53 protein-coding genes are annotated in these 56,129 nt (G+C 73.7%); 20 read left to right on the forward strand and 33 right to left on the reverse strand.

Annotated features, from left to right (window positions below; genetic code table 11):
* Nucleotides 1-90: 90 nt before the first annotated feature.
* The 4 genes from ABZ444_RS14185 to ABZ444_RS14200 form a co-directional block, all read right to left on the reverse strand.
* Nucleotides 91-846, reverse strand: coding sequence for a GntR family transcriptional regulator (locus ABZ444_RS14185; protein WP_357995619.1), 756 nt, complete (start codon nt 844-846; stop codon nt 91-93).
* A 9-nt stretch (nt 847-855) separates the two neighbouring features.
* Nucleotides 856-1,653, reverse strand: coding sequence for a tryptophan synthase subunit alpha (trpA, locus tag ABZ444_RS14190; RefSeq protein WP_357995622.1), 798 nt, complete (start codon nt 1,651-1,653; stop codon nt 856-858).
* The gene (gene trpB, locus ABZ444_RS14195; RefSeq protein ID WP_357995625.1) at nt 1,650-2,852 is read right to left on the reverse strand and encodes a tryptophan synthase subunit beta; all 1,203 of its coding nucleotides are present in this window, start codon (nt 2,850-2,852) and stop codon (nt 1,650-1,652) included. Before trpB ends, trpA begins: the two co-directional genes overlap by 4 nt.
* 235 nt (nt 2,853-3,087) lie before the next feature.
* A complete protein-coding gene (locus ABZ444_RS14200) occupies nt 3,088-4,053 on the reverse strand; it encodes a WYL domain-containing protein (RefSeq protein WP_357995628.1) in 966 nt (321 codons plus the stop codon).
* 52 nt (nt 4,054-4,105) lie between these two features.
* On the opposite strand from ABZ444_RS14200, the gene ABZ444_RS14205 reads away from it, so the two are divergent.
* Nucleotides 4,106-5,251, forward strand: coding sequence for an epoxide hydrolase family protein (locus ABZ444_RS14205; RefSeq protein WP_357995631.1), 1,146 nt, complete (start codon nt 4,106-4,108; stop codon nt 5,249-5,251).
* 31 nt (nt 5,252-5,282) lie between these two features.
* On the opposite strand, the gene ABZ444_RS14210 is transcribed toward ABZ444_RS14205, so the two are convergent.
* Both ABZ444_RS14210 and ABZ444_RS14215 read right to left on the reverse strand, forming a co-directional pair.
* A complete protein-coding gene (locus ABZ444_RS14210; protein WP_357995634.1) occupies nt 5,283-5,930 on the reverse strand; it encodes a response regulator transcription factor in 648 nt (215 codons plus the stop codon).
* A complete protein-coding gene (locus ABZ444_RS14215; RefSeq protein WP_357995637.1) occupies nt 5,927-6,496 on the reverse strand; it encodes a histidine kinase in 570 nt (189 codons plus the stop codon). The genes ABZ444_RS14210 and ABZ444_RS14215 overlap by 4 nt, the downstream gene beginning before the upstream one ends.
* Nucleotides 6,497-6,557: 61 nt before the next feature.
* On the opposite strand from ABZ444_RS14215, the gene ABZ444_RS14220 reads away from it, so the two are divergent.
* On the forward strand, nt 6,558-6,794 hold the full coding sequence (locus ABZ444_RS14220) for a hypothetical protein (RefSeq protein WP_357995640.1): 237 nt from the start codon (nt 6,558-6,560) through the stop codon (nt 6,792-6,794).
* Between the two features lie 37 nt (nt 6,795-6,831).
* Here ABZ444_RS14220 and ABZ444_RS14225 read toward each other — a convergent pair whose 3' ends face one another.
* Nucleotides 6,832-8,067 carry a hypothetical protein gene (locus ABZ444_RS14225; RefSeq protein ID WP_357995643.1) on the reverse strand — a complete coding sequence of 412 codons (1,236 nt, stop codon included), beginning with the start codon at nt 8,065-8,067 and terminating at the stop codon, nt 6,832-6,834.
* A gap of 936 nt (nt 8,068-9,003) precedes the next feature.
* On the opposite strand from ABZ444_RS14225, the gene rsgA reads away from it, so the two are divergent.
* The 4 genes from rsgA to ABZ444_RS14245 all read left to right on the forward strand — a co-directional run bounded on the left by rsgA (nt 9,004) and on the right by ABZ444_RS14245 (nt 12,867).
* Complete coding sequence (gene rsgA / locus ABZ444_RS14230) at nt 9,004-9,984, forward strand: ribosome small subunit-dependent GTPase A (protein WP_357995646.1); 981 nt, start codon at nt 9,004-9,006, stop codon at nt 9,982-9,984.
* Nucleotides 9,985-10,187: 203 nt separating this feature from the next.
* Nucleotides 10,188-10,700 (forward strand): N-acetyltransferase, encoded by a 513-nt coding sequence (locus ABZ444_RS14235; RefSeq protein ID WP_357996214.1) that lies wholly within the window; start codon nt 10,188-10,190, stop codon nt 10,698-10,700.
* Nucleotides 10,701-11,059: 359 nt separating this feature from the next.
* Nucleotides 11,060-11,803 carry an SDR family NAD(P)-dependent oxidoreductase gene (locus ABZ444_RS14240; protein ID WP_357995649.1) on the forward strand — a complete coding sequence of 248 codons (744 nt, stop codon included), beginning with the start codon at nt 11,060-11,062 and terminating at the stop codon, nt 11,801-11,803.
* 107 nt (nt 11,804-11,910) lie between these two features.
* Nucleotides 11,911-12,867 (forward strand): RNA polymerase sigma-70 factor, encoded by a 957-nt coding sequence (locus tag ABZ444_RS14245; protein WP_357995652.1) that lies wholly within the window; start codon nt 11,911-11,913, stop codon nt 12,865-12,867.
* A gap of 6 nt (nt 12,868-12,873) precedes the next feature.
* Here the strand turns inward: ABZ444_RS14245 and ABZ444_RS14250 are convergent, their stop codons facing one another.
* Nucleotides 12,874-13,848, reverse strand: a complete 975-nt coding sequence (locus tag ABZ444_RS14250; RefSeq protein WP_357995655.1) for a WYL domain-containing protein — start codon at nt 13,846-13,848, stop codon at nt 12,874-12,876.
* A gap of 121 nt (nt 13,849-13,969) precedes the next feature.
* Here ABZ444_RS14250 and ABZ444_RS14255 point away from each other — a divergent pair, with 121 nt between their 5' ends.
* The 3 genes from ABZ444_RS14255 to ABZ444_RS14265 all read left to right on the forward strand — a co-directional run bounded on the left by ABZ444_RS14255 (nt 13,970) and on the right by ABZ444_RS14265 (nt 17,284).
* Nucleotides 13,970-14,242: a hypothetical protein gene (locus tag ABZ444_RS14255; protein WP_357995658.1), complete on the forward strand. Its 273-nt coding sequence runs from the start codon at nt 13,970-13,972 to the stop codon at nt 14,240-14,242.
* A gap of 87 nt (nt 14,243-14,329) precedes the next feature.
* A complete protein-coding gene (locus ABZ444_RS14260; RefSeq protein ID WP_357995661.1) occupies nt 14,330-15,424 on the forward strand; it encodes a winged helix DNA-binding domain-containing protein in 1,095 nt (364 codons plus the stop codon).
* A 99-nt stretch (nt 15,425-15,523) separates the two neighbouring features.
* Complete coding sequence (locus tag ABZ444_RS14265) at nt 15,524-17,284, forward strand: SpoIIE family protein phosphatase (protein ID WP_357995664.1); 1,761 nt, start codon at nt 15,524-15,526, stop codon at nt 17,282-17,284.
* A 13-nt stretch (nt 17,285-17,297) separates the two neighbouring features.
* Here ABZ444_RS14265 and ABZ444_RS14270 read toward each other — a convergent pair whose 3' ends face one another.
* Together ABZ444_RS14270 and ABZ444_RS14275 are read right to left on the reverse strand one after the other, a co-directional pair.
* Entirely contained in the window at nt 17,298-20,837 is a 3,540-nt protein-coding gene (locus tag ABZ444_RS14270; protein WP_357995667.1) for a serine/threonine-protein kinase, read from the reverse strand.
* A gap of 6 nt (nt 20,838-20,843) precedes the next feature.
* The gene (locus ABZ444_RS14275) at nt 20,844-21,548 is read right to left on the reverse strand and encodes a MerR family transcriptional regulator (protein ID WP_357995670.1); all 705 of its coding nucleotides are present in this window, start codon (nt 21,546-21,548) and stop codon (nt 20,844-20,846) included.
* 77 nt (nt 21,549-21,625) lie between these two features.
* Between ABZ444_RS14275 and ABZ444_RS14280 the strand changes: the two genes are divergently transcribed.
* Nucleotides 21,626-22,810, forward strand: coding sequence for an erythromycin esterase family protein (locus ABZ444_RS14280; protein ID WP_357995673.1), 1,185 nt, complete (start codon nt 21,626-21,628; stop codon nt 22,808-22,810).
* A gap of 2 nt (nt 22,811-22,812) precedes the next feature.
* Here ABZ444_RS14280 and ABZ444_RS14285 read toward each other — a convergent pair whose 3' ends face one another.
* Both ABZ444_RS14285 and ABZ444_RS14290 read right to left on the reverse strand, forming a co-directional pair.
* A complete protein-coding gene (locus ABZ444_RS14285) occupies nt 22,813-23,892 on the reverse strand; it encodes an ABC transporter substrate-binding protein (protein WP_357995676.1) in 1,080 nt (359 codons plus the stop codon).
* Nucleotides 23,889-24,422 (reverse strand): SigE family RNA polymerase sigma factor, encoded by a 534-nt coding sequence (locus tag ABZ444_RS14290; RefSeq protein WP_357995679.1) that lies wholly within the window; start codon nt 24,420-24,422, stop codon nt 23,889-23,891. The genes ABZ444_RS14285 and ABZ444_RS14290 overlap by 4 nt, the downstream gene beginning before the upstream one ends.
* 351 nt (nt 24,423-24,773) lie before the next feature.
* On the opposite strand from ABZ444_RS14290, the gene ABZ444_RS14295 reads away from it, so the two are divergent.
* Nucleotides 24,774-26,153, forward strand: a complete 1,380-nt coding sequence (locus tag ABZ444_RS14295) for a hypothetical protein (RefSeq protein WP_357995682.1) — start codon at nt 24,774-24,776, stop codon at nt 26,151-26,153.
* On the opposite strand, the gene ABZ444_RS14300 is transcribed toward ABZ444_RS14295, so the two are convergent.
* The 12 genes from ABZ444_RS14300 to ABZ444_RS14355 form a co-directional block, all read right to left on the reverse strand.
* Complete coding sequence (locus ABZ444_RS14300; protein ID WP_357995685.1) at nt 26,150-27,292, reverse strand: DUF418 domain-containing protein; 1,143 nt, start codon at nt 27,290-27,292, stop codon at nt 26,150-26,152. The genes ABZ444_RS14295 and ABZ444_RS14300 overlap by 4 nt on opposite strands.
* A complete protein-coding gene (locus ABZ444_RS14305; RefSeq protein ID WP_357995688.1) occupies nt 27,289-28,122 on the reverse strand; it encodes an ABC transporter permease in 834 nt (277 codons plus the stop codon). Before ABZ444_RS14305 ends, ABZ444_RS14300 begins: the two co-directional genes overlap by 4 nt.
* Nucleotides 28,119-29,012: an ABC transporter ATP-binding protein gene (locus ABZ444_RS14310; protein ID WP_357995691.1), complete on the reverse strand. Its 894-nt coding sequence runs from the start codon at nt 29,010-29,012 to the stop codon at nt 28,119-28,121. The genes ABZ444_RS14305 and ABZ444_RS14310 overlap by 4 nt, the downstream gene beginning before the upstream one ends.
* Before the next feature lie 121 nt (nt 29,013-29,133).
* Nucleotides 29,134-29,616 (reverse strand): Clp protease N-terminal domain-containing protein, encoded by a 483-nt coding sequence (locus ABZ444_RS14315; RefSeq protein WP_357995693.1) that lies wholly within the window; start codon nt 29,614-29,616, stop codon nt 29,134-29,136.
* Entirely contained in the window at nt 29,613-29,846 is a 234-nt protein-coding gene (locus ABZ444_RS14320) for a hypothetical protein (protein WP_357995696.1), read from the reverse strand. Before ABZ444_RS14320 ends, ABZ444_RS14315 begins: the two co-directional genes overlap by 4 nt.
* A 94-nt stretch (nt 29,847-29,940) precedes the next feature.
* Nucleotides 29,941-30,939 carry a HEAT repeat domain-containing protein gene (locus tag ABZ444_RS14325; protein WP_357995699.1) on the reverse strand — a complete coding sequence of 333 codons (999 nt, stop codon included), beginning with the start codon at nt 30,937-30,939 and terminating at the stop codon, nt 29,941-29,943.
* 6 nt (nt 30,940-30,945) lie between these two features.
* Nucleotides 30,946-31,614, reverse strand: coding sequence for a HEAT repeat domain-containing protein (locus tag ABZ444_RS14330; protein ID WP_357996217.1), 669 nt, complete (start codon nt 31,612-31,614; stop codon nt 30,946-30,948).
* Nucleotides 31,615-31,685: 71 nt separating this feature from the next.
* Nucleotides 31,686-33,080, reverse strand: coding sequence for a cytochrome b N-terminal domain-containing protein (locus ABZ444_RS14335; protein WP_357995702.1), 1,395 nt, complete (start codon nt 33,078-33,080; stop codon nt 31,686-31,688).
* A gap of 233 nt (nt 33,081-33,313) precedes the next feature.
* Nucleotides 33,314-33,499 carry a hypothetical protein gene (locus tag ABZ444_RS14340; RefSeq protein ID WP_357995704.1) on the reverse strand — a complete coding sequence of 62 codons (186 nt, stop codon included), beginning with the start codon at nt 33,497-33,499 and terminating at the stop codon, nt 33,314-33,316.
* A gap of 153 nt (nt 33,500-33,652) precedes the next feature.
* Nucleotides 33,653-34,462 carry a carbohydrate ABC transporter permease gene (locus tag ABZ444_RS14345; protein ID WP_352356636.1) on the reverse strand — a complete coding sequence of 270 codons (810 nt, stop codon included), beginning with the start codon at nt 34,460-34,462 and terminating at the stop codon, nt 33,653-33,655.
* The gene (locus ABZ444_RS14350; protein ID WP_357995707.1) at nt 34,459-35,310 is read right to left on the reverse strand and encodes a sugar ABC transporter permease; all 852 of its coding nucleotides are present in this window, start codon (nt 35,308-35,310) and stop codon (nt 34,459-34,461) included. The genes ABZ444_RS14345 and ABZ444_RS14350 overlap by 4 nt, the downstream gene beginning before the upstream one ends.
* Nucleotides 35,307-36,623, reverse strand: a complete 1,317-nt coding sequence (locus tag ABZ444_RS14355; RefSeq protein ID WP_357995710.1) for a sugar ABC transporter substrate-binding protein — start codon at nt 36,621-36,623, stop codon at nt 35,307-35,309. Before ABZ444_RS14355 ends, ABZ444_RS14350 begins: the two co-directional genes overlap by 4 nt.
* A 171-nt stretch (nt 36,624-36,794) precedes the next feature.
* Here ABZ444_RS14355 and ABZ444_RS14360 point away from each other — a divergent pair, with 171 nt between their 5' ends.
* On the forward strand, nt 36,795-37,460 hold the full coding sequence (locus tag ABZ444_RS14360) for an SDR family NAD(P)-dependent oxidoreductase (protein WP_357995713.1): 666 nt from the start codon (nt 36,795-36,797) through the stop codon (nt 37,458-37,460).
* 92 nt (nt 37,461-37,552) lie between these two features.
* On the opposite strand, the gene ABZ444_RS14365 is transcribed toward ABZ444_RS14360, so the two are convergent.
* The gene (locus ABZ444_RS14365) at nt 37,553-38,623 is read right to left on the reverse strand and encodes a saccharopine dehydrogenase NADP-binding domain-containing protein (RefSeq protein ID WP_357995716.1); all 1,071 of its coding nucleotides are present in this window, start codon (nt 38,621-38,623) and stop codon (nt 37,553-37,555) included.
* Between the two features lie 71 nt (nt 38,624-38,694).
* Here ABZ444_RS14365 and ABZ444_RS14370 point away from each other — a divergent pair, with 71 nt between their 5' ends.
* Nucleotides 38,695-39,675, forward strand: a complete 981-nt coding sequence (locus tag ABZ444_RS14370) for a helix-turn-helix domain-containing protein (RefSeq protein WP_357995719.1) — start codon at nt 38,695-38,697, stop codon at nt 39,673-39,675.
* On the opposite strand, the gene ABZ444_RS14375 is transcribed toward ABZ444_RS14370, so the two are convergent.
* The gene (locus ABZ444_RS14375) at nt 39,648-40,085 is read right to left on the reverse strand and encodes a cupin domain-containing protein (protein ID WP_357995722.1); all 438 of its coding nucleotides are present in this window, start codon (nt 40,083-40,085) and stop codon (nt 39,648-39,650) included. The genes ABZ444_RS14370 and ABZ444_RS14375 overlap by 28 nt on opposite strands.
* Nucleotides 40,086-40,193: 108 nt before the next feature.
* On the opposite strand from ABZ444_RS14375, the gene ABZ444_RS14380 reads away from it, so the two are divergent.
* The gene (locus ABZ444_RS14380) at nt 40,194-43,385 is read left to right on the forward strand and encodes a BTAD domain-containing putative transcriptional regulator (RefSeq protein ID WP_357995725.1); all 3,192 of its coding nucleotides are present in this window, start codon (nt 40,194-40,196) and stop codon (nt 43,383-43,385) included.
* A gap of 20 nt (nt 43,386-43,405) precedes the next feature.
* Here ABZ444_RS14380 and ABZ444_RS14385 read toward each other — a convergent pair whose 3' ends face one another.
* A complete protein-coding gene (locus ABZ444_RS14385) occupies nt 43,406-44,668 on the reverse strand; it encodes a serine hydrolase domain-containing protein (RefSeq protein ID WP_357995727.1) in 1,263 nt (420 codons plus the stop codon).
* Nucleotides 44,669-44,824: 156 nt separating this feature from the next.
* On the opposite strand from ABZ444_RS14385, the gene ABZ444_RS14390 reads away from it, so the two are divergent.
* The 4 genes from ABZ444_RS14390 (at nt 44,825) to ABZ444_RS14405 (ending at nt 46,999) form a co-directional block, all read left to right on the forward strand.
* Nucleotides 44,825-45,169, forward strand: a complete 345-nt coding sequence (locus ABZ444_RS14390) for a VOC family protein (protein ID WP_357979189.1) — start codon at nt 44,825-44,827, stop codon at nt 45,167-45,169.
* Nucleotides 45,170-45,187: 18 nt separating this feature from the next.
* Nucleotides 45,188-46,066 (forward strand): AraC family transcriptional regulator, encoded by an 879-nt coding sequence (locus ABZ444_RS14395; protein ID WP_357995730.1) that lies wholly within the window; start codon nt 45,188-45,190, stop codon nt 46,064-46,066.
* A gap of 60 nt (nt 46,067-46,126) precedes the next feature.
* Nucleotides 46,127-46,564, forward strand: coding sequence for an SRPBCC family protein (locus ABZ444_RS14400; protein WP_357995733.1), 438 nt, complete (start codon nt 46,127-46,129; stop codon nt 46,562-46,564).
* A 78-nt stretch (nt 46,565-46,642) separates the two neighbouring features.
* Nucleotides 46,643-46,999: a PRC-barrel domain containing protein gene (locus tag ABZ444_RS14405; protein WP_357995736.1), complete on the forward strand. Its 357-nt coding sequence runs from the start codon at nt 46,643-46,645 to the stop codon at nt 46,997-46,999.
* A 100-nt stretch (nt 47,000-47,099) separates the two neighbouring features.
* On the opposite strand, the gene ABZ444_RS14410 is transcribed toward ABZ444_RS14405, so the two are convergent.
* Nucleotides 47,100-47,948 (reverse strand): helix-turn-helix transcriptional regulator, encoded by an 849-nt coding sequence (locus ABZ444_RS14410; RefSeq protein ID WP_357995739.1) that lies wholly within the window; start codon nt 47,946-47,948, stop codon nt 47,100-47,102.
* A 104-nt stretch (nt 47,949-48,052) separates the two neighbouring features.
* Between ABZ444_RS14410 and ABZ444_RS14415 the strand changes: the two genes are divergently transcribed.
* On the forward strand, nt 48,053-49,534 hold the full coding sequence (locus tag ABZ444_RS14415) for an MFS transporter (protein ID WP_357995741.1): 1,482 nt from the start codon (nt 48,053-48,055) through the stop codon (nt 49,532-49,534).
* An 11-nt stretch (nt 49,535-49,545) separates the two neighbouring features.
* Here the strand turns inward: ABZ444_RS14415 and ABZ444_RS14420 are convergent, their stop codons facing one another.
* A complete protein-coding gene (locus ABZ444_RS14420) occupies nt 49,546-50,307 on the reverse strand; it encodes an alpha/beta hydrolase (RefSeq protein ID WP_357995744.1) in 762 nt (253 codons plus the stop codon).
* Nucleotides 50,308-50,463: 156 nt separating this feature from the next.
* On the opposite strand from ABZ444_RS14420, the gene ABZ444_RS14425 reads away from it, so the two are divergent.
* A complete protein-coding gene (locus tag ABZ444_RS14425; protein ID WP_357995747.1) occupies nt 50,464-51,120 on the forward strand; it encodes a class I SAM-dependent methyltransferase in 657 nt (218 codons plus the stop codon).
* Nucleotides 51,121-51,132: 12 nt separating this feature from the next.
* On the opposite strand, the gene mltG is transcribed toward ABZ444_RS14425, so the two are convergent.
* The 4 genes from mltG to ABZ444_RS14445 all read right to left on the reverse strand — a co-directional run bounded on the left by mltG (nt 51,133) and on the right by ABZ444_RS14445 (nt 56,081).
* On the reverse strand, nt 51,133-52,071 hold the full coding sequence (gene mltG / locus ABZ444_RS14430; protein WP_357995749.1) for an endolytic transglycosylase MltG: 939 nt from the start codon (nt 52,069-52,071) through the stop codon (nt 51,133-51,135).
* Entirely contained in the window at nt 52,068-52,580 is a 513-nt protein-coding gene (locus ABZ444_RS14435; RefSeq protein ID WP_357995752.1) for a SigE family RNA polymerase sigma factor, read from the reverse strand. The genes mltG and ABZ444_RS14435 overlap by 4 nt, the downstream gene beginning before the upstream one ends.
* Before the next feature lie 79 nt (nt 52,581-52,659).
* Entirely contained in the window at nt 52,660-55,344 is a 2,685-nt protein-coding gene (locus tag ABZ444_RS14440) for a PQQ-binding-like beta-propeller repeat protein (RefSeq protein ID WP_357995755.1), read from the reverse strand.
* A complete protein-coding gene (locus tag ABZ444_RS14445) occupies nt 55,302-56,081 on the reverse strand; it encodes a hypothetical protein (RefSeq protein WP_357995758.1) in 780 nt (259 codons plus the stop codon). The genes ABZ444_RS14440 and ABZ444_RS14445 overlap by 43 nt, the downstream gene beginning before the upstream one ends.
* Nucleotides 56,082-56,129: the final 48 nt, after the last annotated feature.

Here is a 56,129-nt window from a genome sequence, read left to right on the forward strand (position 1 = left end):
CACGCTGTCTCACCAGCCAGGTCATACCGCGATGACGATCACCCCAGCAACCCAGCGATCTTCAAACCATCCAACGTGCGGAAAACGGGGCTAGCTGGTGGCCCGCCAGGCGAGCGAGAGGCCGGTGGCCGCCCGTTCGGTACGGATCTCCATCATGGTGCCCAGGATGGTGGCATGGTCGGACACGACGGGGACGCCGTCGGGTGTGTAGGTGATCCGGGTGCTGACCAGCACGGCGCTGCCCTCGGGCTCGTGCAGGCGGCGCGCGGCGGCGGCGTCGAGCAGGCCGGGCCCGACCACCTCCGAGGCGCGGGCGACCGCCACCCCCGCGTCGGCGAGCGCCGCGTAGAGGGAGACGGCGGTGAAGTCGCGCTCGCGGATCTGGTCGGCCACCGGCCTGCGCACCCATGACACCTGATGGACGGCGGGCCGCCCGGCGAACTCCCGCACCCGCTCCAGCCGCAGGGCCGTGTCGCCGGGACGCAGCCGCAGCTCCGCGGCGATCCGGTCGGGGGCCCGGCGCATCGCCCGCCCGGCCACCACGGTCCGCACGTCATGGCCCTGTTCCCGCAGGTCGTCGGCCAGGCTGCGGAGCGAGCCGAGCTGGTAGGCCAGGTGGGGCGGGGCCACGTACGTGCCCTTGCCGGGCCGCTGCACGATCAGGTGCTCGTCGCTGAGCTCACGCAACGCCTGGCGCAGCGTCATGAGGGTGACCCCGTAGGAGGCGCTCAGCTCCCGTTGCGGAGGAAGCGCCTCGCCGGGGGCGTAGTGGCCCGACCGGATCTTCGCGGCGAGGTCGGCGGCGATGGCGCGGTATCTCGCCTCGTGCCCGGCGTCGGGGGTCATCGTGGTGCGTCACTCCTGGTCGAGGGCCTTCCGCAGGGTCGCGACGAAGGCCCGCACGTCGTCCGGCCCGGCTCCGTCGAGCACCCGCCGCATGACCGCGGCGCCGACCACCACTCCGTCGGCGTGCCGGCCGGCCTCCCGCGCCTGGTCAGGCGTGGAAATGCCAAATCCTAGCAAGATCGGCCGGTCGGTGCTGCGCCTGAGCCGCGCGGTGAGCTCCGCCGCCGAGGCGGCCAGGGTGGTCCGCTCGCCGGTGGTCCCCATCAGCGACACCGCGTAGACGAATCCGCGGCTGCGGCGTGCGATCTCGGCCAGCCTGGGCTCCGGCGTCGCCGGTGAGGCCAGCAGGACCAGGTCGATCCCGGCGGCGGCGGCCACGTCCGCCAGCTCGTCCGCCTCGTGCACCGGCAGGTCGGGCACGATCAGGCCGTCGACGCCGGCCCGCCGGAGCGCCACGCAGAACGCCTCGGGCCCGTCGTGCAGCACAAGGTTGTAATAGGTGCTGGCGACCAGCGGCACGCCCACGTCCCCGGCCTCGGCCAGGTCGGCGAGGATCCGGCGGGTGCTCGCCCCCCGGGCCAGCGCCACCTGGCTGGCCCGCTGGACGGTGACGCCGTCCAGCGTGGGGTCGGAGAAGGGCAGGCCGACCTCGACGGCGTCCGCGCCGGCCGCGGCGAACGCCCGCAGGTAGCGCGTCCAGCCGGGCGCTATGCCGCCGGTGACGTACGGCATGAGCAGGGCGCGGCCGGTGTCCCGGCGGGCGCGCAGGTGGCGCTCGACCGCGCCGGGGGTCAGGATGTCGGTCACAGCAGCTCCTTCAGGGTGGAGACGTCCTTGTCGCCCCGGCCCGACAGCGTCATCAGGACGGTCGATCCGGTGGGCAGCTCGCCACCGGCCGCGCGGATCACCCAGGCCAGGGCGTGCGCCGATTCGAGCGCCGGGACGATGCCCTCGGTGCGCGCCAGCCGCAGCGCCGCGGCCACGGCCTCCTCGTCGGTCACCGTGACGTACCTGGCCCGGCCCAGTTCGCGCAGGTGGGCGTGCTCGGGGCCGACGCCCGGGTAGTCGAGCCCGGCGGCGACGGAGTGGGCCTCGACGATCTGGCCGTCATCGTCCTGAAGGAACAACGAGCGGCAGCCGTGCAGGACGCCGAGCCTGCCGCGGGCCGCCCCGGCGCCGCCCTCGGCCTCGACGCCGACGAAGCGCGCCGTGGTGTCGGCGAAGCCGGCGAACGTGCCGGCCGCGTTGGAGCCGCCGCCGACGCACGCGACGACGTGGTCCGGCACGCCGGTCGGCTGGTCGGCCGCGAACTGGGCACGGGCCTCGTCGCCGATGACCCGCTGGAACTCCCTGACCATCCACGGGTAGGGGTCCGGCCCGATGACCGAGCCGACGCAGTAGTGGGTGTCGCCGGTGACGCCGACCCAGTGCCGCATGGCCTCGCTGGTGGCGTCCTTGAGCGTGCGGCTGCCCGTGGTGACCGGGACCACCTCGGCGCCCAGCATGCGCATGCGGAAGACGTTCAGGCCCTGGCGCTCGATGTCGCGCTCGCCCATGAAGACGGTGGCCTCCAGCCCGAGCAGCGCGGCGGCGGTCGCGGTGGCCACGCCGTGCTGGCCCGCTCCCGTCTCGGCGATCAGCCTGCGCCGTCCCATCCGGCGGGCGAGCAGCGCCTGGCCCAGCACGTTGTTGATCTTGTGGGAGCCGGTGTGGGTGAGGTCCTCGCGCTTGAGGAGGAGGCGTACGCCCAGCTCCCCCGACAGCCGGTGGGCCGGGGTCAGCGGGGTCGGCCGTCCGGCGTGCAGGGCGAGCAGCTCGGCCAGCTCGCCGCGGAAGCCCGGGTCGGCCCACGCCTGCCGGAACGCCTCGTCCACCTCACGGCACGCCTCCACCAGGGACTCCGGCGCGTACCGGCCGCCGTACTCGCCGAACCGGCCGCGGGCTCCCGGCTCGCCCATCGGCCCGGCCGCCGGGACGGGCTCGCGCAGTGGCGTCGCTTCTCGCATCCTGCTCACCTCGTTCTATAACTCTATCGAGAGTTCTATAACAGTGAGTGTGGCACGGCGACGCCGGCCGCGCCACCCCGGCCCCGACTGCACGCCGGCCGGCTCAGGGTGACCGGGCGCCCCGGAACGGGCCGCCTGGACGCGGCCCGCGACCCGGAACCGACGCGCCGGTGCCTGGCCAGGCTCGCTCAGCCCGACAAGCGGCCGTAGTCGCGCTCGACCCGGTGCCGGTGCCTCACGCGGGATCGGCGTCGGGGGCGGCGCCGAGGAGGCGGGCGGCGAGGGCGCGGACGTGCCGGACGAGCTCGGGCGGCTCGTGCACCTCGAACGGCACGCCGAGCTGCGCGACCCACATCGCCAGCTCGTCCAGCGAGTTCGACCCGGCGGACAGGACGCAGGAGCCGTCGCCGGCCGGCTCGACCACCGCCATGGTCGGCGGCATCCGGGCGGCGACGACGTCCGCCGGCGCCCGCACCGTGAACAGCCCCTGGTAGCGGTAGGGATCGACCGAGATCCGCTCGGAGACGTAACGCACGAGGTCGGCGGCGGGTGGCTCCCGGGGCGTGAATCGCGGGCCGTTGGGGGTGTGCAGCCGCAGCCGGTCGACGCGGAACGTGCGCCAGTCCGCCCGGCCGGTGTCCCAGGCCACCAGGTACCAGCGGCGACCCGAGTTGACCAGCCGGTACGGCTCCGCGGTACGGCGATCCCCGACGCCGTCGTGGGAGCGGTAGTCGAACCGCAGGCTCTCCCGCCGGCGGACCGCCGCGGCGATCGCCGTGAGCGCGGCCGGGTCCACCGCCTCCGCCGCGCCCGCCAGCGGGACCGTCACCGAACGCAGGTCGCCGACGCGGTGCCGGAGCCGGGCCGGCAGCACCTGTTCGAGCTTGGCCAGCGCCCGGACCGAGGTCTCCTGGATGCCGGTCACGCCGGAGACCGCCGCCGTGCCGAGCCCGATGGCGACCGCGACCGCCTCCTCGTCGTCGAGCAGCAGCGGCGGCAGCCCGGCCCCGGCGCCGAGCCGGTATCCGGCCGTGCCCGGGGTGGCGTCCACGACGTAGCCGAGCTCGCGCAGCCGGTCGACGTCGCGGCGGACCGTGCGGGGCGAGACGCCGAGCCGTTCGGCCAGCTCGCCGCCCGACCACTCCCTGGGGGTCTGCAACAGCGACAACAGGCGCAACAATCGCGCGGACGTCTCCAGCATGCCGTCCATCCTAGGACCGGAACTGTCCTAACCCCTGCCTACAGTCATGGACATGAACGACGACCCGCGCATCCACCCGTTCCGCATCGACATCCCGCAGGCCCAGCTGGACGACCTGCGCGCCCGGCTGGCGGCGACCCGCTGGCCGGACGAACTGCCCGGCGTCGGCTGGTCCTACGGCGTCCCGGTGGGCTATGCGAAGAAGCTGGCCGAGTACTGGCGCACCGCGTTCGACTGGCGGGCCGCCGAGCGGCGGCTGAACGCCTTCGAGCAGTTCACCACCCCCATCGACGGGCAGAACGTGCACTTCCTGCACGTCCGCTCCCCCGAGCCCGGCGCGCTGCCGCTGATCGTCACGCACGGCTGGCCGGGCTCGGTCGCCGAGTTCATGAACGTCATCGGCCCGCTCACCGACCCGGCGGCCCACGGCGGCGACCCGGCTGACGCCTTCCACGTCGTCGCCCCCTCGATCCCCGGCTTCGGCTTCTCCGGCCCCACCACCGAGCCCGGCTGGGACCTGGAGCGGGTCGCGCGGACCTGGGCCGAGCTGATGGACCGCCTCGGCTATTCCCGGTACGGCGCGCAGGGCGGCGACAGCGGCTCGGTGATCTCGCCGATGCTCGGCCGCGCCGCGCCCCGGAACGTCGTCGGCGTGCACGTCAACGGCGCGCTCGGGTTCCCCAGCGGCGACCCGGCCGAGCTCCGGGGGCTCACCCCGGCCGAGCTCGCCCGGCTCGGCCAGTACCAGGACCAGGACCGGGCCGGTTATGCGATCATCCAGGCGACCCGGCCGCAGACCCTCGCGTTCGGGCTGCACGACTCCCCCGCCGCGCAACTGGCGTGGATCGTGGAGAAGTTCAAGGAATGGACCGACCCCGCCCGCGAGCTGCCCGAGGACGCGGTGGACCTCGACCAGTTGCTCACCGACGTGAGCGTCTACTGGTTCACCGGGACCGCCGCCTCCTCCGCCCGCCTCTACAAGGAGGGGCAGAAGGGCTGGGGCGCGGTGGCCGAGTACTCCGGGCTGCCGCACGGCGTCGCCGTCTTCCCCGGGGACGCCGGGGTGCGCCGGATCGCCGAGCGGGAGCACAACGTCGTGCACTGGTCGCAGTTCGACCGCGGCGGCCACTTCGCCGCCATGGAGGCCCCCGACCTGCTCGTCGAGGACGTCAGGACCTTCTTCCGCCCTCTCCGCTGACTCCCCGGGCCGCGCGAGCCGCCGCCGGCCGTCAGCCCAGGTCGGCGTCGTGCACGACGATGGCCGCCTGCACCCGGTTGGCCAGGCCCAGCTTGGCCAGCACCCGGCTGACGTGCGCCTTCACCGTGGCCTCCGTCAGCCTGAGCTCCCGCCCGATCTCGGCGTTCGACAGGCCGCGGGCCACGGCCCTGATCACGTCCTCCTCCCTGGCCGTCAGCGCCGCGAGCCGCCGGCGCGCCGACTCGGCGCGGGAGGGCGCCCTGTCGACGAACGAGCCGAGCAGCCGTTTGGTGACGGTGGGGGACAACATGGCCTCGCCCGCCGCGACCGTCCGGACGGCGGCGGCCAGGTCACGCGGCGGGGTGTCCTTGAGCAGGAAGCCCACCGCGCCGAGCCGCAGCGCCTCGTGCACGTACTCGTCCAGGTCGAACGTGGTGAGCATGATCAGCTTGGGCGCGTAGGGGGCGGCCAGGACGCGGGCGGCGGCGGTCAGGCCGTCGGTGCCGGGCATGCGCACGTCCATCAGGACCACCTCGGGCCGGAGCCGGGCCACCGCCGCCACGGCCCCGTCGCCGTCGGCCGCCTCGCCGACGACCACGATCTCGCCCGCCGCCTCCAGGATCATCCGCAACCCCGACCTGACCAGCGCCTCGTCATCGACGACCAATACGCGGATCATGCGGCGGGGATCCCGGCCAGCACCTGGAAGCCGCCCTCGTCCCGGGGGCCCGCCGCCAGCCTGCCGCCGGCCAGCTCGACGCGTTCGCGCAGCCCGACCAGCCCCCAGCCCGAGCCGGGCAGGTCGCCGTCCGCCACCGCGGAGGACCCGTTCCGGACCAGGACCTCCAGCTCGGCGGGCCGATACCGGACGTAGACGTCGGTCTCGGCGTCGCCCGCGTGCTTGTGCACGTTGGTCAGCGCCTCCTGAACCACCCGGTAGGCGGTGCGCTCCGCGGTGGGCGGCAGGGGGCGGGGGCGCCCCTCGTCGTGCCGGTTGACCACGATGCCCAGGGCACGGGACTGGTCGAGCAGGCGGTCGAGGTCGGCCAGCGTGGGCTGCGGGCCGCGTACCGGATCGGGCGAGCGCAGCACGCCCAGCACCTCCCGCAGGTTCGTCAGCGCCTCCCTGCCCACACCGCCGATCAGCGCGGCGGCCTCGGCCGTACGGGCGTCGGGGGCGTTGACCTCCAGCGCGCCGGCGTGCAGGACCATCAAGGACACCCGGTGGGCGACCACGTCGTGCAACCCCCGTCACCAGCCCGAATCCGGCGGCCCCGACGGCTCGTGGGACACGTTCTGGCCGCACGTGACCGGCGACTGGAAGCGGTGGCTGACCGTGGCGGGGGCCGAGCACATGAGCTTCATCGACTACGCGGTGCTCCAGCCGCGGCTCGGCCTGCCAAAGGCCCCGATCGACGGCGAACGCGCCATCGCGATCACCCGCAAGTACGTCACCGCCTTCTTGGACCTGCACCTCAAGAACAAGCCCGCCCCCGCACTGGACAGGCCGTCCCCGGACTGGCCCGAGGTGCGCTTCTGGTGACCACGGCCTGAACTCCGCTCCTGGCGAAGTGCGCGGGTCAGTCGGCCGGCGTCGTACCCGGTTCGGGTTCGAGGGCTCGTCGTGCGAGTTCGGCGGCGACCGCTCGTTCCCGTTGCAGGGCGGCCTCGGCGCGTGCCGCGTCCAGTTCGGCCCGTACGTCCGCCAGCCGCATGCGCTCCAGCCGCAACTCCCCCAGCAGCTCATCGCGTTCCTTGACCGCCGCCGCGGCCCGTACCTTCTCACGGGCGTGTTGCCTGCGCTCCTTGGCCAGCGCCTCGGCCGCGTCCTCCTCGGCCGCCGCCAGTTTCCGGGCCAGGTCGCCCGCCTCGGTCGCGGCCTGGGCGGCCTCTCGTTGCGCGACCGCCCGGTCCCGTTCGGCCTCGGCGGCCACGCGTTGGGCGCGTTCGGCCCGTTCAACGGCTCGTTCCCGCTCCTGCGCGGCCGCCTCCTCCCTGGCCGTGGCCGCGATCACCGCCCGCTCGGCCAGCTCGCGCGCCCGCCCGGCCGCCGCCGCCTCCTCCCGGGCGCGCTCTCTCTCCTCCCGCGCCCGGTCCGCCTCCAGCCCGGCCTGTACGGCCTGCGCCCGCGCCTCCTCGGCCCGCTCCTCGGCCGCCTCCGCCTGCTCGGCCAGCTCCTGGACGACCTGATCCCGGGTCTGCTCGGTCAGCTCCGCCTGGCGCGAGGTCTCCTTCACCCGCCGTTCGGCCTGCTCGGCCCGCCGGACGGCCTTCTCGGCGGTCTGCAACGCCTGCCGTTCGGTGCTGGCCGCCTCGCGCAACGCGGCCAGGGCCTGCTCACGGGCGCGTTCGGCGTCCTGCAGCGCCGTCTCGCGCTCGTTCTCGGCCTCCTCCAGCCGGGCTCGCATCTCGGCGGTCTGCCGGCGCGCGTGCTCGGTGGCCTCACGGGCCAGGCGTACCTGCTCGAAGGCCTGCTCACGTTCGGTGCGGGCGATCGCCACACGCGTGTGCGCCTCGGCCTGGACGGCGCTCAGCTTGGCCTCGACCCCGGCCGGGCTCAGCTCGTCGGACAGGGCCTTGGCCAGCGGCTCGATGGCCGCGAGGAGCCCGGTCTCCATCCGGTCGTACAACTGCTCGGCCCTGGCCAGCGCGCCTTCCAGCCCGGGGGTGGCCCGGCGCAGCTCGCGCTCCCGCTTGGCCGCCGCCTGGCACCCCTTCTCCGGACAGTACGACCTCGGCCGCCCTCGCCCCGGCCGCTGCTCGACGGGAGCTCCACAATGCTTACAAGGCGTCACCACGCCGGCCTCCGCAGTCACGGCGACACTCTAACATTTTCTAATTTCTGGAAATTCAAATCCAGAAATTGACCATGCGCATGGGACACGGGGACGAAGTCACCCCACCTCGGCACACGAGCGCGGCAGGACCTCGTCACCGCAGGTCAGCGCCCTGCCCGTGTGAATGAACGGGCGTCCGCCACAGGGCGCCGACCCCGCCGCGACGCGTCCGGCCCACCAGACGGACGTGCAGCGTCTCCGGCGTGTCGGCGACGACGCCCCGGGGCACAGCCGCATGGCGTGGACGACCGTCCTCTTCGCGTCTCTGCCGCTCGCCAGAATGCCGTGCCGCACCGACAGTTCGTTCGTGTCCCCACCGTGCCGGCGCGTCGTCCACCATGCCGGGCCCGAGTCACCATCTCCACGTTCTCGCGACTCACCCACAGGTCGACGACCAGCTCGTACGACCCGCGCACCACCGCGATCAGGCCCAGCACCTCGTCGCGCCACCCGGTGCGCAGGGACGGGCAGCGGGGCGGCGTGCTCGGCCTGCACCCGATCGTCCGGTTTCATGTCGTTGGTGGTCGGAGGCGTCTGGTTGGTGGTGGGAGGCGTCGGCGAACAGGAGCGGGAACGGCAGCGGTACAACGGCCCCTCGTCGAGGTGCTAGGCTGCTGATCGTTTGGTTTGGATCGATGTGAGAGGGAGGTGAGGTTTGATGACTGCGGTGAAGACCGCTGCCATGGGCAGCACCCGGACCAACCTCACGTCCCGGGTCCCGGTCTGACCAACTTCTTCCCCCAGCCTTGAGTCATCCGGCTCGTCAGGTGGGGTGATGCCCACGTCTCGTCGGGGCCCCTTCTCCGCAAGGGTCTCACGTTGCCACACACGTACACCGATCCATCCGGCCTGTCCCCGTACGGATGGACCGGCGCACTCGACCAAACCTTCACTGAACATTACGAAGCGGGCCTCGTGCCGGCCCGGATCTCCCGGGTCGATCGCGGCCTGTGCGCGGCGATCACCACGTCGGGCCCGATGCGGGCCACGTTCGCCGCGCCGCACCCGCCTGACCCGCTCCTGACGCCCTGCACCGGCGACTGGGCCGCGCTGCGCCTGGGCGCCGAGCCGCACCTGGTGGCGCTGCTGCCGCGGCACAGCGCGATCGTGCGCTCGTCGGCGTCCAGGTCCTCCCACGGACAGGTGCTCGCCGCCAACGTCGACGCGGTCGTCATCGCCCTGTCCCTGGCCACGCCCCTGGACGCGGCCAAACTGGAGCGGCTGCTCGCCCTGGCCTGGGAGAGCGGCGCACAGCCGGTGATCGTCCTGACGAAGGCGGACCTGGCCCACGATCCCGACGCCGTCCACGCCGAGGCCGAAGCGCTGGCACCCGGCGTGGACATCCTGGTCACCAGCGTCGCCACCGGTCACAACATCGACGTGCTGGCCGCGATGATGCACGGCACCACCGTGCTGCTCGGCCCCTCGGGCGCGGGCAAGTCCACCCTCGGCAACGCGCTGCTCGGCGAGGAACTGCTGGCCACCGGCACGGTACGCGAGCAGGACGGCAAGGGCCGCCACACCACCGTCCGCCGCGAGCTGCTCCCCCTGCCCGGCGGCGGGGTCCTCATCGACACGCCCGGCCTGCGCGGGATCAGCCTGCACGACGCCACCGACGGCCTGGAGCAGGTCTTCGCCGAGATCGAAGAACTCGCCGCGTACTGCCGCTTCGGCGATTGCGCCCACGACACCGAGCCAGGATGTGCGGTCCAGGCCGCCATCCAGGCGGGTGAACTGCCCGAACGTCGCCTGCGCAGCTACCACAAGCTGCAACGGGAGAACGCCTGGGCGGCCTCACGTACCGATGCCCGGCTGCGCGAAGAGCGCGTCAACCAGAAGAAGGCCATCACCAGTCACCTGCGCGCCACCTACAGGTTCCGGGACCAGCAGCCATGACCGGCCGCCTCCCACCGGCCTCCCCGGCCGCTCATCGTCCACCGCAAGCCCGCGCCCACGCGGCCGACCTGGCCGTACCCGGGATGCGCGAGGCGGTCGCGGCCACCCTGCAAGAGATCGCCATGCGCCGCGAGCACGGCGCGGACTACCGGTACACCGGCTATGTCCCGCATCCGCAGAAGGACAAGGAGAAGAACCCGATCATGACCTCTTCCCTCACCACCCGTCCCGAGAGAGCCGGCGACGTCGCCGTCATCCGCGACATCAACCTTGCCGCCTTCCCCACCCCGCACGAGGCCGACCTCATCGAGGCGCTGCGGGCCGACCCGCAGGCGTGGCTGCCCGGCCTGTCCTGGCTGGCCGAGGCCCCCGGCGGCGAGCTCGCCGGCTACGCGCTGCTCACCCGCTGCCACGTCGGCGACTCCCCCGCCCTCACCTTGGGCCCGTGCGCCGTCAAGCCCGAGCATCAGCGGCGGGGCGCGGGTTCCGCCGCCATCCGCGCCGCTCTGCAAGCCGCCCGCGAGCAGGGCGAGAACCTGGTGCTCGTGCTCGGCCACGCCGAGTACTACCCGCGATTCGGCTTCACCCCGGCCTCCGGATTCGGCATCCGCCCGCCCTTCGACGTCGAGGACAAGTACATGATGGCGCTCGCCCTCGACCCTGAACAGCCGGTCCCGAGCGGCGTCATCGGCTACCCGGCGGCGTTCGGCGTCTGACCTCCCGCTCTTCGAATGCGTCGGACGGCCCCCAGCACCGCTGGGGGCCGTCCGGCCCTCGCGAAGGGCGCCCCGCGTCCTGCTGGACAAATAGTGCACCAGCTGCGCCACAGCGCCGCCATGCGCTACGTCAAACCCGGCGCAGAAGCCATCGCCAAGATCACCCAGATCCTGGCGCTCCGCCGCCGTACCCACTGATCGGCCCCGACGTGGCCGTTGACGCCGAGCTGAGCCGGCTGCGGCGGCTCGCCCCCCCTCGACCACGATGCCGCCGCCCACCATCCCGAGCTTCGGGCCGGCCCATTGTGACGTCGCTCACAAGCTGTCACAGGCACGGAGGGGGTTCCGTCTTAGAGCGCATGACGAACACGGAACGCACCTCAGCGCTGATCACCGGAGCCAACAAGGGCCTCGGCCTCGAAGCCGCCCGCCGCCTCGGGGCACTCGGCTGGACGATCTTCCTCGGCTCCCGCGACGAGGGCCGCGGGCAGGCCGCCGCCGCCCGGCTGGCCGAGGACGGCATCGACGTGACCATGATCCCCCTGGACGTGACCTCCGACGCGTCGGTGAGCGAGGCCGTGCGGCTCGTCCGCGAGCACACCGACCACCTGGACGTACTGATCAACAACGCCGGCGCGCCGGGGAACGTCGTCCCGCCCGCGGACGCCACGGCCGGCGAGATCCACGCGGTCTACGACACCAACGTCTACGGCCCTGTCAGGGTCACCCACGCCTTCCTGCCCCTGCTCCAGGCCGCCGAGCACCCGCGGGTGGTGATGGTGTCCAGCGGCGGCGGCTCCTTCGCCGTCGTCACCGATCCGGACCAGCCCATCTCGAAGATGCACGAGCTCGCCTACAGCTCCTCCAAGGCGGCCCTGAACATGATCACCGTCCGGTACGCCCAGGCGCTGCCGCACATCAAGTTCAACGTCGCCACCCCCGGCGAGACCGCCAACCGCAAGTTCGCCGCGACCGACATGAACCACCACACCGGCCTGCTGACGGTCACCGAGGGCACGGACTCGATCGTCGAGCTCGCGACCCTGGGCCCCGACGGCCCGACCGGCGTCTTCGTCGACCGCCTCGGCCCGATCGCGTGGTGACCTCCGTGCGCCACCGGACCCGCCCACCTGGTCACGAGGAGGTCCAGCCGCACGACTACCCTGCTGGGCGTCGTACGCAAGCACCCCCGGACGGGAAGGCCGAGCAGATGAGCCACGGTACGGGAGCCGATGGGACCGACCCGCTGCCCCCGGCGGAGGTGACCGGTTACCGGCCGCTGCTGTTCTCCATCGCCTACGGGATGACCGGTTCCGTGGGCGACGCCGAGGACATCGTGCAGGACGCGTTCCTCGGCCTGACCAGGGCGCGCAACGCGGGCACCGTGATCAGCGAGCCGAAGGCGTACCTGACGACCGCGGTGACGCGGCTGGGCATCGACCATCTGCGCTCGGCGCGGGTGCGACGGGAGACGTACGTGGGCGAATGGTTGCCCGAGCCGGTCGTGGCGCACCCCGGCGAGCCGGGGCCGGCCGAGCACGCCGAGCTGGCCGACTCGTTGTCGATGGCGTTCCTCGTGCTGCTGGAGTCCCTGTCGCCGGTGGAACGGGCGGTGCTCATGCTGCGCGAGGTGTTCGGGTACGGCTACCAGGACGTCGCGCGGATCACCGGCAAGACCGAGGTGAACTGCCGGCAGATCCTCACCCGCGCCAGGCAGCGCGTCGCCGCCGGCCGGCAGTCCCGCGACGGCGTGCCGACCCAGGCGCGGCGGGCGGAGGGCGAGGAGCTGGCCCGCAGGTTCTTCGACGCGGCCGGCGGCGGCGACCTGGACGCGCTGCTCGGCATGCTCGCGCCCGACGTGGTCCTGCACGGGGACGGCGGCGGCAAGGCGCAGGCGATGGCCAGACCGGCGGCCGGGGCGCCCCGCGTCGTCAAGATGCTGGTCGCGGGGCTGCGCCGGGTCCACGCGCTCGGCGTCACGGTCCGGACGGCCTGGGTCAACGGCCGCCCCGGCGCGGTCATGTACGACGCCGAGGGACGCGTGGCGGGCGTGGTCGAGCTGGACGTCGCCGACGGCGTGATCCAGGCGATCCACTCGGTGGTCAACCCGGACAAGCTCGCCCATCTCGGCCCGGTCTCCGACGTCGCCCGCCTCCCGAAGAAGTGAGCCGGGTCAGGAGGCGGCGGCGGTGTAGCGGCGGGCCAGCTGGGTGAAGGCGTCCTTGAGCTCGGCGGGGCCGACGACCTCGATGTCGGCGTCGAACCTGCCGAGCGCGGCCGCCAGCCCCAGCCACGACCACGACCCCATGACGAGCCGGCAGCGGTCCGGCCCCACCGCCTCGACGAGCCCGTCCCGGACGTAACGGGACACGACCGCCGCGGGCAGCGCGAGGATCACCTCGCCGCGGCAGGGCCGGCCGCCCGTCGCGTCCGAGCCCCGGAACCGCGCGGTCACGAAGGCGGCCACCCCGCCGCCGGGCAGCTCGCGCGGGATGAATCGGGGCCCGGTGGGGGTGCGCGGCGCGACGCGGTCGGCGCGGAAGGTGCGCCAGTCCGCGCGGTCGAGGTCCCACGCGACGAGATACCAGCGCCCGCCCCAGGTGATGAGGTGGTGGGGCTCCACCCGCCGGGGCGGCGGGAGCGCGCCGCCGTCGTCCGCCTCCGAGTGGTAGTCGAAGCGCAACACCTCACGGGCATGGACGGCGGCGCTGAGCGCGACGAGCACCCCGCCGGCGACCTGCGGCTCGGGCCGTGCGCCCGCCCGCTCGACGGCGGTCACCTGGAGGGTGTCGATCCGGTGGCGCAGCCGTGCGGGCATGACCTGCCGGACGGTGGCGAGCGCCCGCGCCGCGGCCTCCTCGATGCCCGCCCCGGCGGTGGCGGCGATCTGGAGCGCGATGGCCAGGGCGACGGCCTGCTCGTCGTCGAACAGCAACGGCGGCAGCTCGCTGCCCGCGTCGAGCCGGTAGCCGCCGTCGGGGCCCTTGATCGCCGTGATGGGGTAGCCGAGGTCGCGCAGGCGGTCGACGTCGCGGCGCACGGTGCGCGGGCTGACCTCCAGCCGCTCGGCGAGCAGCGCCCCCGGCCAGTCGCGGCGCATTTGGAGCAGCGAGAGCAGGGCCAGCAGGCGTGCCGAGGTCTTCTGCATGTTTTCCATGGTGCCGTAAGAAGAGGCCACAACCTGACCGCTTCCTTCGCCAGCATGGGCACCGCAAGCGGGAGCCGGACGGCTCCCGGCGACCATGAGCCGAACCGGCGAGGAGCCTTCCATGTCCGTCAATGTCATGATTCATCGGAACTTCCGGGGCGAGGCCGCCGCGGCGCTCGCGTTCTACCGGTCGGTGTTCGGCGGGGACGTCACCACGGTGACCTACGAGGACGCCGGGCACGTCCAGGACCCCGCCGACGCCGGCCGGGTGATGTGGGGCCAGGTGGCCGCGCCCGGCGTGCGGCCGCTCGGGCCCGCGCAGTGGGTGCCGCTGCACGGCATGGTGCGCGACCGGTTCGGGGTGACCTGGATCGTCGAGCACGGCGCGTCCTGAACGCGAAAAAGAGATGACCGTCACGGCGCGTCCTGAACGCGAAAAAGAGATGACCGTCACGGCGCGTCCTGAGCGCGGGAAGAGAAGATGACCGTTCTGAGCACCAGGGCGCTCAACCGCGCCACGCTCGCCCGCCAGTTGCTGCTCGACCGCGCCGACCTGCCGGTCCTCGACGCCGTCGCGCATCTGTGCGGCCTGCAGGCGCAGGAGCCGCAGGAGCCCTTCACCGGGCTCTGGTCACGGGTGCGCGCCTTCGACCCGGCCGCGCTGTCGGACCTGCTGACCGGCCGGGACGTGGTGCGCACCCACCTGATGCGGCGCACCGTCCACCTGGTCACCGCCGCCGACGTCCTGGCCTGGCGGGCCCGGCACGACGCGATGCTGCGCCAGCGGGTGCTCGGCGTCTACCGCCACGAGCTGGCCGGGGTGAACCTCGACGAGCTCGCGGCGGCCGGCCGGGCGGTGCTGGCCGACGGCGAGCCGCGCTCGATGTCGCAGCTGGCGCGGGCGGTGGCCGGTCGCTGGCCCGAGCCGGGGCCGCGGGCGCTGGGCGAGATGCTGGTCGCCGCGCTGGTCCCGATGGCGCAGCTCCCGCCGCGCGGGTTGTGGCGGGCGCGGGCGGGCGTGCGCAACCTGCCGTTGTCGTCCTGGCTCGGGCGGGAGGTGGACCCGCCGTCCGCCGACGGCTCCGACCCCGTGGGGCAGGCCCTCGTACGGCGTTACCTGGCGGCGTACGGCCCCGCCGCCACGGCCGACCTGCGCGCCTGGTCCGGCCTGGCGGGCCTGCCCAAGGCCGTGACGGCGGTACGCGAGGAGCTGGTCGCCTTCCGGGACGAGCGTGGCCGCGAGCTGCTGGACCTGCCCGGCGCGCCACGCCCCGACCCCGGCACGCCCGCCCCCGTACGGTTCCTGCCGGCGTTCGACAACGCGATCCTCGGCTACGACGACCGCGGCCGGATCATCGACGGCGAACACCGGGGCCTGTCGGTCGCCGGCGCCCGGACGGTCCTGGTGGACGGCCGGGTCTCGGCCACCTGGACCGTCGAGGACGAGACCGTGCTCGTCACGCCGCTGCGCGGCCTCTCCCCGGCCGAGCGCGCCGCCGTCGGCGAGGAAGCAGGGGCCCTGGCGTCGTTCCTCTCCGACGAGGTCAGCGACCGCACCCGGATTCTCGGGTACTGAATAGATCCGCCTAAGGTCGGCCATACTGTCAAGACCGCGGGCGTCCCTGGTGACGGACAGGCCGGCGGGTAGGAGGTGGGCACGAGAGGAGCCGACACCATGAACGTGCCGGAGCACGACGCCGGGCCGCACCGGCCGCAGGGCGGCCGCGGGCTGTCCGACCTGACCCACGCCGGCGGGTACGTCGTGGACGACCGGGGCCGGATCGTCGAGGTCGCTCCGCGCACCGAGGTCCTGCTCCGCCGTACCGCCGCCGAACTGCTCGGCGGCGACGCCCACGACCTGCTCCACCGCGGCCCGCGCGGCGAGACGCTGCCGCGCAGCCGGTGCGCGATGCGACGCCCGCTCATCACCGGCGGCACCTCCCAGGGCGAGCGGGAATGGCTGGCACGCGGCGACGGCTCCCTGCTGCCGGCCTCGTGGCTGGTCACGCCCTGCGTGCTCGGCGACGGCACGACCGGGGCGCTGGTGCTCTTCCACGACGCCGACGAACCCGGCGCGCACGTCCCGGAGCCGGAGCACATGACGTCGATGTCCGAGCTCGACCGGCTGGCCCTGCTGGCGGAGACCACCACGACGCTCACCTCCAGCCTCGACGTGGACGAGACGCTGCGCCAGCTCGTCCGCCTGGTGGTGCCGCTGCTCGCGGACTGGGTGGTGGTGGACCTGCTCACCGAACACGGCGGCGTGACCCGCGCCGCCGTCGTCCACCACGAGGACGGCGCCCTGGTCCACCACGAGGACCTGGAGGGGCCGATGCCCGCGGTCCCCGAGGAGTCGCCGATGCCGCTGTCGCGGGCGTTGCGCGGGGTCACGGCGACGCTGGCCGGGCCGGAGACCTACCAGGGCGCGCCCGACTCCGGCATCGCGGTCTTCCAGCAGGAGCTGTTCCGCAGGACCGGCATGCACTCGGTGGGCATCGCGCCCATCCGCGGCGTGCGCGAGGTGGTCGGGGCGCTGACGCTCGGCCGCGCCGAGCGTCCCGGCGCGTTCACCACCGCCGACCTGCTGCTGGTGGAGGACATCGCCCGCCGGGCCGGCCTGGCCCTGGACAACGCCCGCCTGTACGAGCGGCAGCGCCGGGTCGCCGAGACCATGCAGCGCCACCTGCTGCCGCGCCTGCCGTCGGTGCCCGGCCTGGAGATGAGCGCCCTCTACGTGCCCGCCCCCCGCGCCTCGCAGGTCGGCGGCGACTGGTACGACGCCTTCACCATGCCCGACGGCGCCACCGCCCTGGTGATCGGCGACGTGGTCGGCCACGACCTGGAGGCCGCCGCCGGGATGGCCCAGGTCTGCAACATGCTGCGCGCCTACGCCGGCGCCGAGCAGGACCGGCCCAGCGCCATCCTCGACCGGCTCGACCGCGCGGTGGTGCGGATGGCGCAGGCGACCATGGCCACCGTCGTCCTGGCCCGGCTGGAGCACACCGACGACGGCCGCTGGCTGCTGTGCTGGAGCAACGCGGGCCATCCGCCGCCGCTGCTGGTCGAGCGCGACGGTCGCACCCGCTTCCTGGAGGAGGGCCAGGGCCTGCTGCTGGGCACCGGCATCCGCGGGGAGCGTGCCGACGCCGTCGTGGAGCTGCCGCCGGAGTCCACCCTCGTGCTCTACACCGACGGGCTGATCGAGTCCCCGAAGCATTCCCTGGACGAGGGGCTGGCCCGTCTGAGCCGGTACGCCGCCTCCCACACCCACCGGCCGCTGAACGCGCTCGGCGACATGCTGCTGGAGCGCGTCCGGCCCGACGACAACGACGACGACGTGGCCATGCTGACGTTGCGCGTGCCGCCGCGCGTCACGGCCCCGGACGACCTGCGCGGCGGCGTGCTGGACGGCGATCGGGGCCTGCCCGCGATCTGACGACCGGCGCGCGTCACGACCGTCCGCGCCGCGCCCCCGGGCAGACGTCCCGGTAGGGCACGTCCTTCAGGTACCGCCGCCACTCCTCCGCGCTCATCGTGCGGCCCGCGCGCTCGCACACCAGGCGGGACACGGACTCGGCGCCCACCGGGATCCGGATGATCGTCCCGGAGGAGTTGCCCGAGACGTACAGGGTCTGGTCGTCGGCGCTGAAGGCCAGCCGGTCGAGGATGCCGATCGGGAAGGAGCCGATCCGCTCCCGCGAGCCGACGTCCCAGACCTGGACGGTGTACACGTCGTCGAACGTCTCCCCGATGGACCTGCCGATCAGCGCGAGCAGCGAGCCGTCGTGGCTGAACAGCACCGTCTCGACCTGCGCCCGGGCGGCCACGCGCAGCGCGGGCGGCAGTTCGCGGCCCTTGGCGACGTCCCACAGCTCGACCGTGGCCGAGCCGAGGGCGAGCACCTGAGCGGTGGGGCTGAGCGCGATCGCCAGGCCCGACCGGTTGAAGCCGGGGCCGACGGCCTTGCCGGTGCGCAGGTCGTAGACCTTGCCGGTGCCGGTCACCACCGCCGTGCCGTCGCGGGTGGGCACGATGGTCTCGGTGGTCGTGGTCAGGGGGTGCCGGGCGAGCGTCCGGCCGGTGCCGGCGTCGAGGACGACCAGCTCGTTGCGGGCGTCCCGCTCGCTCTGCTCCTTGAGCGACAGCACCAGCCGGCGGCCGTCGGGGGTGAACGCCTTCGACAGCACGAACTGCGTGCGCGGCACGGCGTGGCGCCACAACCGGCGGCCGGTGGCGACGTCCCAGAGGCCGGCCGAGGAGTCCTCGCCCTCGGCGGCCAGCCGGGCGCCCGCCGGGTCGAACAGCTGTCCGGTGACGCCCGCGCTGCCGGCCATCGCGACGCCGAGCCGGCCGCCGTCCCACACGCGGACCGGCCCGGCGTCCTTGGTGACGGCGGCCAGGCGGCCGTCCGGGCTGAAGGCGTCCATCTCGTAGCCCTGCGGCAGCCGGGTGGAGGGCAGGCGGGAGGTCAGGTCGGCGGTGACGGTCGAGCTGTCGAGCACGTAACGGACGGTGTGGCCGTCGGCCTCCAGCCAGACGTCCTCGGGCTCGCCCTCGGCCCGGTAGAGGGCCAGCTCGTCGCCGTCGTCCGCGTCGAGCAGGTGCAGGGTACGGCCCTCGACGGCCAGCATCCGGCGACCGTCGGGGCTCAGCCGCAGCCGTCCGGCCAGTGTGTCGTCCAGGGCCGACTCCTGCCAGAACGGCCGGTCGGAGTCGGGCACCTTCCTGGCGGTGGCCAGGTCGAAGGCGGCGATGTCGCCGTTCGCGCACAGCAGCCGCCTGCTGTCCGGCGTGAACGCCACCACCGGCCCGCACGCCTTCGGCAGGCGGGTGTCCACGGTGAGACCGGGCAGGCGGATCACCTTCAGCCCGCCCTGGTTGGGCCCGACGCCCGCGATGTAGGCGCCGGAGCGCGCGATCGCCGGAGCGACGCCCGCCTCCAGCTCCGGGGTGTAGGACGCGCCGGTCCTGGTGTCCCACAGGAACTCCAGGGTGCTCTCGCGCATCACCGCGGCCAGGTTCTCGTTGCCGTCGAAGGTGACGTGCACGCCGGGGCTGCCCTCGCCGACGCGGTGCTCGCGCAGCTTGGCGCCCGTCTTGGCGTCCCAGGCGTAGGCCGTGTCCCTGCTGATCACCACCAGCGTGCGCCCGCTCGGGCTGAGCGCCGCCGCCGACGGCAGCGCGTCCAGGCCCTGCGGCCACCGCCAGAACGCGGTCTGCCGCCCGGAGGGCACGTCGTAGACCCGCACGCCGTCCTCGCCGGCGATGGCCCGGACGCGCCCGCCGGCCGCCGACGCCGACGCGGAGAGGCCCTTGGCGCCCGGGTCGCGGAAGACCGCGCTCTCCGGCATCGTCAGCGAGGTCGTCAGGCTCCGCCGGGTGCCGGGGCCGGGGGCCAGCCGCCAGCCCGCCACGCTGAGCAGCATCGCCGTGGCCGGGTCGGTCGTCCGCAGCCGGTCGGCCTCGGCGGCGGCCTGCCGCCCGATCGCCTGGTCGCGCTGCAGGCCCGCCAGGCGGCTCTGCTCGGTCACCTGCCTGCCACGCAGCACGGCGAGGCCGCCCGCCGCCAGCGCCACCACCAGCAGCCCGGCCAGCGCCGCCGTGGTCAGCCGCCTGCGGCGCACACGCCGCCTGGTCAGGCCGGTGCCCGCGGCCAGGAAGTCACGTTCGAGCGGGGTCAGCGTGATGTGCCTGCGGCCGGTGGCGGCCCAGGTCAGCGCCTGGTCGAGGCGGCTGCCCTGGAGCAGGTCGCCGTCCTTGCGGCCGTTGCCGGCCCACTGGCGGGCGGCGTCGCTGAGCTGGCCGAGCACGGCGAGCCCGTCGCGGTCGCCGTCCACCCAGACGCGCAGCCGCGGCCAGGCGCGCAGCAGCGCGGGACGCGACAGCGCCACCGCCTCGTCCTTCTGCGTCACCAGGTAGGAGAACACCTGGAGGATGTGCTCGATCGCCCGGGTCTCCCGCTCGGAGCGTCCGGCGAGCAGGTCCTCCTTCAACGCCCAGCGCACGGCCTCGTGCCCGTCCTCGGTGACCGTCACCAGGCGCAGGAACACCTCGGCGGCCAGCTCGCGCTCCTCGGGCGCGAGCGCGCCGTAGGCGTCCTCGGCGATCGTGCCGAGCGCCGGGTCGGCCTGCTCGGGCACGTGCACGCCCCTGGCGGCGCGGCTGCCCGCCGTCAGCAGCCCGCGGGTGTCGGCGCTGGTGCCGCTGACCAGGGCGAGCAGCAGGTCACGGGCGGTGGGACGGGCCGCCGGGTCCTTCTCCAGCGCGGCCGACACCAGCGAGGCCAGCCGGGGCGGCAGCCCGCTCAGGTCGGGCTGGGCCGACAACACCCGGTGCATGACCCCGCCGAGGTTGTCGGCGCGGAACGGGTCCTCGCCCGTGGCGGCGAACACGATGATCGAGCCCCAGGCGAACACGTCGGCGGGCGCGCCCGCCCGCTGCCCGGTGAACACCTCGGGCGCCATGTACGTGGGCGTGCCGGCCACCTCGCCGGTCCTGGTCAGCGACATGTCCACGGTGCGCGCGATGCCGAAGTCGATCACGCGGGGGCCGTCGGTGCCGAGCAGCACGTTGTCCGGCTTCAGGTCCCGGTGGATCACGCCCGCGTCGTGCACGGCGGTCAGGGCGGTGGCGATCGCCGTGGCCAGCCGGTGCAGGTCGTCCCCGGCGAACCGGCGCCCCTGCTCGACCGCCCGGCGCAGGCTGGGGCCGGGCACGTACTCGCTGACGATGTACGGCCTGCTGCCCGACAGGTCGCAGTCGAGCACCCGCGCCGTGCAGAACGACGCCACCCGCCCGGCCGCGGCCGCCTCCTTGGCGAACCGCTCGCGGCTCCCCGGGCTGTCGGCCATGTGCAGGACCTTGAGGGCGACCCGGCGGCCTTCGGGGTCGTAGGCGTCGTACACCACCCCCTGGCCACCGGACCCGAGCCGGCCGGCCAGCCAGTATTGCCCTATGCGCTGCGGTTCTCCGGCGTTCGACGCTTCCACGGCGTGTTAGATGCCCTCTCCGGTCGCAAAGTTCCCCTCGCGCAGGTAGGCGTCCAGCGCGGCGGCGGCGGCGAGCATCGCCAGGCCCCTGGCGGTGAGCCGGTCGTGCCAGTCGCGCAACGTCGCCTGCAGGGGTTCCATGCCGCCCGCCGCGCGCACCTGGTCCAGCACCTGCCGGATCTGCTCCAGCCCGTAGCCGCCGCGCCGCAGCTGGTGGGCCAGCAGCACGTCGCGGACGTCGGCGGCGGTGTAGACGCGGTAGCCGGTACGCGGGTCGCGCCGGGGCACGGTCAGCCCGGCCCGCTCCCACTTGCGCAACGTCGCCGGCTTGATGCGCAGCCGGCGGGCCAGCGGGCCGATGAACGTCACGCCCGGCTCCGCCTCGCGCGGCGGCGCCAGGTCGCGCAGCGCGCGTTCGACGGCCTCCAGCGTGCTGCGGTCCTGCGCGAGCTGGGCGTGGCCGTCGTCGATCAGGCGCAGCGCCGCCGGGAGGCCGCCGCCGTTCACGGTTCGCATGATCGCGGTCGCGGTCGCGTGCCCGTGGGCGGGGACCAGCGCCAGGAACGTGCGCAGCGCCGCCGCGTGGCGCGGGGTGTAGACGCGGTAGCCGTGCGCGGAACGCTTGGACCGCGGCAGGATCTCCGCGTCCTCGTAGTTGCGCACCGCCTGGGTGGACAGGCCGTGCGCGCGCGCCAGATCGATGGGCCGCATGTTGAAGGTATGCCCTCCTGCCCGCTGGGGGATCGACCAGAAGTTTACACGAGAAGTTCAACGATACGGTTGAAGGCATGACGACCTCCATCCGGGACGCCGCCCAGACGTTCACCGGCGGCGCACTCACCGCGCTGTTGCCCCCCGGCGTCCGCGTGCTCGGCCTGGGCGAGCCCACGCATGGCGTCGAAGCCTTCCTGGAGGTGCGCAACGAGCTCGTCCGTCACCTCGTCGAGCACGAGGGCTACCGGTCGATCGCCATCGAGAGCGACTGCCTGGCCGGCCTGACCGCCGACGCGTACGTCACTGGCGGCGCCGTCACCCTCGACGAGGCGATGAGCCGCGGTTTCAGCCACGGGTTCGGCGCCTCGCCCGCCAACCGCGAGCTCCTGCGCTGGATGCGGGCCCGCAACGAGCGGTCCGCGCCGCGCGACCGGCTGCGCTTCGACGGCTTCGACGCCCCTGTGGAGATCACCGGCCCGGCCGCCCCGCGCCCGGCCCTGACCGCCCTGTACGACTACCTGGCCCCCCACCTCGACCTGCCCCTGACCCGCGATGAGCTCGGCGCGCTGTTCGGCCCCGACGAGCGCTGGACCGACCCGGCCGCCCTCACCGACCCGGCCCGGTCGATCGGCGGCGCGCCGGAGGTCAGGGAGCTGCGCCTGATCGCCGACGACCTCGGCGTGCTGCTCACCGCGCACGCCCCGCACCTGGCGGCCGTCACGTCCGGCGACGACCGGTGGCGCGCCGGCCTGCACGCCCGCACCGCCACCGGGCTGCTGCGCTACCACGCCGGCATGGCCGACCCCTCGCCCCGCCGGCTCGGCACGCTGATGAGCCTGCGCGACACGATGATGGCCGGCAACCTCGACGCGATCGTCCGGCGCGAGGACCGCCGGGGCCCCACCCTCGTCTTCGCCCACAACCGCCACCTGCAGCGCGACGAGAGCCGGTGGTGGTTCGCGGGCGAGGCGCTGCGGTGGTGGAGCGCGGGGGCCGTCCTCGCCGCGGGCCTCGGCGATCGGTACGCCTTCGCCGCCTCGACCTTCGGCTCCCGCGGCGCCGACGTCCCGGCCCCCGACACCCTCGAAGGCCTGTTGTCCGACCTGCCCGGCGCCCGCGCCGTCGTCGATCCCCGCCGCCTGGCCGGGGCGCTCGACCGCAGGCCGGCGCCCCGCGTCCCGGTGGACCACACGTATTTGGCCCTCGACCCCGCCACCGTCGACCAGGCGGACGCGATCGTCTTCCTCAAGGAGATCTGAGGTCAGCCGCCCTCCGCGACGGCGTCCGCCAGGTCCGCCGGGCGGCCGAGGAGCCCGTACACGCGGGCCAGGTCGGCGACGCGCCGGAGTTCGGCCAGGTCCAGCCGGGCGGGATAGGAGCCGATCGCGACGTCCGCCGCCGCCGTCCCGGTGATCCTCGTGTAGCGGGCAAGCACGTCGCGTGCCTGCCGGGGGTCGGCCGCGATCAGGGCCTGCGCCTTGGCCAGCGCGCGCCGGAAGGCCGCCAGGGTTCGAGGGTTCGCCCTGGTCCACCGGTCGGTGGCCGACATGCCGGCGGTGTAGAGGTTCGCGAACTCGCCGGTCATGGCGTCCTGCACGATCCGGGCGCGCCCGGACGCGCGGCCGATGGTGACGTACGGCTCGGCCAGCAGCGCGGCGTCGGCCTGGCCCTTCTCCAGGGCGATGAGCATCTCGGGGTAGGGCCGCTCGACCAGCAGGACGTCCCGGAACGTCAGCCGGGCCCGCTTCAGCACGGCCGCCAGCGCCGTCCGCCCGAGCCCCGCGAGGTTCGGGACCGCGATCCTTTTCTTTCTCAGGTCGGCCGCGGTCCGGATCCTCGACCCGGGATTCACCGCGATCGCGAAGGTGCCCGGCCCGGCCCGGTGCAGGCTGGCGACGATCCTGAGGGACTGGCCGTGCTCGTTCGCCTGGAAGAGGGTGGCGTAGTCGGTCTGCGCCAGATCCAGCGCGCCCATGGCGAGCTCCGGGGCCGCGGCGGCGGCGCCGGAGACGATCCGCGGCTGGACCGTCAGCCCCTCCTCCCGGAAATAGCCCTTCTCCAGCGCCACGAACACGGGCGCCGACTCCACGCTCGGCACCACGCCGACCTTGACGACGGACCGCTCGGGCGGTTGCGCCGGGCGCACGGCGGCGCGCGGCTCGCCGGGCAGCGCCCGCACGCCGACGGTGGCGGCGAGCACGGTGACCACGACCACCACGGCGGCCGACAGCGCCATGAGGGTGCGCCGCCGGCGCTGATGGGCCTCGATCGCCCTGGCGGCCAGGTCGCGCTCCGGCATGTCGTCGGCGATATGGGCGAGTTGTTCGCCGAACCAGGTCATCGGCGTGCCCCCTCACTGTGGGCCGGGTCGTCCAGGGCGGGCAGTCTCGGGGCCAGCTCGGGCGCCAGCGCCCGCAGCCGGGCCAGCGCGTGGTGCGCCTGGCTCTTGACGGTGCCGACCGAACAGCCCAGCAGGTCGGCGACCTCACGCTCGGTCCGGTCCTCGTAGAAGCGCAGGACGAGCACCGCGCGCTGCTTGGGCGTCAGCCGCATGAGCGCCTGACGCAGGACGATCCGCAGCACGGCGGAGTCCTCGCTCACGTACGCGCGGTCGGGCGGCTCGGCGGTCGGCACCTCGCCGGAACCGCGCCGCCTTCGCCAGGAGATGTACTGGTTCACCATGGTCCTGCGCGCGTAGGCGTCGAGGTTGCCGACGTGGCGTAGTCTCGACCACCGCCCGATCATGCGGACCAGCACGCTCTGCAGGAGGTCCTCCGCGAGGTGGACCTCTCCGGTGAGCAGGTAGGCCAGGCGCATCAACGGGCGTTGGTGAGCATCCACGAACGCCCGGAAGGCGGTGTCGCGATCCAACGTCTCTCCTCAGTCTCGGTAACCTCCAGACGCCATGGGCGCGGCGAAAGGTTGGCACTCCCGGCGAACGGATGCGTCGCAGCTGTTTATCGCGTTTGGCGAATAATGTCCTCAGGGCGAATTCTTTTCGCGTGGCGATGCCGGACGCGCGCTCGTTAAAGTCGGGGTGACGCCAGGCTCCACGGAAACCCCGACCAGAGGACTGAGCTGATGAACTGCGGTCACTGCGACAGCCCCAACCTGCCCGATTCCCTGGTATGCGCTAATTGTGGCCGCCATTTCCAGGGCGATCGCCCGGCCGCCACGGAAGTCACGCGATATCTCAGCATCGCCATGATGCTCGACGCAAAAGTGCGTAATTCCACCATTCGCTCAATTCTTCATGACCGTTTCCGGGCCGTCGCCCAGTCCCCCGGCGTCGACCTGGCCACGATGCTCAAGTACGGCCTGATGGCCCGAAGACGCCAGCATGTGCGCGACGCCCTGCTTGCCGTGCTCGCCGTGGCCACCCTGGCCCTGCTGTCCAGCCCGCTCGTCCTGCTGCCGCTCTTCCTGGCCTGGCTCGTCGTCTTCGCGGAGCTCTACGACGCCCACGAGTCGGTCATCCTGACCAGGCTGACCCGCGACTCCTTCGACCCGGCCGAGGCGCCGCTGCCCAGCTCGCCCGCGCTGCGCGACCATCTGGTCGACATCGCCGACCGCGGCGCCGGGAACGTCACGGTGTTCGCCGACTACTCCCCCTTCGTCGGCTACGGCAGCAGGATCAACAGCTGGTCGTTCACCATGAACGTCGCCAAGGCCAGGCCCGGCGAGACGGTCGTGCCCTTCGCGGTCGGCGAGCTCTACGACCGGGTGGCCGCCGAGATCGCCGCCCTCGGCCTGCCCGGTCTCACCGTCGGCGACAAGCTCTTCGTCAACGGCCTCGACCTGCGCCACGAGACCGACCCCGAGCTCCAGGCGGCCGTGCTGCCCGACGCCCTCCTGCCACCCGTGCCGACGGTGAGCGAGCGGTTCATCCACCGGCTGCGCGACAACCCGCGCACGCGGGCCCGCCCCTACCTCACGGTGAGCGTGACCGGCTGGGAGGGCGAGGTGGTCATCTCGATCTTCCTGCGGTTCGTGCTGCTCGCCGAGAAGGGCATGATGTTCACGGAGGCCGGCTACTCGCTGCTGCCGCCGCTGCGGGAGGCCTACCGCGACGTCGACCGGCTGGTCAACTGCGCGCCCTCCGAGCGGATGGCCCGCATCGCGCTGTCCGCGCTGCGGCGCACCGCCGCGGGGCTGGTGCTGGCCCTGCCCAACACCCTCGCCGCGCTCTCTGAGCCGAGAAGGCGCAGGCGGCAGCAGAAGGCGAGCATCAAGGCCATCCGCGGCCACACCTTCAACTACGGCGCGGCCTACAACCCCCGCGAGCACGCCACCGACCACCTCTACCACCGCTACTTCCAGCAGCTCGACAAGGAGATGTACGTCAAGGCCGCCGAACAGCGCATCATGGACGCCGTCGCCGACTTCCTGGAGGAGCACAACGTCGACGTGAGCGACCTGCGCGACCGCCAGACGACCATCCTGAACAACGGCATCTTCGTCACCGGCCAGGCCCAGGTCACCGGGGGCAGCATGGCGGCCGGCCCGGGCGCGGTCGCGCGGGTGGAGAACCGCATCAGGCAGGGCGTCGGCCAGGCCGCCGCGGCGGCGCGCGCCGACCTCGCCGGCCGCCGGCAGGTCTAGGAAGCAGCTTTCGACCAGGCCGTCGTGCCGCGGCGGCCGTAGGTCAGGCGCCGTAGGAGGACCTCCATCGGGCCTCGGCGGCCTGTGCGGTGCAGCCAGTTCGCGAGGACGATCGAGACGGCGCCGACCGCGAGGGCGATGCCGAAGGCGGCGGCGAAGCCCACGTCGTCGGACAGGCCCAGCGTGAACGGGTAGAACAGCACGAGGAACACCGCTGACTGGAACAGGTAGAAGGTCAGCGAGCACCGGCCGAGGGCGGCGAGGGCGGCGGTGAGGGGGCCGAGGCGGGACCGTGTCGCGATGAGCCCCATGAGGGCGGCCAGGCCGATGCCGCCGGCCTGGCCGGCGAGGGTGTGCGCGAGAACGGCGGCCCAGGGCGCGGGGGGCGTCCACGCGCCGGACAGCAGCAGGGCCCCCGGAAGCCGGCCGGCGAGCGCGACGCCGAGGCAGATCGCGGTGACGCGGCGCAGCAGGGTCAGGTGGCGCTCGGGCTCGTCCAGGATGCGGCGGCGAGCCGCCCAGATGCCCAGCATCATGCCCGGCACGATGTCGATCGTGCCCAGGATCGTCTTGAGCGGCCACAGCTGCAGGCCGGACAGCAGGTGGGAGCCGAGGTCGGCCGGCATGATCCCGGCCCCCGCGACGTCCACGGCGCCGGCGAAGGCCAGCAGGACCGGACCGGAGGTCACGAGCGCCGCCGGGAGGAGGGTCAGGGCGGCCGTCCAGCACAACACCGAGTCCCGGGCCCGCACGAGCGGGACGAGCATCAGCAGCGTCAGCCCGTACACCGCGATGATGTCCAGCGGCACGAGCAGTCCGTGCACGAAGCCGATGACGATCAGCCATCGGCCCCGGCGCCGCAGGAGCGTCCTGAGCGAGCTCCAGTCCCCGCCCTTGGCCTGATGCCGGTAGGCGAACTGGCCCAGCGCGTAGCCGAACATCAACACGAACATCGGCCGGGCCTGGTTGTGGGCGAGCAGATGATCGAGGAACGCGGCCACGCCGTCGAGCACCCCGAAGGCCGTGCCGGCGGCGAACACCGGCGCGTGCGCCACCGCGATCGCCAGCAACATCACGCCCCGGGCCAGGTCCGGCGCCAGGGACCGGCCGGTCGCCGTCGTGACGGTCACGGCGCTCATCCGACCCGCCCCAGGGCACGCTCACGGCGGGCCGCCACCGTCGAGCCGGACTCCCCGCGTGCCATCCGCCGCAGCACGACCGGCGCCACGAGCAGGCCGAGCAGCGCCCAGGCGCCCAGCACGCCGGCGGTCTCCAGGTGCCGCCACGACTCGCCGATCTCGACGGCGACCGCCGAGTCCGGCAACAGGGCCGACCGCATGCCGAGCCCCATCCAGTAGACGGGGAAGATCTGGGCGATCCACTGCAGCCACTCGGGCAGTGCACTGATCGGGTAGAAGATGCCGGAGATGCCGATCAGCGCGAGGAACGGCAGCTGGATCAGCCCCTGGGCGCGTGCGGTGGTGAACACCGAGCCCAGCACCGCGCCGATCGGCAGGGTCGCGACCAGGCCGAGCACCAGCACCCAGGCCAGGCCGGGCCAGGAGTCCGGGCCGATCCGCAGGCCCTGGACGAGGAGCGCGGCGGGCACGAGGAAGATCACCAGGTCGGCCAGCAGGCCGCCGGACACCGAGATCACCTTGCCGATCAGGTAGGCGGGCATCCCGTGCGGGGTCGCCTTGGCGCGCAGCAGCGTGCCGTCCTCGCGGTCGGCGGTGAGTTGCTGGCTCATGCCGATCATGCCGGTCGCGGCGTTCATGCCGAGGATGCCGGGCAAGGCCAGGGCGCCGAGCAGGAGGGGGCCGACCGAGAGGTCCCGGATGAAGAACAGCGTGGCCACCATCAGGGCGGGCCACAGGAAGTGGGAGAACAGCTCGGCGCCGTTGGTGAACGACTGCCTCAGCTCGATCAGGCCCCGGGACCAGCCCGCGCGCAGGACGGTCGCGTTCACCGGGCCACCTCCTCGGCCTCGCGCACCAGCGCCAGGTACGTCTGCTCCAGCGAGGCCCGGTGGACCTCCAGCTCCTGGATGTCGTCGCCGTGGCGGGCGAACAGCTCGCGGGCGAACGCGGTCGAGTCGGGCGTCGCCTCGGCGTACCGCTGCCCGTCGCGCACCCAGCGCACCTCGTCCTCGCCGGCGATCCGCCGGGCCAGCTCGGCGGTGGTGCCGTCGGCGACGATCCGGCCGCCGTTCAGCACGAGGATGCGGTCGGCCAGCTTCTCGGCCTCGTCCAGGTCGTGGGTGGTGAGCAGGACGGTGGTCTCGCGGGCGTCGGCCAGGCCGCGTACGAGATCGTGGAAGTCGGACCTGGCCCGCGGGTCGAAGCCGGTGGTCGGCTCGTCGAGGAACAGCAGCTCGGGACGCCCCACGAGGCCGATCGCCACGTCGAGCCTGCGCCGCTGGCCGCCCGACAGCGTCCTGAGCTTCTTGCCGGCGTGCCCGGTCAGGCCGACCCGCTCGATCAGCTCGTCGGGGTCCCAGGGCCGTGGGATCCCGGGGACGGCGTAGGGGGCGTAGTAGGCGCCGAGGTGGGCGAGGAACTCGCGTACCCGCCATTTGCCGTGGTCGCGCCAGGACTGCAGCACGATCCCGAGCCTGGCCCGCCACTGCTCGTCGCCGTGGGTGGGGTCGGCGCCGAGCACCGAGACCCGGCCCTGCGACCGGATGCGGAAGCCCTCCAGGATCTCGATCGTGGTGGTCTTGCCCGCGCCGTTCGGTCCCAGCAAGGCCACAACCTCGCCGTGGCGGGCCTGGAACGTGACGTCGTGCAGGACGTCGAGCGAGCCGTAGCGCATGCGTAGCCCGTCGACGTCGAGCGCGATGCCGTTGCTCTTCGTCATGAGATGACCTCTCTTCGTGATCGGACGACCTCGCGCCGGAGCACCCGCCGGGGGAAGTCCGGCGCGAGGGCATGGAGCGTCGCGGCCCGAACGGGCCGGAGCGTGGGGGCAGGGGTGCCGGTTACCAGCTTTCGCGCGCGAGCGTCTCCTCGACGCGATCGATCAGGCCGGCCCGGTCGACGCCGGCCAGGGCGAGCGCGCGCGGCACGGTGCCGACGCCGGCGCCCAGGACGCCGCGCAGCAGATGCGCGGGACGCAGGTCCTTCTTGCTCTTGGCGGCGGCGAAGCCGCGCTCGAGCGCGAGCCGGGCGGAGGCGCCGAGCTTGGGATGATCCTTGGGGTGGCGGACGGGTTCCGGCAGGTCGTAGGAGGCGAGGGACACCCCGGCGGCGCCGAGGCTGTGCTCGAACTCCCGGTCCAGCGCATCCCTGATCGCCTGCCGCCCGAGCCCCGCCGCCGTCAGCACGCGGTGCGCGGCGGTGCCCTCGACCGTGGTGATGGCCAGCAGGAGGTGGTGGGCCTGGGTGGCGGCGGAGCCTTCCGCCCGCGCCTCGGCCGCTCCCCGCACGATGATGTCGTTGATGTAGTGGTCGATCGCGCTCACTGTCGTCTCCTCGGCATCGCGCCGGCCGCGATGAGCCGCTTGGCGTGCTTCTTGTGGACCGCCTGGCGGGTGACGCCGAGCGCCTCGGCGACCTGCGGCCAGCCCCACCCGGCGCGCATAGCCTGCTCGACGGCGGCGTACTCCAGCTGGTCGGCCCGGCGCCGCAGCGCCACGACCGCCGCGAGCGCGTCGGCGGGCCCCTGGGCCACGGGTACGTCGTCCTTCGGCATATAAGCAACCCTAGTTGACTAGCTCCTGGTGGTCAACCGTGGTTGCTTGAACGTCCGTGGTTCGTCGCCCTGCTGCCGTGACGGGGGCAGAGGCTCATCGTGTGTCGCGCAGCCCCAGGATGTAGGTCGCGGTGAGTGCGACGGCGCGGTCGTCGTCCTGCGTCAGGTCGGCGAGGGCACGTGACGCGGTGGCTCCCGGGATGTCGGCGAGCGCCTGCGTCAGCCGCCGGCGCGCGGACGGCTCGGCGCCACGCCGGGCGAGGCGGTCCACGAGCCCGGCGGCGATCGGGTCCGCCGCCCCGGGGCGGCCCGCCAGCGCGCTGAGGGCGTCGGCCGCGTCGACGTCGTTCGTCCCCTCGACGACCATGTCGATGAGCGTCGGGATGGCGTCGTCCACGCCGCGTGCCCCGAGCGCCAGGGCCGCGTGGCGGCGGACCACGGCGTCGGGGCCCGTGAGGGCGTCGCGCAGCAGGGCGGTCGCCTCGGCGTCCGGTAGTTCGGCGATCGACTGGACCGCGCGCTTGCGCACCTCGGCCGCCGGTGCGTGCAGCCCATGGGCCAGCAGCGCGGCGGCGCCCTCGCCCGACTGCGCCAGAGCCCATCGCAGGGCTCCGGCGACGTGCGGGTCGCTCTCGCTCAGCGCCGCCTCGACCAGCGCCTCCACCGGGACCTCGGCGACCGAGGACAGGGCCGCGCTCTGGCGCCGGCCCGCGTTCTTCGACCCGAGCGCCTGCAGGAGGGAGACGACCTGGAGCACGTCCTCCCAGCCGGCGGGCCCGGCGGCCTCGATCCGGCGCAGTCGCGTGAGCAGCTCCGTCTCGGCCGCGATGCGTTCCCGGGTCCGCCGGATGAGGTCCTCGACGAGCCCGGAGGGCGTGAAGCCGGGATCGTCGAGCGCCCGGCCGACGTCACGCAGCGACAGGCCCAGCGACCGCAGGCTCTCGATGTGGAAGATCCGCCGGATGTCCTCGCCGGAGTACTCGCGATAGCCGGCGTCGCTCCGGCCCGTCGGGCGCACCAGGCCGAGCGCGTCGTAGTGGCGGAGCATGCGGGCGCTCACCCCGGACCGTCGCGCGACGTCGCCGATCAGCACAGCCCATCATCCCTCCTGGCCGCCGGCGCCGAGGGCCACGACGCGCTTCGCCTCCTCGATCGCGAACTCGAATCCGGCCTCCGGGTCGCGCAGCAGCCGTTCCGTGGCCCCGGCGTGCGTGCGCACGCCGGGATCCGGGTCGGCCATCGCGGCCCGCAGCACCGGCTCGATCACCTCGCCGAGCGCGACCAGCGCCCGGCTGAGGCTCAGCTGGGTCTCCCGTCGGCCGCGCCCGAGCTGTGTCGACAATACTTCGGCCAGTCCGGGCTGCTCGTCTTCGGGTGCCAGCAGCACCGCGGTCCGCCAGGCGCTGCGTGCCACCTCGTCGTCGGCGTCGGTCAGCAGTTCCCGGGTGATCGCCGGCCACGCCCGCCGGTCGCCGATCTTGGACAGCGTGTGCAACGCCTGGCTGCGTGCCTGCGCGCGCTCCGAGCGCAGCTCGCCGAGCAGCCTCGGGACCGTCAGCTCCGCCGGGTGGCGGGTGAGCGCCCAGGTGAGCATGTCGCGCACGTGGAACTCCGGCTCCACCGCGCATCGCTCGACGAGCGTGCCGACGAGGCGCGGGTCAGGCGTCGTGCCCACCGCCAGGGCCGCCCGCAGCCGTACCGACGGGTCGCCGGCCGCCAGCCCTCCGACGACGTCGGACGTGTCCGGGTCCTGTTCCTGCCTGGTCATGGAGACCACCTCCTCGGCGACCAGTGAAGACCTTGTCACAGTGTCAAGGTCAAGCGGCCCGGCCCGCGCGGTCAGTCACGCGGCCCGGTGACCGCGTGCTGCCGCTCGGGCTCGACGTGCATCGGGCGTTCGTGGAAGCCGCCCTGCGCGCTCCGGACGATCACGCCGCTCTCCGGCCCGTGCTCCACGTCGTGCCGGTCCTGGAGACGCAGGCCGAGGCAGAGCCGGTGGGTGAGCCAGAAGGCGACGACCGGGCCCAGGAGGACGGCGTACCTGAAGAAGATCGTCACGGCCTCCACCGAGAGGTGGAACTGATGGGCGAGCTGGTCGTTGGCCGCGGCGGCCCACAGCAGCCCGTAGAAGGCGACCCCGGCGGCGGCGACGGCGGTTCGCACGGGCGCCTCGCGCGGCCGGTCCAGCACGGCCGGCCCGGTCGCCTCGGCGGCCAGGCGGCTCCTGCTCTTGGGCCGACCGAGCGCGTCCCGCCGGCCGAGACGCCGCAGGACGAGGCGCTCGCCCAGCGGGTAGCCGGCCAGGACGGTGAAGAACACGCCGGGGACCACCAGCGTGGGCACCAGGACCGCGAGGCTGAGCGTGTACCCCCCGATCGTCAGCTCCCAGCCCGGCATGATCCGCAGAGCGCCGTCGAGGAAGCCCATGTACCAGTCGGGCACCGAGCCGGCCGAGATCTGGCCGGGCCCGGCCGGGCCGTACAACCAGATGGGGGCGATCTGGAAGGCCATGCCGAGGATGACCAGGACCCCGATCGTCGCGCCCGCCATCAACGGCCGCACGCCCACGCGAGCCGGGACCCGCGCGGCGAACCGCGAGTGCCCGTGCCGCCGCACCAGCCATTCGCGGGCGGCGAGCAGCGCGACCATGGCCGCCGGGATCAGCAGCACGTGCGTCCAGTACATGGTGGGGATGATGCTGTCGCCGGGGAAGCCGGCGCCGAAGAGCAGCTGCGCGGCGTACGACCCCACGACGGGAATCGACAGCAGCACCGACTGGATCAGCCACAGGCTGCCACCGGAGAGCATGTCGTCGGGCAGGATGTTGCCGGTCTCCCCCGCGGCCATCCCGAGCGGCAGCAGCGTCACCCAGATCAGCCACTGCGGCACGCGCGGCCGCCGGAACGCGCCGGTCACGAACATGCGCAGCAACTGCAGCGCGACCGCCGCCACGAACACCAGCGCCGACCAGTGGTGCACCTGCCGGACGAAGAGCCCGCCGCGCACCTCCAGGCTCAGCCGCATGGTCGAGTCGAACGCCCCGCTGACCGGGACACCGCTCAGCGGCGTGTACACGCCCTGGTAGCGCACCGGGGACATGTCCGGGTCGAAGAACACCATGAGGAACAGCCCGGTCACCACCAGGACGGCGAAGGACCAGATCGCCACCTCGGCGAACATGAACGACCAATGACCGAGCCCCGACGACTGACGTTTCCGCACCGATGAGCGCATCGGACCCTCCTCGTTTCGCCTTCGCCTACAAGACGGGATCGGCGGGCGAGATGTGACGTCGAGGAGGGTGAGTTACGTCATAACGGGGGTCAGCCCACATGAGCCCAGGACCCACATTGAGTGGGTCTCGAAGGGTTCTTTCAGCCGCCGACCTGCCGGTTTCGCGGGCGGACGTGTGGGGAGCTGCGTAGGTGGCCGGTGTTCACCCATCGAGCCCTGCCGGACAAGGGTGCTCAGCGTAGATCCCGGCTCACCCAGCCCAGTGCGGCGAGCACGAGCGGGAGCACGGCCACCCACCCGTAGTGCAGGAGCTTCAGCGCCTCCACCTGGTCGGCCGCGACGGCCGAGAGAAGCTCGGCATCGTTGCTGCGGGGACCGACCGGGGGTGGTTCGCGGCGGCGTGTGAAGAATGGGCGCACATTCTGATCTATCGCAAGATCTGGCGGGTCCGGTTCCGCGATGGCAGAACCGTTCTGGGCCTATGTGGGCTGACCCCCATGACGGGTCGTTCCCCGGGCCTGCCGGAGTCCGGGCACTCCGGCAGGCCCGCCGTCAGTGGCGGGGCCGCGGCCTCACCCCTTCACCGCTCCGCCGAGCAGCCCGGAGACGAACTGCTTCTGGAAGACGAAGAAGATGAGCATGAGCGGCAGTGTGGCCAGCAGCGCGCCCAGCATCAGGCCCGAGTAGTCGACGCGGGTCAGCCCGGTGAGGTGGCTGAGCGCGACCGGCAGCACGTACTTCTCCTCGCTGGTGAGCATGAGCAGGGGCCAGATGAAGGAGTTCCACTGGCTCATGAACGTGAAGATGACCAGCGCGCCGAGCTGCGGCCGGACCACGGGGAGCACGATCCGGTAGAAGATCCGCAGATCTCCGGCCCCGTCCAGGCGCCCGCTCTCGATGAGCTGGTCGGGGAAGTCGAGGAAGGCCTGGCGCATGAGGAAGATGCCGAACGAGTTCGCCAGGAACGGGATGACGATCGACTCGTAGGAGTCCACCCAGCCGATGCTGGCCATCATCTGGAACAGCGGCACCAGCAGCACCTGGAACGGGATCATCATCGTCGCCAGGATCACCGCGAGCAGCAGGCCGCGCCCGCGGAAGCGGTACTTGGCCAGGCCGTACCCGCCCATCGCGCTGACCAGCACGGACAGCGCGGTGTAGACGAGGGCCGTGCCGAGGCTGTTGAGCACCACGCGGGAGAAGCCGATCGTCTCCTCCAGCGACCTCAGGTTGTCCAGCAGGTCGTCGCCGGGCAGGAACGGGGGCGGGCTGCGGAACAGCTCCGACGTGTCGTGCGTGGAGGCGACGAACATCCAGTAGAACGGCGCGACGCTGACCACCGCGCCGGCCGCCATGAGCAGCCAGAGCAGCAGGCGTTTCATGACTTCTCCTTCCCGAACCACTTGAACTGGGCGTAGGAGAGCACCCCGATGAGCAGCACCACCACCCAGGCCATCGCCGCGGCGTAACCGAAGTCGAACTGCTTGAAGCCGACCTGGTAGAGCAGCAGGATCGGCGAGGTGGTCGCGTCGTCGGGGCCGCCGTCGGTGAGCAGCTTGTTCTCGTCGAACAGCTGGAGCGTGCCGATCGTGGAGGTGATCGAGCAGAACAGGATCACCGGCTTGAGCTGCGGGACGATCACGCTGACGAAGGACCGCAGCGGCCCGGCGCCGTCGATCGAGGCGGCCTCGTACTGCTCCTTGCCGATCGCCTGCAGGCCGGCCAGCAGGATGATCATGTTGTAGCCCGTCCACCGCCAGGTGATGGACGCGATCAGCGCCACCCGCGCCCAGGCCGGGTCGTCCAGCCAGGCGATCTCGACGCCGAGCAGCTGGTTGACCATGCCGCCGTCGGTGCGCAGCAGCACCCGGAAGACCACCGCGTAGGCGACCAGCGTCGTCACGGCGGGCAGGAAGTACGCGATCCGCAGCGTGGCGCGGAACCGCAGCCACGACTGGTTGAGCACGTACGCCAGCGCCAGCGCCAGCCCGATCATGATCGGGACCTGCACGACCAGGATCAGCCCGACGTTGACCAGGGACTGCAGGAACCTGTCGTCGTGCAGGAGGCGCTGGTAGTTCTCCAGGCCGGCCCATTCGGTCAGGCCGTCCTCGGTCCGCTGGAGGCTCTGCCAGAGGCTGGCCCCGAGAGGGTAGGCGAAGAAGAGCGCCAGCAGCGCGGCGGCGGGTCCCGCGAAGATCCAGGGGACCAGGCGGCGCCGAACGGTCATCCGATCTCCCGCTTCGTGGCGGACGCGATCTGCTCGGCCGCCTCGTCCAGCACGGCCTTCGGGTCCTTGCCACCCACCACCGCACGCTGCAGCAGCTTCTTCAGCAGCTCACTGGCCTCGGCGTCGTCGTCGGTGGACTGCACGGCCGGGATGCCGCGCACCTGGTCGGCGAAGATCTTGTTGACCGGCTGCCCGTCGAAGTACTCGACCGGCTCGGCGAAGTACGGGTCGGCCAGCGCGGGCAGGTAGGCCGGGAAGAGCGACTCCTGCTTCATCATCGACAGCTGGCTGTCCTTGTTCGCCGTGACGAACTCGACGAACGCCCACGCCGCCTGCTGGTTCTTCGTCTGGCCGGTGACCGCCAGCATGGAGCCGCCGTTGGCCGAGGTGCGCACCCCGCCCGGCTCGAACGCGGGCAGCGGGATCACGCCGAACTTGCCCTTGAGCTCCGGCATCTCCGACACCAGGGTGCCCGTCCACCAGACGGCGGTGGGCGCGACGGCGGCCTTGCCCTCCTTGGTCGCGGTGACCCGGCCGTCCCAGCCCTGCTCGTTCTGGAGCAGGCCCTTGTCGTTCATGGTCTTGATCAGCGTCAGCGCCTTGACGGCGGCCGGTGTGTTGACCGCGACCTTGCCGTCCACGAACCTGCCCTGCTTCTGCTGCTGCAACAAGGTGGTGAACAACGGCTCGCTGTTGCCCAGGTCGGAGACCATGAGCTTCTTGCCGGTCTTGGCCTTCAGCGTCTCGCCGGCCTTGATCAGGTCGTCCCAGGTCTGGATGTCCTCGGCCTTGATCCCGGCCTGCTCGAAGTAGTCGCGCCGGTAGAACAGGCCGACGGGCGCGGAGTCCCACGGCAGCGCGAACAGCTTGCCGCCCTCGCCGGAGGCCGTCTGCCACTTGGCCGGGTCGAAGTCGGCCTTCAGCTTGCCGGCGACCGGGCCGAGGTCGGCCAGCCCGTTGGGGAAGTTCTTGGCGTAGCCGGGGACCCGCTCGTCCTCAAGGTGCACGACGTCGGGCAGGCCGGTGCCCGACTGCATGCCGACCGTGACCTTCTCGTAGATGTTGTCGTAGCCGACGTCCGTCACGTCGATCTTCACCTTCGGGTGCAGCTTGGTGAACTCGGGCGCCAGACGCTTCAGGGCGGTCGCACCCACGTCGAACGACCACACCTTGACCTCGCCGGACAACTCCGCGGGGGTGGACGCGGCGATCGAGGGGGCGGGCCCCTTGCCCGCGCCGGTTCCGCCGGTGGCGCATCCGGCGGCGAGAAGTCCGGTGGCCAGCAGCCCGGCGGCGATTGTGTGGATCTTCACGGTGACCTCTTGGATCTGTAACATGTCACACTCTGAATACTGAGTGCTGAGTAACGTACGCTGAATACGCCTGGTGCACCAGAGGTGAAATCGAACCGTTCCCGATGGATGTGAGCAGACGGGCGGAAAGGCCGTTGCGTCCCACCCGTCCTGCCGGGATGATCGGCCGGCATGGGGAACGTGCTGCTGACCGGGGCCACCGGAGGCATCGGAAGGGCGCTGGCCGCCGCGCTCGGCGAGGCCGGGCACCAGGTGATCGCCATCGGCCGGGACGTCGGGCGGCTGGACGTCGGCGGGATCGAGGCCGACCTGGCCGACCCCGCGTCGCTGGCCCCCGCCATGGAGGCGCTGACGGGAGAGCCGGCGGAGATACGCGCGGTGGTGCACTGCGCCGGGATCTCCCCCGTCGAGGCCGTCGCCGAGGCCGGCCCCGACACGTGGCGGCGCACGATGGCGGTGAACGTGGCCTCCGCCGCCGAGCTCGTCCGGCTCACGTTGCCCGCGTTGCGGCGCGCCAAGGGGCATGTGATCTTCGTGAACGCCTCCCCCGGGCTGACCGGCGTCCCGCGCTGGTCGGCGTTCGTGGCCAGCAAGGCGGCGCTGCGCGAACTGGCCGACTCGCTGCGCGAGGAGGAGGCCGTCCACGGGGTCCGGGTCACCACGGTCTACCCCGCGGCGACGGCGACCGACCTGCTGGGCGAGGTCAGGGCCGCCTTCGGCCGCCCGTACGACCCGGAGGCGTGCATCCGGCCGCGGTCGCTGGCCGAGATGGTCGTGTGGGCGCTGAACGCGCCGGCCGACTCCTACGCCTGTGAACTGTCGGTGCTGCCGGGCTGACCCCCGGTCGGACCGTCAGGACGGCCTCGCCGGTCGCCCCGCTCGTGTGCCCCTCGGGGCCGCTCAGGACGTCCTGGCTGATCGCGCGCACCTCAGCGCTGCGCGGCGGTGTCGAGCTCGACCTCGATGTGGGGCGACAGCGCCCGCAGGAAGTCCGACGCGTCGAAGATGCGCCCCGCCGAGGCCACCCCGGCGGCCCTGGTCCGGCCGGTGAGGATGCGCTCGACGGCCTCCACCGCGAGCGGCGCGCTGACGGCGTAGATGTCCCGGCCGCGGGCCACCGCCCGGCGTTCCGCGGCGCCCGAACGCACGACCACGTCCACGACGAACGGCTGCGCCGACCGTCCGTGCTCGTCGGCCGCGACCGGGGCCGGGGTGTCGGGGTTCACCACGTCCGTGGCCGCCTCGACCGTCATGTAGTTGCGCACCTCCGGGACGTCCAGGTGGCTCGGGACGGTCACGATGTCGGCCATCGAGAACTCCGCGATGACGTCGCGCGTCCCGGCCGGCTCGGGGAAGGACCACTTCTCGGCCGGCGCCCGGTCGTCGCGGTACTCCAGCCGGCCGCCGGCGTGGCGGACGCGCCGGCCGTCACGCCGCTCCCTGGAGACCTTGCCCGCGGCCCGGGTGCCGGTCGTGGGGTGCCAGCTGTCCAGCCCGTAGGCCACGTGCGCCTGGTCGGCGCCGGTCCAGTCGGCCATCGCCGCCGTGACCAGCAGGTCGCCGAGCCCGCCGAAGAAGGCCATCGCGGGGACGATCACCGCCCCCGCCTCCCGGGCCCGCTCGGCGAACAGCTCGAAGGTGTCGACGTTGGCCTCGATCTCGGCCGCGACGTCCACGTACGGGACGCCGGCGCGCAGGGAAGCCTCGATCACGGGGGCGGCCGTGGCGGCGAAGGGCCCGGCGCAGTTGATCACCGCGGCCACGCCGTCCAGGGCACGGTCCAGCGCCGCCGGATCGTCCACCGGCGCCTGCCGGACCTCCAGCCCGGGGTACGCCTCGGCCAGCGCCCCGAGCGCGTCGCCGTCGCGGCCCGCCAGGACGGGGACCAGCCCGCGCCGCAGCGACTCCGCCACCACGAAACGGCCCGTGTGCCCATAAGCGCCGTAGACCGCCACCGCGGAACCCGCCGCCTTGTTCTGTGTCATGTCCGAATCAGCCATGCGGACATCCTGGCGGCCCACCGCGTCGCCGCACGAGCGTCCGGAACGACATCATGCGTACAATTCCGGACGTGACCACAGTCGCGGTAGCCGTCGCCGACGGGATCCTGCACTTCGAGCTGGCCCTGGCCTACGAGCTGTTCAGCTCGCCCCCGCCCGTCCCCGTCGAGCGCTGGTACGAGCCGGTCATCTGCGGCGCCGGCCCCGTACGGGCCGACGGGCGGTTCCTGCTCGAACCGGACGCCGGGCTCGACCGGCTCGTCCGGGCCGACACGGTGATCGTCCCCGGCTGGGCCGAGGTGGACGAGGAGCCGCCGGCCGACCTCGTCGCGGCCGTGCGAGCGGCGCACGAGGCGGGCGCCAGGGTCGCCTCGCTGTGCACGGGCGCGTTCGTCCTGGCCGCGGCCGGCCTGCTGGACGGACGGCGGGCCACCACCCACTGGTCCCACACCGAGACGCTGGCCGCCCGCCATCCCCGGATCCAGGTCGATCCCGACGTGCTCTACGTGGACGAGGGCAGCGTGCTCACCGCCGCGGGCAAGGCCGCCGCCCTGGACCTGTGCCTGCACCTGGTCCGCCGCGACCACGGCTCGGCGGTCGCCAACGCGATCGCGCGCCGCCTGGTCGTGGCGCCGCACCGGCCCGGCGGCCAGGCCCAGTTCGTCGCCACCCCCGTCCCCGAGCCGCACGGGCACCCCCTCAGCGACCTGCTCGCCTGGGCCGGCCGGCACCTGGACCAGCCCCTGACGGTGGAGGACCTGGCCCGGCGGGCGAACATGAGCTCGCGCCACCTCGGCCGCCACTTCAGGTCCATGACCGGCACCACCCCGTTGCAGTGGCTGCTGACCCAGCGCATCCGCCGCGCCCAGGAACTCCTGGAGACCACCGACGACGGCGTGGACGCCATCGCCGAGGCCACCGGCATGGGCACTGCGGCCACGCTGCGCCGGCACTTCAACCGTACGGTCGGCGTGCCTCCGGACGCCTACCGCCGCACCTTCCGCGCCCGCGGGGCGACGCCCGCTCAGCGGCCGGCGGGGTGGAAGTCGTAGGGCTTGGAGTCGTAGACGTAGTAGACGCAGTCGGCGCCCGCGGCGCACTTGCCCCAGTGCTCGGCCTTCGACGGGTAGTACAGGTAGTCGCCCGCGCCGATCCGGTACGTCTTGTGGCCCTTGACGTTCCAGAGCATCACGCCCGAGACGCCGACGACGTGCTCGGGGCTGGTGTGCCAGTGCGGCGAGAAGGGCGTGCCGGCCTTGAGGGTGAACATGGCCTCCGAGGGGCCGGTCTTCGGGTCGCCCTTCAGCTGCACGAACGTGCAGCCCTTCAGCCCCTCGCAGGGTGAGCCGGCCTCCTTGTGCGAGTGGTGGACGACCTTGCCGGGGCCTGAGTCGGCGTACGCGCTGGGAGCGCCGAGCGCCATGAGAGCCAGCGCGCCGGCCGTGATCACTTTTCTGAGCATCTCGATCTCCAAATGGACTGCGGTCCGAATATGTCCGGCAACGTATCGGACTGCGGTCCGCTTCGTCAAGGGCGTCACGGCTCCCCGCCGCGTGCCAGACTCCTGGCCATGGCGGATTCGACCAGGCCGGACGGCGACGGCGGACAGCTGCGCGTCGGCGTCCTCGGACCCCTGTCGCTGGTGACCGCCGGCGGTCCGGCGCGGATCGGCGGCGCGCGGCTGCGGGTGCTGCTGGCCAGGCTGGCCCTGGACGCCGGACGTGCCGTCCGGCCGGAGACCCTGGCCGAGGCGTTGTGGGACGACGCGCAGCCGGAGGCCCCCATGCACGCGCTGCAGTCGCTGGTGTCCCGGCTCCGGCGCGTACTCGGGCATCCCGGGCTGCTGGTCTCCGGCCCCGCCGGGTACCGGCTGGCCGTCGAGCCGGACGCCGTCGACGCCGTACGGTTCGAGCGGCTGGTCAGGCAGGGACGCGCGGCCGCGCGGGACCGGCCCGCCGAGGCGGCCGCCATCCTGCGGGAGGCCCTGGGCCTGTGGCGCGGGCCGGCCCTGGCCGACGTGCGGGCGGCGCCGTTCGCCGCCGCCGAGGCCGACCGGCTCGAACGTGCCCGGCTGGCCGCCCTGGAGGACCGCGTCGAGGCCGACCTGACATCGGGCGCCGACCTCGGCCTGGTCGCCGAGCTGGAGTCGCTGGCCGCCGCCCACCCGCTGCGCGAGCGCCTGCACGCCCAGCTCATCCGGGCACTCGCCCGCGACGGCCGCGGCGCCGAGGCGCTGGCCGCCTACCAGCGCATCCGCGCCCGGCTCGCCGACGACTTCGGCGGCGACCCGGGACCGCACCTCCAGCAGGCCCACCTGGCGGTCCTGCGCGGCGAACTTCCCGGCCCCCGCCGAGCGGCCGGGCCGTCGCCGTCGAGCCGGTCGCACGGCAACCTCGACGTCCCGCTCACCAGCTTCGTGGGCCGCGACGAGGACGTGCGCCGGGTGACCGGCCTGCTCGGCCGGGCCCGGCTGGTCACCCTGGTCGGCCCCGGCGGGGCGGGCAAGACCCGGCTGGCCGGCGCGGTCGGCCGGCGGCTCACGCCGTCCGGCGGGGTGTGGTTCGTGCCGCTGGCCGCGGTCGGGGCCGACGACGTCCCCCGCGTGCTGCTCGACCTGGTGCGGACGCGCAAGGAGGGCGCGCCCGCACGGCCTGAGCCGGACGACCTGGCCGAGCTGCTCGCGGACGACGACCTGGTCCTGGTGCTGGACAACTGCGAGCACGTGATCGAGGCCGCCGCCACGCTGTGCGGGACGCTGCTCGGCCGCTGCCCGCGGCTGCGGGTGCTGGCCACCAGCCGCGAGGCCCTGCGGATCGACGGCGAGACCCTGCACCCGGTGCTGCCGCTGGACCTGCCCGAACCGGGCGCGACGCCGGAGGCGGCACGGTCCGTCGCGGCGGTCCGGCTCTTCGGCGACCGCGCCGCCGCCGTACGGCCCGGCTTCGCCCTGGAGGGCGGCGCGCTGGCGGCGACCGTCGAGATCTGCCGCCGCCTCGACGGCCTGCCGCTGGCGATCGAGCTGGCCGCCGCCCGGCTGCGCACCCTGCCGGTCGAGGCGGTCGCGGCCCGGCTGGACGACCGGTTCCGGCTGCTCACCGCCGGCAGCAGGACGGCGCTGCCGCGCCACCGCACCCTGGCCGCCACCGTCGCCTGGAGCTGGGACCTGCTCGACCCCGGCGAACGGGCCCTGCTGGAACGGCTGTCGGTCGTGCGCGGCAGCTTCACCGAGGACGCCGCGGCGGCGATCGGCGGCTCGGACGACGTGCCGGAGCTGCTGGCGGCGCTGGTCGACAAGTCCCTCCTGCACCCGGCGGACTCCGCCGACCCGGCCGAGCCGCGCTACCGCCTGCTGGAGACCATCCGCGAGTACGGCCTGGCGCGCCTGGCCGAACGCGCCGAGGTCGCCGCCACGCGGGACCGGCACGCCCGGTTCTTCCTGCGGCTGGCCGAGGCCGCCGATCCGCACCTGCGCACGTCGGACCAGCTCCGCCCGCTGGCCCGCCTGTCGGCGGAACGCGACGACCTGTCGGCCGCGATCCGCTGGACGGTCGAGTCCGGCGACGCCGGGCGGGCCGTCCGGTTCGGCGTCGCGCTGAGCTGGTACTGGTTCCTGCGGGACTTCCCGCCGGAGTCGCTCGACCTGCTCGGCCGGGTGCTCCAGGCCGGCGGTCCGGCCGACCGGCGATCTCGCGCGCTGGTCGCCGCCGCCCACGCGATCGCCACCGTCGAGGCCGCCGGGCCGGAGGAGACCGACGCCGCCCTCGACGGGATCAGGACGGCCCTGGCCCAGCTCGTCCCAGGCACACATCCCATCGCGGAGATGGCCCGCCTGGCGGTCGGCATAGCCGCGAAGGGCGACCACGCCGTGCCGGAGGAGGGGGCGGACGCGTGGAGCAGGTCGCTGGCGCTGCTGGTCAGCGGCGTGCTGGCGATGAACACCGGCCACTTCGCCGAGGCGAAGGACGCGCTGGCCCGCGCGCTGGCCGGCTTCGACCGGCTCGGCGAGCGGTGGGGCCAGGGCATGACGCTGAGCGCCCTCGGCTCGGCGCTGGTCCGGTCCGGCGCACCCGCCGCCGCGCCCGCCCTGGCCGAGCGCGCCACCCGGTGCTTCCGCGAGCTCGGCATGCCCGAGCACACCATGGAGAACGAGGTGGCCGCCGCGCTGCACCGGGCGGAGTCCGGTGACGTGAACGGCGGGCGGCGGGACCTGACCGGCCTGCTCGACCGGGCCGGGCGGAGCGGGTCGGCCGAGTCGAGCACCCAGGTGCGCCTGGGCCTGGCCCGGCTGGAGCTGGCCGCCGGGCAGGCGGCGACGGCCCGCGAGCACGCCCTGGCCGGTCTGGCCTGCGCCCCTCCCGACCGGTCCACCACGCCGCCGCTGACCGCGCTGCTGCTGGGCGTACTGGCTCGGGCGGACCTCGCCGAGGGGTTCCCCGACCGCGCGGCCCGCCGGCTCGACCATCCGGCGGTGCGCCTGACGCTGACGTGGCACACGCCGGTCGCGGCGGCGACCGCGGTCGTGGCCGCCGCGATCGAGCTGGGCCGTGACCGGCCGGAACGGGCCGGCCGGCTGCTCGGGGCCGCCACCGTGCTGGGCGGCTGGACCGGCTCCGGCGACGCCGACGTACGGCGGCTCACCCGGCGGGCCGAGGCCGCCCTGGGCGCCGCGGGGTTCGCCGCCGCGCACGCGGGCGGCGCGGCGATGTCGCGGGCGGAGGCCGAGGGCCTGGTGACGACGGTCGCCGCCGCGCCGCCCGGCTAGCGCCGCTCAGCCGGTGTCGCTCAGCCGGTGCCGGGCACCGGCTTGCCGAACATCGTGCAGGTCACCGCCGTCTGCAGCGCCTGGACGGCCTTGGCGAGCTTCGGATCGGCCTCGAACTCGGCCCAGTACTCCGCCGCGACGAGCACGGTGGCCGTGCGGCCGCCGGTCCGGTCGGTGAGGTTGGTGGTCAGGTAGCCCGGCATGCCGCCGTCGTGGCCCCAGAACGTGCCGCACGGATGGGCGGCGGTCTGGATGCCCAGCCCGTAGCCGGGCCCGTCCGGTTGCCGCGGGTCCATCGGGACGGTGGTGCGCAGCTGGGCGAGCTGGGCGGCGGGCAGCAGCCTGCCGGACATGAGCGCGGCGTGGAAGCGGGCCCAGTCGCGGGTGGTGGACACCACCGCCCCGGCCGGGCCGCCCCAGCCGGGATCGTGGCCGGAGACGTCCACGTGGCCGTCGTGGCGTGGCCCGGCGAGCCGCCGGAACGCGGCCGGCACCGCGGGCGGCTGGTGGGCGGCGTCCGGCTCGTAGCCGCGGGCGTACGAGCCGCGCCAGGCGGGCCCGGTGGCGTAGTAGGTGTGGCCGAGGCCGAGCGGCCGGGCGATCCGGTCCCTGACCAGGTCGGCCAGGCTCGCCCCGGTGACCCGCTCCAGGACGGCGCCGATGGCGGCGTAGCCGGTGTTGCTGTAGGACCACCTGGCGCCGGGCGCGAACAGCGGAGCGTGCTTGACCCCCAGGGCCAGCAGTTTCGCCGGGGTCCACCGCCGCCGGTCCTTGCCGAGCAGCGCGGGCCGGATCGCGGGGTCGTCGGTGTAGTCGTACAGGCCGCTGGTGTGGTTCAGCAGCATGCGCAGCGTGATCGCGCCGCCACCGGGCACCTTGCCGGGCAGCCACTTGTCCACCGGGTCGGTCAGGGCGAGCCTGCCCTCGGCGACGAGTTGCAGCACCAGCACGGCCACCATGGTCTTGGTGTTGGACCCCATGCGGAACTCGTCGCCCGCCCTGAGCACGTGGTCGCGTCTGGTCCAGGCGGCCTGCTCGGCGATCTCGACGGGCCGGCCGCGGCCGTCGTCGACCCGGACGAGCACGCCGGGCGCCCCGGCCGCCACCGCCTCCCGCGCCAGGCGCTGCAGCAGGGCAGGCGTCCCGTCCCCGGCGGGCCGGGTCGTGGCGGCGGCCGGGAGGGCCGCGACCACGGCCAGGCTCACGGCCGGCACGACGGCCGTGAGCGCGCGCAGCCACCGCGGCCGCGCCGCCCACCGGGACGGGACATCACAGGGGTACATGAACCGGTTCCTCCTCCATCGGGTGACACCAACGCCCTCACCCTCCGGCCCCCCGCTCACAAACCGCACACATCCCGCTGTCAGCCGCCCCCGCGGCGATGAGTTCGCCCCGCATGCGCGGTCTTCACCCTGGAACGACAGGAAGGAGTGGTCCGAGTGGATCTGTACAGCGTGGTGTGCGTACGCGACCGGGCGGCGGCGCAGAAGTGGTACGAGGTGTTCTTCGGCCGCCCGGCGGACGAGGTCGTCGGCGAGGAGCACCTGTGGCGGGTCGGCGAGAACGCGTGGGTCGTCATCGACGACCGGCACATGCGGGCCGCGCGGGTCGGCGGCACCATGATCACGTTTGGCGTGTCCGGCCTCGACGACATCCTGGCCAGGCTGGCCGGGCACGGCATCGAGCACGGGCCCGTGGAGACGTACGGCAACGGCGTGCGCCACGTGGACGTCCTCGACCCGGACGGCAACAGCCTCTCGCTGGCCGAGGCCCCGCCGCGATGACCCGGTTAGGCTCGGGACGTGTTCGACTCGCCCGACTTCGACCTGGCGCCCTACGCCGGCCTCGACACCTCGGCGTACGTGCGGCACACGTACAACAGCTGGGACGACGCCGGCTGGCGGTCACTGCTGGTGCAGGGCTTCCGGCACGCGCCCGAGGCCGAGCACTTCGCCCTGCCCGCCGTGTCCGACCTGCATCTCGTGCTCTGCGTGGCGGGGAACGCCGACCTGCGGATGCACGCGGGCGGCAGGCCGGCACGACGGCGCTGGGTCCCGGGCCACCTGGAGCTCATGGTGCCCGGCCGCGCCGGGTCGATCAGCTACCGGGCGGCGGCCGGGCTGAGCACCGTCCAGGTGCACGTCCCCGCGGCGGCCGTGCGGCGGGCCGTCGAGGCGCTGGGCGGTCGCGAGCCCGACTTCGAGGCGAGCGCCGCCGCCCTGGCGACCGGTGACCCGGTCGTCGAGCAGCTCCTGCGCGCGCTGCCGGGCCGCGCGGCGGCCGGCGACCTGTACGCCGAGTCCGCCGCCGCCTTCCTCGTGACGCACCTGCTGACCCAGGGCGGGGCCGGCCGCCTGCCCGGCCCCGAGCACGCGGCCGTCCGGGCGGGTGTCGCCATCATGACCGAGCGCCTGGCCGAGCCGCTGACGCTGGCCGCCATCGCGGCCGAGGTGCATCTGAGCGTGTACCACTTCGTCCGGGTGTTCCGGGAGGGCACCGGCCAGACGCCCCACCGGTACCTCACCCGGTTGCGCATCGAGGAGGCACGGCGGCTGCTGTCGTCCACCTCGCTCAGCGTCGAGCAGATCGCCGGGCGCTGCGGGTTCGCCGGTGCGGGCTCGTTGTCGTCGGCCTTCCTGCGGCAGACCGGCGTGCGTCCGTCGGCGTACCGCAAGAACTGATCGATCGACGGCAATCGTGCGCATGGCCCGCGGGTGGGGCCGGTGCCTACGTTGGGGCTCATGCCGTACTCCTTCGCCGTGACCGCTCGCTCGCAGGCCGCCCCCGAGGCCGTCTTCGCGGCGCTCACGCACGCCGCCACCTGGCCGTCGTGGTCGCCGATCGACTCCGCCGACGTCGAGGGCGGCGATCCGGCGGCCCGGCAGCAGGCCGGCGACACCAGGGTCTTCCGCACCGGGCGCAACGTCTCGCGCGAGCGCGTCGTCGAGCTCGTCCCCGACCGGCGGTTCGTCTACGACAACCTGGGCGGCCCGTTCCGCTCCTACCGCGGGACGGTCGAGCTCGCGCCGGCCGCCGACGGCGGCACCGACATCACGTGGTCGGCCGCCTTCGAGCCGAGGATGCCGCTGTCGGGTGGTTTCTGGCGGTGGTACCTGACCCGTTTCATGCAGGGCATGGCCGACGGCCTCGCCGCGTACGCCGCCCGCGCGACGGAGTGACCGCGGTCCGATGTTTGGCGCGGCTGGACCGGGAAGAGTGGGTGGGCAACGTTCTCTAGATCATCAGGAGGAAACGCCTTGTCTCAGGACATGTGGAGCTACGGTTCCGACGTCTACGGCGACAAGACTCTCGACGTGGTCGGCTTCGACGTCGAGGCCACCGACGGCTCGATCGGCTCGGTGGACGAGGCGAGCCACACCGTCGGCGACAGCTACCTGGTGGTCGACACCGGTCCGTGGATCTTCGGCAAGAAGGTCGTGCTGCCGGCCGGCACCGTCACGCGGATCGACCCGCAGGAGCGCAAGGTCCACCTCGCGCGGACCAAGCAGGAGATCAAGGACTCGCCGAAGTTCGACGAGGACGCCACGTACAACGACGACGCCCACCGCGACGAGGTGGGCGCGTACTACAACCGCTTCAACGGCACCGTCTGACCCCGCGTAACCCGGGTACCCGCCGGGCGCGACGCGCGCCGCAGCAGCTGTCAAGGCCCCACAGCTCTGCGACCGGCGGGCCCCCGAGGGGCCGGACGTCTCAGGACGTCCGGCCGGTCTGGTGGGTCAGGATGCGCAGGGCGTCGGCGGAGGACGGGTCGGCCGGGGTGTAGATCTCGACCCGGTGGTCAGGGCTGTCGGGCTGGAGCCAGACCTGGTAGTCGACGCTGACCGCGCCGACCGTGGGATGCCGCAGGTGCATCGTGCCCACCGTGCAGTCGGCGACCTCGCCCACCGCCCACAACGCCGCGAACTCCGCGCTGTGCATGGTCAGCTCCCCGATCAGCTCCGCCAGGCGGGCGTCCGAGGGGAACCGGCCCGCGGTGAGCCGCAGGTAGGCGACGTGAATACGGGCTAGTTCGTCCCAGTTGCGGTGCAGGTCGCGGAAGAGCGGATCCAGAAAGAACATCCTCGGGACGGACGGGCGGTTCGCCGGATCCCACGGCGCCTCGAACGGCAGATGTTCCCCCATCAGCGCGTGACCCGCACGGTTCCACGCGAGCACGTCCCCACGCCGGCCGAGCACGACCGCCGGCGTCGTGTCCTTCAGCGACTCCAGGAGCGCGAGCACCCGCGGACGAGGCTCCTCCGCGGGCGGCCGGGACAACCGGGAACGGGCCGGTTGCCGGGCCAGATTGTGCAGGTGGACGGTCTCGATCCGGTCGAGCCGCAACACCCGCGCCAGAGCGTCGAGCACCTGCTCCGAGGCGGTCTCCGCCTGCCCCTGCTCCAGACGCGTGTAGTACCCGGCGCTCACCCCCGCGAGCTGCGCCAGCTCCTCGCGCCGCAGCCCCGGGACCCGGCGGGCCGTCCCGAACGTACGCAGCCCGATCGCGGCGGGCGTGACCCGATCACGACGGCTCTTCAGAAACGCTCCGAGACTCTCCACAGCACCGAGCCTAGGCCGACCGGCGGGCCGCGTGGGTACACCTGCTGGGTGCACCCACGCCAGGGGGATGGTTGCCCGGCGCGTCCTGCCCGAGTGTCGGCCCCATGTATCGACAGCACACGCCCACTCCCCCGGGCCTGCGGGCCTGGCTCGGTCTCCTGGTGATCCTCGGGCCCGTCCTGCTGGTCTCCATGGACGGCTCGATCCTGTTCCTGGCGATGCCCCGGATCAGCCAGGCACTCACGCCCACCGCAGGCCAGGCCCTGTGGATCCTCGACGTCTACGGCTTCGCCGTCGGCTCCCTGCTGATCGCGTTCGGCAACCTCGGCGACCGGTACGGGCGGTTGCGGCTGCTCATGGTCGGCGCCGCGGTGTTCGGCGCCGGTTCCATGGCGGCGGCGTTCGCGCCCAGCGCCGAGCTGCTGATCGCGGCCCGCGCGCTGATGGGCGTGGCGGGCGCGACCCTGCTGCCGTCGGCGCTGGCCGTGTTGAGCGAGCTGTTCACCGACCCGCGGCGCCGGGCGCAGGCCATCGGCGTGTTCGCCGCGGCGTTCGCGGCCGGGTTCGCCGCCGGGCCGATCGTGGGCGGCGTGCTGCTGGAGCGGTTCTGGTGGGGGTCGGTCTTCCTGGTCAACCTGCCGGTACTCGCCCTGTTCCTGGTCTTCGCGCCGATCCTGCTCCGCGAGGTGCGGGCGACCCGCGCCGGGCGCGTGGACGTGCCCAGCGTCGTGACGTCCGCGGCCGGGCTGCTGCTCACGATCTACGCGCTCAAGCACGCCGCCGCCGAAGGGTTGTCGGCCGTCCCGGTCGTCGCGGGGGCGGCCGGGGTGGGGCTGCTGGCGTGGTTCGTCCGCAGGCAGCGCGGGCTCGCACAGCCGCTGATCGAGTTCTCGCTGTTCCGCGACCGGGTGTTCACCGTGGCGATCGTCACCGGGCTGCTGCCGCTGGCGGCGTGGTCGGCGACGGCGTACCTGTCGGGCGTCTACCTCCAGTCCGTCCTCGGCCTGCCCGTGCTGCACGCGGCGCTGCTCGCGCTGCCCGGCGCGGTGGTGCTCACCGTCACCTGCGTCGTCACGCCCTTCGTGGTCGACCGCGTCGGCAGGCGGGCCGCGCTCGCCGTCTGCCACTTCTCCGTCGCGGCGGGGCTGCTGCTCCTGCTGCCGACAACCGTCACGGGCGGTGTCGGCTGGTACGTGGCGTCCACGGTCGTCGCGGGCGTCGGGTACGGCATCTCGTTCAGCGTCGTCGCGGACACCGCGGTCGGGGCCGTCCCGCCGGAGCGGGCCGGAGCGGCGGGGGCGCTGGCCGAGACCAGCAACGAGATCGGCAACGCCCTCGGGATCGCGCTGCTCGGCTCGCTCGCCGCCCTGGTCTTCCGGCTCCAGGGACCGGACCTGGCCCCCACCCTGGACGAGACACTCCAGCTGCCCGCCCTCGTGCCGGCGGCGGCCGCGCAGGCCGGGACCGCGTTCGTCGCCGGGCTGCACGTGGCCGCGGCGGTGGCCGGGGCCCTGCACGTGGTGCTCGGCGTCGTCGCCCTGCTGCGAACGCCGGTACGACACGCCCCGCGGCCGGTCGGCCACTGAGGGGCGCGCCCTCAGCCGTCCGTCAGGAAGGCGAGGGCGTCGGGGGCGAACCGTCTGTCGGTGAAGGTGCCGCTGTGGCTGCGGCCGGGGTAGACGACGAGCTGCGCGTCGGGGATGCCCTCGACCGTCCGCCGGGCCAGGTCCAGCGGGTAGACCAGGTCGTCGCCGCCCTGGATCAGCAGGGTGGCCGCCTTGATCTCGTGCAGCCGGCCGCGCAGGTCGAAGCCGTCCTCGGCGTTGAGCACGGTGACGGCGTCGGCGTGGTCGGCGCGCCCGCCGTCCGACAGCCACAGCAGGCCCCTGAGCAGGAAGCGGCCGAGAGCCGACTCGGTGACGATCTCGGCCAGCGCGGGGCTCGGCCGCCTGCCCTGGCGGGCCCGTTCGATGTAGCCGCGCTGGGCCCGCCGGCCGGCCGGGCCGAGGGTGCCGGCCGTGCCCGCCAGGACGAGCCGGTCGACCAGGCCGGGATGGTCGGCGGCCAGCTGCAGGGCGATGGATCCGCCGGTGGACAGGGCCAGCACGTCGACCGGCCCGTCGAACGTCGTCCTGATCGCCTGCGCGAAGATCGCGGCGAGGTCGGCCATCGTCGTGGTGGACGGCAGCCCGGGCGGGCGGTTGACGACGTACACGGTGAAGTCCCGGGTGAACGGTCGCACCATCCGCATCGTGGACCAGCGCGTCATGCCCGTCGGGTTCGCCGCCTGCGGGGTGTAGATCAGGACGATCAGGGGCGGCCCTTCGCCGGCCGACAGGTACGGCAGGTCGTTCAGCATGGGGGGATCCCTTCCGTGGCCGCACCGGCCGCTGTATCCGTATGAACAGTTTGGTTTTTTGTTCACAGCATACGCGAGAACGGGCGGCCCGTCGTGGGGAACGCGCGGCGGCGACGGCTCGGTGACACCGGGGCCGATGGGCTACAGTCGTCCGCCATGGCCGACTCCTCCCCCTACCTCACGGCGACCGCGCGCGCCTACGACGCCGTCGCCGACCTGTACGCCGACCTCGCCCGCAACTCGCTCGACCGCCTGCCGCTGGACCGCGCGACGGTCGCCGTGTTCGCCGAACTGGTACGGGCCGCCGGACCCCGGCCCGTGGTCGAGGCCGGGTGCGGCCCCGGGTACATGACGGCCCACCTGCGCGACCTCGGGCTGGACGCGTTCGGCGTCGACCTGTCCCCCGCGCTGCTCGACATCGCCCGCAGGGACTTTCCCGGCCTGCGTTTCGAGCTCGGTTCGATGGACGCCCTCGACGTGGCCGACGGCGAGCTGGGCGGTCTGATCTCCTGGTATTCCATGATCCACGTCCCGCCGGCGGAACTGCGGCCGTACTTCGCCGAGTTCCGCCGGGTGCTGGCCCCCGGCGGTCACCTGCTGGTCGGCTTCTTCGAGTCCGAGGGCGAGCCGGTGACGGAGTTCGACCACAAGGTCACGCCGGCCTACCGGTGGCCGATCGACGAACTGGCCGCCCTGGCCCGCGAGGAGGGGTTCGTCGAGGTGGGCCGGATGCTGCGCGAGCCGTTGGAGGACGAACGGTTCCGCCGCGGCCACCTGCTGATGCGCGCCGCAGCCCCCGGCGACGCACACTAGACGAACGGGCGCTCATCCTCGGTAGCCGGGCTGCCGGGCGCGTTCGGTCAGTTCGGCGTACTCCTTGCCGGTCGTGGCGAAGCCCAGAGTGCCGCGCTTCGGATCGGTGAGCACGAAATACAGCCAGGAGCCCGCGGCCGGGTCGAGGGCGGCCCTGAGCGCGGCCTCGCCGGGATTGGCGACGGGCCCCGGCGGCAGGCCCTTGTGGCGGTAGGTGTTGTACGGCGAGCGCACCTTCACGTCCTCGACCGTGACGGGCCCGCGGCGCCTGCCGAGCGCGTAGCGGACGGAGCTGTCGACCTGCAGCATCATGCCGCGGGCCAGCCGGTTGAGCAGGACGCGGGCCACCTTCGGCATGTCGGCCTCCGTGGGCGACTCGGCCTGGACGAGGCTGGCCACGATGACGACGTCCAGGGCGTCGGACCGGGCGGCCAGGCCGAGTTCGTCCGCCGTCTCGCGGAAGCGGGCCACCATCCCGCGCAGGATCTCGTCCGGGGCGGCGGAGCCGGCGAACCGGTACGTGCCGGGGAAGGCGAAGCCCTCCAGCCCGCCCTTCGCGTACGGAGGCAGGCCCAGCGCCCGGCCGTCCCCGGCGGCCTTCGCGAACGACTCCGCGGGCCTGCCGGTCACGCGGGCGAGGTCGTCGAACAGGCCGGAGATCCGCTCGCCGTCGTTGACGACCTCCACCTGAGCCCGTCCCGGACCGGGGCGCGCGGCCGCGGACGGCTCCGGGCGGCCCGCCTCGGGCGCGAGGACCCGGACGGCGACCGTGCCCCCGGCGGCCAGGACGACGACGGCGGCCGCCGCCGCCAGCGTGGCCCCCCTCCGGCGGGCAGGACGTTGCGGCAGGAACCGGGCGGGATGTTGCGGGAGGAACCGGGCGGGAGGCGGTGGCGCCTGCTCGTCCGCCATGTCGGCGAGGGTCTCACGCAGCAGGTTCTCGATGTTCAACGGAACTCCCTCACGGCGCTCAGCTCGGGGGCGGTCTTCTTCAGCCGCTCCAGCGATCGGTAGATCTGGCTGCGGACCGAGCCCACGCGCACGCCCAGCAGGTCCGCGATCTCGGTCTCCGACTTGTCCTCGAAGTAGCGCAGGACGAGCATGGTCCGCTGCCGGGGTGTCAGCCTGGACAGCGCCGCCCGCATCGTCAGGCGCAGGTCGGCCGCGTCGGCGTGCCCGTCGCCGGGCCGGTCGAGCCGCTCGTCCGTGCTCACCTCCACGACCCGCGACCGGCGGCGCCACCGGCTCACCTGCTCGTGGTACATCGTGCGGCGGACGTACCCCTCGACGGCCTCGGGGTCGCGCAGGCTGCGCCACCGCGCGGCCGTCTTCGCCAGGGCCGACTGGACGAGGTCCTCGGCGGCGTGCCGGTCGCCGGTCAGCAGGTACGCCGTGCGGAACAACGCCCCCGACCGGTCGATGACGAACTGCCGCAGAACCGCCTCGAAGCCTGGATCCACCCGTCCTCCTCGTGATGTCACACCCACCAAGGACGAGCGGGCGTCCCGGAACTATGCCGGACGCCGGAAAGAGCGCCCGTCAGGAGTCCGACGTGGGACGGGCGTAGAGGTTGCCGTTGGAGCTGCCGAGGTAGACGAAGCCGTCCCGCACGACGGGCTCGGTCCCGACGAGGCCGCCGGTCCGGAACCGCGACCGCACGGCGCCGGTGGCGGGGTCGAGGGCGTACAGCGTGCCCTCGCGGTCGGAGACGTGGACGGTGCCCTCCGCCGCCACGGGGCCCGTGCCGAGGCCGCCGGGCAGTGGGCGGCGCCAGCGCACCCGTCCCCTGTCGAGCGCGTACAGCGTGCGGTCGCGGCCGGCGGTGTAGACCAGGCCGTGCGAGACCGCGGCGCTCCATCGGTACATGGGCTGGTCGCCCGCGGCCCGGAAGCTCCACAGGTGCTCGCCGGTGGCGGCGTCCAGGGCGTGCGTGGTGCCCTGGACGTCGCCCAGGTAGACCGTGCCGCCGGTCACCAGCGGGCGGGCGGCGACGGTCCCGGAGATGCGCGACCTCCATCGGACCTCGCCCGAGACGGCGTCCAGGGCGTTCACCTGGCCGCCGCCGCTCGCCGCGTAGACGGTCGCGCCGGACCGCCGCACGAAGACGCGGTCGTGCCCGGAGCCGAGCCGCAGGCGATGCCGCACGGTGCCGGTGGCGGGGTCCAGGGCGTACAGCACGCCGTGGTCGCTGCCGGTGAGGACGACCTCCCCGGCCGCCGTGAACTCGGGGGTCAGCACGTCGCCGGGCGGTTCGAAGGTCCACAGCCGTCTGCCGGAGCCGGCGTCGAGCGCCACGAGCCGGGCCTTCGTGGACCAGGCGGGGTGCCTGGTCCACAGGTAGAGGCGGCCCGCGGCGACCGCGATGCCCCCGGACACGCCGATCCTGCGCGTCCAGGCCGGGCGGCCGGTCGCCGCGTCCAGTGCCACCACCCTGCCGGTGAGGGCCGCGTACACGACGCCGTCCGCCACCACGTGGTCCTCCTCCAGCAGGCCGTCCGTCCGGTGGCGCCAGCGCACCGCGCCGGTGGCGGCGTCCAGCGCGGTCACCGTTCCGTCGGCGCTGGACGCGTAGACGACGCCGTCGGCGACCACCGGCTCGGTGCGCACCGCCGCGTCGGCCGGGAAGCTCCACCCGCGCTTGCGGACCGGGACGGGAGCGCGCGCGCCCGGCCGGTACCGGGCCAGCAGCCGGTCGCGCAGCAGCGGCGAGAGCAGCCGCACCGCCTGCCGGGACGACGAGGTCAGCCGGACGACGACCGGACCCACGTTGACGAGGGTCGCGCCGTAGAAGCCGTTCGTCGCCTCCACCGTGGAGGACAGGAAACCCGGGGCCTCGGTGGTCGGATCGACGGCCTCGGCCGCCCTGACGGCCGCGGCCTCGGCGGCGTACAGCCTGCGCGCCCCTTCCTCCGACGGCGACACCCATTCCACCGACACCGACACGACGGCGCCGTCGTCGGCCGGCGGGATCCAGTCGCACCTGACCGTGCCGTCCGCCGCCGGGGCCGGGGCGTAGCCGTCCGCGAAGGCCGCCAGGTCGCGGGTGGTCAGCAGGCCGCAGGCGTCCGGCCAGGCGGTCTTCGGGCGGGCCGTCCCCATGACCAGCCGGTACGCCGTCAGCCGCCCGTCGCCGAAGACGAAGGCCAGGTCCCGGCTCGCCCCGGCGAGGGAGGCCAGGTGGGCGGGCAGGTCGATCGGCAGGCCGCGGAGCCGTCCGGTGCCGGGGTCCACCGCGACCAGGTAGGCGGGCAGCGGCCAGGGACGCAGGCCCGGCCGGACGGTGGCGGGCCCGGCGTACAGGGGCGGCAGCCATCGGTCCGGATCGGTGACCTCGGCGGCCTGCGAGCCGGCGGACAGCAGGCGGCCGTCGGGGCCGAGGAAGAAGTCGTCCTTGCCCACCCTGGCCTGCGCGTACCCTTCGGCGTTGGCCGTGAGCCCGATCGGCGGGCCCGCGCCCGCTGTCGCGGACGTCGTCGTCAGCGGGCGCGTCCATGTCGACCGCAGGGTGCGCGGATCCGTCGAGGACAGCCGCACCTCGCCCTGGCAGGAGCTGAGCAGCCGTAGCGATCCGGCCGTCGCCGCCCCGGTCAGCCGGCAGCGTCCCGGGTGGGCCGACCGGGCCGTGGTGGTGCCGGTCCGCACGTCGAGCGCCAGGATGCGGACGGGTTCGTCGGGTTGCTCGACCACCACGACGCCGCGCCCGGTCGTCATGATCCGCGGGCCGTGGTAGTAGCCGGTGTCGCCCAGCGTGGGCCGGTGCGGGGCGACGGTGACCGGGTGCCGCCACAGCGGCGCGCCCGTGGCCAGGTCGTGGCCGTACAGGGTCTGCCCGGCGTCGTCCGGTCCGCCCCTGGCGACGACGAGCGTGCCGCCCGCGATCCAGACGCCGGTGACGGACGACGGCCGGTCCGGCCCGGCGAGGACGGTGTGCCGGAGCTCGCCCGTGCGCGGGTCGAGGATCCGTACGGCGCCCTGCCGGGTCGCCACGGCCACCGCCCGGTCGGACACGGCGTGGCTGCGGGCCTCCTCGCCCATGACACCGCTCCCGGCCTCGACGGGCACCGACCACGACGCCCGCCACTCGACGGGCACGCGGGCGAGCCCCCTGACGCCGGCCGCGGCCGAACAGGTGGCCAGGACGACCACCAGCACGACCGCGCCCGACCGGCAGCCGCGCGCGGTCAGCACCTCCCGGCCTTGGCGAGCTTCCGTTCGATCGCGCACGCGTCGCCCCTGGAGATCGGCCGCCAGCCGCCGAGCGGGGAGGGCGTGTAGTAGGCGTGGTAGGTGCCCGAGGCGCCGGTCACCCGGAACGGCGTGCTGTCCGGCCCCTGGATCGTCAGCTGCTCGGTCCGGTCCCCCGCGAGCACGGTGACGACGAGCTCGAAGGCGTAGTAGGCGGCCGTGCCCGTGACCGACATGGAGAGCGTGACCCGTTCGTCCTGTTTGAGGTCGATCTGCTTCTTCCGGAAGTACGAGGTATCCGGGTCGTCGGGCGTGGTGAAGCGCGGCGCTGGCTGGTCGAGGTCGGCGGACAGCTGGATGGCGGGCGATTCCCCGGCGGGGGTGTGGACGAACAGCGCGCCGTCGGAGACGGGCCTGCGGTCGAGGACACGCGGCTGGACGTCCACGACGCGCAGGCTGCTGCGGTTGCCGACGAGCACGACGGTGACGTCGGCGCTCTCCAGCGGGGCCCGGTCGTGCCGCGCCATGACCTCGTCGCGCCGGGGGCCGGACGCGGCGCCCAGCAGGAGCGCCCGGTCCGCGGGGGCGGTCACCGCCTCCCTCAGCGTGGTGTCCTGGGCGGCGTACTCGACGGCCACGTGGCCGACCTTGATCGGAGGCTCGCCGCTGATGTCGCCGACGGTGTCGGAGCCGCGCGCGTTGAACCAGGCGGTGAACACCACCCCGGCGGCCGCGACGATCACCGCGCCGGCGATGCCCGCCAGCCACGTCCGCACGGCCTTCCATCCTCCGGCCGCCGCCGGAGGGGCGGAGGCGGCACGCCT

This window comes from Nonomuraea sp. NPDC005730 (assembly GCF_040630865.1).
Taxonomy (GTDB): domain Bacteria; phylum Actinomycetota; class Actinomycetes; order Streptosporangiales; family Streptosporangiaceae; genus Nonomuraea.

Bases quoted from the DNA above. Each gene is read 5' to 3' on its own strand.
- ABZ444_RS14185 (WP_357995619.1), bottom strand. From the start codon at position 846: ATGACCCCCGACGCCGGGCACGAGGCGAGATACCGCGCCATCGCCGCC.
- trpB (WP_357995625.1), bottom strand. From the start codon at position 2,852: ATGCGAGAAGCGACGCCACTGCGCGAGCCCGTCCCGGCGGCCGGGCCG.
- ABZ444_RS14200 (WP_357995628.1), bottom strand. From the start codon at position 4,053: ATGCTGGAGACGTCCGCGCGATTGTTGCGCCTGTTGTCGCTGTTGCAG.
- ABZ444_RS14205 (WP_357995631.1), top strand. From the start codon at position 4,106: ATGAACGACGACCCGCGCATCCACCCGTTCCGCATCGACATCCCGCAG.
- ABZ444_RS14210 (WP_357995634.1), bottom strand. From the start codon at position 5,930: ATGATCCGCGTATTGGTCGTCGATGACGAGGCGCTGGTCAGGTCGGGG.
- ABZ444_RS14235 (WP_357996214.1), top strand. From the start codon at position 10,188: ATGACCTCTTCCCTCACCACCCGTCCCGAGAGAGCCGGCGACGTCGCC.
- ABZ444_RS14240 (WP_357995649.1), top strand. From the start codon at position 11,060: ATGACGAACACGGAACGCACCTCAGCGCTGATCACCGGAGCCAACAAG.
- ABZ444_RS14245 (WP_357995652.1), top strand. From the start codon at position 11,911: ATGAGCCACGGTACGGGAGCCGATGGGACCGACCCGCTGCCCCCGGCG.
- ABZ444_RS14250 (WP_357995655.1), bottom strand. From the start codon at position 13,848: ATGCAGAAGACCTCGGCACGCCTGCTGGCCCTGCTCTCGCTGCTCCAA.
- ABZ444_RS14255 (WP_357995658.1), top strand. From the start codon at position 13,970: ATGTCCGTCAATGTCATGATTCATCGGAACTTCCGGGGCGAGGCCGCC.
- ABZ444_RS14260 (WP_357995661.1), top strand. From the start codon at position 14,330: ATGACCGTTCTGAGCACCAGGGCGCTCAACCGCGCCACGCTCGCCCGC.
- ABZ444_RS14265 (WP_357995664.1), top strand. From the start codon at position 15,524: ATGAACGTGCCGGAGCACGACGCCGGGCCGCACCGGCCGCAGGGCGGC.
- ABZ444_RS14275 (WP_357995670.1), bottom strand. From the start codon at position 21,548: ATGCGGCCCATCGATCTGGCGCGCGCGCACGGCCTGTCCACCCAGGCG.
- ABZ444_RS14280 (WP_357995673.1), top strand. From the start codon at position 21,626: ATGACGACCTCCATCCGGGACGCCGCCCAGACGTTCACCGGCGGCGCA.
- ABZ444_RS14285 (WP_357995676.1), bottom strand. From the start codon at position 23,892: ATGACCTGGTTCGGCGAACAACTCGCCCATATCGCCGACGACATGCCG.
- ABZ444_RS14300 (WP_357995685.1), bottom strand. From the start codon at position 27,292: ATGAGCGCCGTGACCGTCACGACGGCGACCGGCCGGTCCCTGGCGCCG.
- ABZ444_RS14310 (WP_357995691.1), bottom strand. From the start codon at position 29,012: ATGACGAAGAGCAACGGCATCGCGCTCGACGTCGACGGGCTACGCATG.
- ABZ444_RS14320 (WP_357995696.1), bottom strand. From the start codon at position 29,846: ATGCCGAAGGACGACGTACCCGTGGCCCAGGGGCCCGCCGACGCGCTC.
- ABZ444_RS14330 (WP_357996217.1), bottom strand. From the start codon at position 31,614: ATGACCAGGCAGGAACAGGACCCGGACACGTCCGACGTCGTCGGAGGG.
- ABZ444_RS14335 (WP_357995702.1), bottom strand. From the start codon at position 33,080: ATGCGCTCATCGGTGCGGAAACGTCAGTCGTCGGGGCTCGGTCATTGG.
- ABZ444_RS14345 (WP_352356636.1), bottom strand. From the start codon at position 34,462: ATGAAACGCCTGCTGCTCTGGCTGCTCATGGCGGCCGGCGCGGTGGTC.
- ABZ444_RS14350 (WP_357995707.1), bottom strand. From the start codon at position 35,310: ATGACCGTTCGGCGCCGCCTGGTCCCCTGGATCTTCGCGGGACCCGCC.
- ABZ444_RS14360 (WP_357995713.1), top strand. From the start codon at position 36,795: ATGGGGAACGTGCTGCTGACCGGGGCCACCGGAGGCATCGGAAGGGCG.
- ABZ444_RS14365 (WP_357995716.1), bottom strand. From the start codon at position 38,623: ATGGCTGATTCGGACATGACACAGAACAAGGCGGCGGGTTCCGCGGTG.
- ABZ444_RS14375 (WP_357995722.1), bottom strand. From the start codon at position 40,085: ATGCTCAGAAAAGTGATCACGGCCGGCGCGCTGGCTCTCATGGCGCTC.
- ABZ444_RS14380 (WP_357995725.1), top strand. From the start codon at position 40,194: ATGGCGGATTCGACCAGGCCGGACGGCGACGGCGGACAGCTGCGCGTC.
- ABZ444_RS14385 (WP_357995727.1), bottom strand. From the start codon at position 44,668: ATGTACCCCTGTGATGTCCCGTCCCGGTGGGCGGCGCGGCCGCGGTGG.
- ABZ444_RS14400 (WP_357995733.1), top strand. From the start codon at position 46,127: ATGCCGTACTCCTTCGCCGTGACCGCTCGCTCGCAGGCCGCCCCCGAG.
- ABZ444_RS14415 (WP_357995741.1), top strand. From the start codon at position 48,053: ATGTATCGACAGCACACGCCCACTCCCCCGGGCCTGCGGGCCTGGCTC.
- ABZ444_RS14420 (WP_357995744.1), bottom strand. From the start codon at position 50,307: ATGCTGAACGACCTGCCGTACCTGTCGGCCGGCGAAGGGCCGCCCCTG.
- ABZ444_RS14425 (WP_357995747.1), top strand. From the start codon at position 50,464: ATGGCCGACTCCTCCCCCTACCTCACGGCGACCGCGCGCGCCTACGAC.